Below are 56,999 nucleotides of genomic sequence, written 5' to 3' on the forward strand. Positions count from 1 at the left end.
ACTGGGTTGTACCATCCGTTTTGGTATTGGCATCATCGCCCACTTTGTCATTCGCGTCCGGGCAACGGCCGTCTTTACACATTGTGTTTTTGTGAACCTCATCCTTGCTCATATTGTCATGATTCATGGTGCCTGAGTCGGTACCATCAGGGTGCAGCATCGTGCCGCCGGTATTCGTGTTCCCGTTATTAATTTGGCTGTTATCGACATTGTTCGGGGCGACATTCTGTTTGGCATCAGGGGCCACCTGGCCTGCTGACGCAGCCGCGTTAGCATCGCCGTTACCCGATGAGCTCGTTTCAGCCGCAAGAACGCTGCCGCTTGCCAGGGTGAGGGTTGCCGTCAGGAAGAGAGTTGCCAGTTTCGTCATTTTCATCATGGTGCTCCTGTTCTTGTCGTTACGCTGGATAACATTCTCCAACAGTGCATCTTTTTCAGAGGCGAAAGATCCCGCCAGACGGACTTACGTCAGTAGGGAATCGCGTTTAATAAAGCAAAAATGGTTGTTACAGTTAAAAAGCTTAGGTTAGATCTCGTTTTTCGCTATTTTGTGGCGATTTTTAGGCGAATTCCAGGAATTATCTGCGTGAAGTGTAAAACCGTGTTTACACTTCCTGGTCGACAAGATAGATTGAAAGGATTGCTTTCATTACTAAAGATATGGCAGAGCTGGAAAGAAGATGAATTATCAGAACGACGATTTACGCATTAAAGAGATCAATGAGTTATTACCTCCTGTAGCACTCCTTGAGAAATTCCCCGCCACTGAAAATGCCGCAAACACGGTTTCTCATGCTCGTAAAGCGATCCACAAGATCCTGAAAGGTAATGACGATCGTCTTCTGGTGGTGATTGGCCCGTGCTCTATCCACGATCCTGCTGCGGCAAAAGAGTATGCCGCGAGACTGCTTAAGCTGCGCGAAGAGCTTAAAGATGAGCTGGAAATTGTGATGCGCGTGTACTTTGAAAAGCCGCGCACCACCGTTGGCTGGAAAGGGCTGATTAACGATCCGCATATGGACAACAGCTTCCAGATTAACGACGGCCTGCGTATTGCGCGCAAGCTGCTGCTGGAGATTAACGACAGTGGCCTGCCAGCCGCCGGTGAGTTCCTGGATATGATTACGCCACAATATCTGGCAGACCTGATGAGCTGGGGCGCCATTGGCGCGCGTACCACTGAATCTCAGGTTCATCGTGAACTGGCGTCCGGCCTCTCTTGCCCGGTGGGTTTTAAAAACGGTACCGATGGCACCATCAAAGTCGCTATTGATGCCATCAATGCGGCAGGGGCACCACACTGCTTCCTGTCCGTGACCAAATGGGGTCACTCTGCCATTGTTAACACCAGCGGTAACGGTGACTGCCATATCATTCTGCGCGGCGGTAAAGAGCCTAACTACAGCGCAAAACATGTCGCAGAGGTGAAGGTCGGGCTGGAAAAAGCGGGGCTGCCGCCTCAGGTGATGATCGACTTCAGCCACGCCAACTCCAGCAAGCAGTTTAAAAAGCAGATGGAAGTTGGCGCAGATGTTTGTCAGCAGATTGCTGGCGGCGAGAAAGCGGTGATTGGGGTGATGATTGAAAGCCATCTGGTTGAGGGTAACCAGAACCTCGAAGGCAGCGAGCCGCTGGTCTATGGCAAGAGCGTGACGGATGCCTGCATTGGCTGGGAAGATACCGACGCCATCCTGCGTCAGCTGGCGAATGCGGTAAAAGCCCGTCGCGGTTGATTCTTCCGGCTCAAATAAAAAAGCGCGGAAGGCTCCGCGCTTTTTTTATGTCCGGCGAAAATTACTTCGCTTTACCCTGGTTCGCAACAGCCGCGGCTTTCGCTGCGATCTCATCCGCGTTACCCAGATAGTAGTGTTTGATTGGCTTGAAGTTTTCGTCGAACTCATACACCAGCGGTACGCCAGTTGGGATGTTCAGTTCGAGGATCTCGTCTTCACCCATGTTGTCCAGGTATTTCACCAGCGCGCGCAGGGAGTTACCGTGAGCGGCGATGATCACGCGCTCACCGCTTTTCAGGCGTGGCAGAATGGTTTCGTTCCAGTAAGGAACAACGCGGTCAATGGTCAGCGCCAGGCTCTCGGTGGTTGGCAGCTCAGCGTCGGTCAGTTTCGCGTAACGCGGGTCGTGGCCCGGATAGCGCTCGTCATCTTTGGTCAGCTCTGGTGGGGTTACCGCGAAGCCGCGACGCCACTGTTTAACCTGCTCGTCACCGTATTTCTCAGCGGTTTCAGCTTTGTTCAGACCCTGCAGCGCACCGTAGTGACGCTCGTTCAGTTTCCAGGATTTCTCAACCGGCAGCCAGGCCTGATCCAGCTCGTCCAGCACGTTCCACAGGGTGTGGATGGCACGTTTCAGCACAGAGGTGTAAGCAAAATCAAAGCTGAAGCCTTCTTCTTTCAGCAGTTTACCTGCTGCTTTTGCTTCGCTTACGCCTTTCTCAGACAGATCAACGTCGTACCAACCGGTGAAGCGGTTTTCGTTGTTCCACTGGCTTTCGCCGTGGCGCACCAGAACCAGCTTAGTAATAGCCATCTCTTACTCCTCAAGCATTTTTAGAATGATAACAATTCTCATTATATTGCCGTGGCCGTGCCAGCAGCAACGCTTAACCCTAACCATAGCGAAAATAGTCTCTGAGTGTAAGGTGCTTGTGAATCCAGGGTTATGATTTTGTCTGCGATTGGCGCTATTTTCAGCAAGGCGTGCAGAAAAAAGCCCTCCAGGGGAGGGCTGACGATGTTGCGGCCGGAGGTTAACCGTGCGGAGTAAAATGATACTCGGTGACGCTGACGTACTCTTCACCCGGGCGCAGCACACAGTCCGGCTGTGGCCATTCGGGATGGTTCGGGCTGTCCGGCAGGAACTCGCTTTCCAGCGCCAGACCTTGCCAGTCGCTGTACTCGCCGTGCTCACGTGCGGTTGTCCCGCCAAGATAGTTACCGGAGTAGAATTGCAGGGCAGGGGCGCTGGTGTAGACCGTCATCTGCAGTTTTTCATCCGCAGACCAGACCTGTGCAGCAGGCTGTTTCACATCGCCTTGTGCCTGCAGCAGGAACGCGTGGTCGTAACCTTTCACCTTGCGCTGATCGTCATCGCTCAGGAAATCCTGGGCGATAGATTTTGAGTTGCGGAAGTCAAAGCTGGTACCTTCCACGGGCTTCAGCCCCTGATACGGAATGCCCATCTCGTCCACCGGCAAATAGGCATCCGCAAGGATCTGCAGCTTATGGTTACGCACATCGCACTGATTACCGTCCAGATTGAAGTAGGCGTGGTTGGTCAGGTTGACCGGACACGGCTTATCGGCCGTCGCACGGTATTCAATGGCGATACGGTTGTCGTCGGTCAGCGTAAAGCGTGCAAACGCGGTAAGGTTACCCGGGAATCCCTGGTCGCCATCCAGCGAGTCAAGTGAAAACAGCACTTCCCGGTCGTTTTGCTGGACAATTTTCCAGCGGCGTTTGTCAAATCCTTCCGGTCCACCATGCAGCTGGTTCTCACCCTGGCTTGGCAGCAACGTGTAGCGAACACCGTCGAGCTCAAAACGGCTTTTCGCAATGCGGTTCGCATAGCGCCCGACGGACGCGCCAAGATAGGCGGCCTGGTTGATATACTGCTCAGGCGACGCGCAGCCGAGAAGGGTTTCGCGCACGCTGCCGTCTGGCATTGGTACGCGGGCGGAAAGTAGGGTGGCACCCCAGTCCATGAGCGTAACAACCATCCCCGCGCTGTTGCGCAGGGTTAACAGGCGATACGGCAGACCATCCGGTGCGAGGGTTGGCGTTTCGTTTAGCACTGTCCGGCTCCTTGTGATGCTTTACAAACATAGAACGTTTCTTTAATGCCCGTTTTGGCTTCGTACTGTTTCTCCACCGCCGACTGGACGGCCGGGACGAGATCTTCCGGCACCAGAGCGACGATGCAGCCACCAAAACCACCGCCCGTCATGCGTACACCGCCTTTATCGCCGATGACCGCTTTGACAATCTCCACCAGGGTGTCGATTTGCGGAACGGTGATTTCGAAGTCATCGCGCATGGAGGCGTGGGACTCAGCCATCAGTTCCCCCATACGTTTCAGGTCTCCTTTTGCCAGCGCGGAAGCGGCTTCAACGGTTCGGGCGTTTTCGGTCAGCACATGACGAACGCGTTTTGCCACTACCGGATCCAGCTCGTGCGCCACTTTGTTGAATTCATCAAGCGTCACGTCGCGCAGGGCCGGCTGCTGGAAGAAGCGTGCGCCGGTTTCGCACTGCTCGCGGCGGGTGTTGTACTCGCTGCCCACCAGCGTACGTTTAAAGTTGCTGTTGATAATCACGACCGCGGCACCCTTTGGCAGGGGAACGGCTTTGGTTCCAAGCGTTCGGCAGTCAATCAGTAACGCATGCTCTTTTTTGCCCAGCGCGGAGATAAGCTGGTCCATGATGCCGCAGTTGCAGCCCACAAACTGATTCTCCGCTTCCTGGCCGTTCAGTGCGATTTGCGCCCCGTCCAGCGGCAGATGGTACAGCTGCTGGAAGACGGTTCCCACCGCCACTTCCAGGGATGCCGACGAGCTTAAACCGGCCCCTTGTGGCACGTTGCCGCTGATGACGAGATCTGCACCGCCAAAATTCTTGTTACGCTTTTGCAGATGTTTCACCACGCCGCGCACATAGTTGGACCACTGCTGGCTGTCGTGGATAACAATCGGGGCATCGAAGGAAAACTCGTCCACCTCATTACCGTAATCCGCCGCAATCACGCGCACTTTGTGGTCATCGCGCTTTGCGCAGGCGATCACCGTCTGGTAATCAATGGCACAGGGCAGAACAAAACCGTCGTTGTAGTCGGTGTGTTCACCAATCAGGTTTACGCGGCCAGGTGCCTGGATAACGTGGGTGGCAGGGTAGCCAAATTTTTCAGCAAACAGGGATTGTGTTTTATCTTTCAGACTCATTTATTAGACTCCTGATTCGCGATAATGGACATCGCTAACGGCACGCAGGCGTTCTGCGGCCTGTTCTGCCGTCAGGTCACGCTGGGTTTCCGCCAGCATTTCATAGCCCACCATAAATTTACGCACCGTCGCAGAACGCAGCAGCGGCGGATAGAAATGGGCATGCAACTGCCAGTGTTGATTCTCTTCGCCGTTAAACGGTGCGCCGTGCCAGCCCATTGAGTACGGGAAGGAGCACTGGAACAGATTGTCGTAACGGCTGGTCAGCTTTTTCAGCGCCAGCGCAAGATCGTCACGCTGTGCGTCGCTGAGATCCGTAATGCGCTGAACATGTGCTTTAGGCAGCAGCAGCGTTTCAAAGGGCCACGCCGCCCAGTACGGTACAACGGCCAGCCAGTGTTCCGTTTCGACCACAGTACGGCTACCGTCGGCCAGTTCACGCCGGGTGTAGTCCACCAGCATCGGGGAGCCGTTTTCCGCGTAATAGGCTTTTTGCAGGCGATCTTCTCGTTCGGCTTCGTTGGGCAGGAAACTGTTCGCCCAGATCTGCCCGTGTGGATGCGGGTTAGAGCAGCCCATCGCGGCGCCTTTATTTTCGAATACCTGCACCCACGGATAAGTCTGGCCCAGCTCCGCAGTTTGTGCCTGCCAGGTGCTCACCACCTCTTTCAGCGCATCAACGCTAAGCTCCGGTAGCGTTTTGCTGTGATCGGGCGAGAAGCAGATCACGCGGCTGGTTCCCCGGGCGCTTTCACAACGCATCAGCGGATCATCGCTCTGCGGCGCGTCCGGCGTGTCGGTCATGAGCGCGGCAAAATCGTTGGTGAAAACGAAGGTGCCTTTGTAGTCCGGGTTTTTATCTCCCGTTACGCGGGTGTTGCCCGGACACAGGAAGCAGTCCGGGTCGTGCTGTGGCAGCGTCTGTTTTGCAGGCGTCTCTTGCGCCCCCTGCCAGGGGCGCTTGGCGCGATGCGGAGACACCAAAATCCATTGCCCGCTAAGCGGGTTAAAACGACGATGCGGATGATCGACGGGATTGAATGAAGTCATGACGGATCCTTAGTCCGGATAACCTTGTGGGTGGCGAGACTGCCAGTGCCAGGTATCCTGTGCCATTTCATCCAGCGTGCGGGTAACACGCCAGTTAAGCTCTTTATCGGCTTTGGTTGCATCTGCCCAGTATGCCGGGAGGTCTCCTTCGCGGCGGGGGGCGAAGTGATAGTTGACCGGCTTACCGCAGGCTTTGCTGAAGGCGTTAACCACATCCAGCACGCTGCTGCCAATACCGGCGCCGAGGTTGTAAATATGCACGCCCGGTTTGTCGGCCAACTGCTGCATTGCTGCCACGTGGCCGTCGGCCAGATCCATAACGTGGATGTAATCACGCACGCCGGTGCCATCTTCGGTTGGGTAGTCATTGCCGAACACCGCCAGCGACTCGCGGCGGCCCACCGCCACCTGTGCGATATACGGCATCAGGTTATTTGGAATACCCTGCGGATCTTCACCCATATCGCCTGACGGATGGGCGCCGACCGGGTTGAAGTAGCGCAGCAGGGCGATGCTCCACTCCGGCTGTGCTTTTTGCAGGTCGGTCAGGATCTGTTCCACCATCAGTTTGCTTTTGCCGTACGGGCTTTGTGGCGTACCGGTGGGGAAGCTTTCAACGTAAGGAATTTTGGGCTGGTCGCCGTAGACGGTGGCGGATGAGCTAAAGATGAAGTTTTTGACGTTCGCCGCGCGCATGGCGGAGATAAGACGCAGGGTACCGTTGACGTTGTTGTCGTAATACTCAAGCGGCTTCGCGACCGACTCACCGACCGCTTTCAGGCCAGCGAAGTGGATCACCGTTTCAATGGCATGGTCGTGGAGGATCTCGGTCATCAACGCTTCATTGCGGATGTCACCTTCGACGAAAGTCGGCTGTTTTCCGCCAAGACGTTCAATCACAGGCAGCACGCTGCGCTTACTATTGCACAGGTTGTCGAGGATGATGACATCATGACCGTTTTGCAGCAGTTGCACACAGGTATGACTTCCTATGTAACCGCTACCACCTGTTACCAGAACTCGCATATTTCGCTCCATTAGGCTTATGGTATGTAATAACCATAGCATAACAGAGACGTGAAAAGTGTGACATGGGATAAATTAGTGGAATCGTTTACACTGTTTTTCAAACCCGCTTTTTTTTGATCCAGTCGCATTGTAGATCAAAGAGATAAAGAAGTATCACTGCAGGTTATCTGAAAAGCGGAGGGCGGCGCCCTCCGGAAGTTAATCGATTTTGCTCAGCAGGTAGCGATAGTGCTCACCGTCCGGGATAAACTCCAGACGGTGCGTGATGCAGGCCGGTGCGTCTTCAGCATGATGTGAGACAAACAGTAACTGGGTCTCACCTTCGCCAATCAGCACATCCACAAAGCGACGGATCAGCTGGCGGTTCAGCGGATCCAGCCCCTGAAGCGGCTCATCGAGGATCAGCAGCGTCGGGTGTTTCACCAGCGCCCGGACGATCAATGCCAGACGCTGCTGCCCCCAGGACAGACTGTGAAACGGCGCGTCAGCGACCCGGTTGTCCATCCCCAGAATATCCAGCCACTGCTGGGCCAGCTTGTGCTGTTTGTCCGATACCGCCTGATAAATACCGATGGAATCAAAGTACCCGGAGAGGATCACATTGCGTACGGTGGTGCTGACCCGGTAATCCAGATGCAGGCTGCTGCTGACATAGCCGATATGCTTTTTGATATCCCAGATGGTTTCACCGCTTCCGCGACGGCGGCCAAACAGGGTCAAATCGTTACTGTAGCCCTGCGGGTGATCGCCGGTGATCAGACTCAGCAGCGTCGATTTCCCCGCGCCGTTGGGACCGACAATCTGCCAGTGTTCGCCCGGATTAACCGTCCAGCTGAGATGATTCAGGATCGGACGATCGTCATAAGAGACCACCCCGTCACGCAGCACAATCCGCGGCTGATTGGGATCTAAAGCGAGACGTACCGAAGGGGCGTCGGGTTCGGGCAGGGTAATGCCGTCGAGCTTTTCGCTGTGCGCCAGTTGGGCAATCAACGCCTGCTTCAGTAGTACCGATTTTTCGCCGGTTTCGGTAAGGCTGCAGTCCGCCAGCACCCCGGCGTTCTGCACAAAATCCGGGATTTCATCAAAACGGTTAAGCACCAGCACAAGGGTGTAGCCCTGCTGGTTAAGCGAGGCCAGCAGGTCCGCCAGCTGGGCGCGGGACTGCACGTCCAGACCGTCGAACGGCTCATCCAGGATTAACAGCTCAGGTTCACTCATCAGCGCCTGGCAGAGCAGCGTTTTACGCGTCTCGCCGGTAGAAAGGTATTTGAAGCGGCGGTTGAGAAGGGCGGTGATGCCAAACTGCTCCGCCAGCTGCTGACAACGGGCGGGATTGTTGACTTCATCCAGAATAATTTCTGCCGTTGTGCGGCCCGTGTCTTCTTCGCCCGGGCTGAGGAGGTCCGTATTGTTACGCTGCCATTCATCGCTCACCAGCTTCTGCAGCTGTTCAAACGACAGGCGCGTCGTACGCGTAAAATGGCTCTGGCGTTCTCCTTTAAGCAGGATGAGCTCTCCGGCCAGCGCCCGGGCCAGCGCGGACTTGCCGCTTCCGTTGGTGCCCACAAATGCCCAGCTTTCACCCGCATGGAGTGTTAAATCTGGCAGCGTCAGCGTTCGGGTATCGCCAAGACGAAACGTACCTTGCGAAATATGCAATGATGACATGATTTATCCCATTTTTTGCAGCATCAGATGTCAGGGATACTCACTGTCGACACGCTTGTCAATCCGCTCAGCACAATGTGGCGATAATTACCCGGTCTGCGTTGAAATATGCGGTGACTACAGCACCTTCTTCTAATTCGTGCGCCTCGCTCAGGGCAACCGTCGCGCACAGCACCTGGCCGTCCGGCAGGGTCATCAGGACCTCACACTGCGCTTCACCACGTTCAATGCGCTGGATGGTGCCCTGCAGCTGGTTGTCTGCCGCTTTGGCGCGTTCGGCATCGCGCGTCACTGCGACCCACGGCGCTTTCAGCAACACCAGCACCTCCTTGCCTTCATCCAGCCCCAGACGCTCTCCGCTTTGGGCGGTAATCGCGGCTTTCAGGCGGGTGGTGCCGTCGGCAAGCAGGATCTCGATATGTTGCTGCACCTGCCCGTTATCGCGCGCGGTGACCGTGCCAAACCACTGGTTGCGGGCGCTGGTCTGGAGTGAGAAGCGAGAAATGGCGGCTAACAGGCTGTCCAGCGGGAGGTTATCATCGTCACTTAGCACATCGAACGCTTTCTGCTGGATCTGGGCCAGCAGGTCATAAAGCTGAATCAGACGCTGGCCGTAGCGGGTCAGCACGGCGCCACCGCCCCCTTTGCCGCCCGTGGCTCGCTCAACCAGCATCTGCTCGCTCAGGGTATTCATGTCGTTGATCGCGTCCCAGGCGCTTTTATAACTAATGCCCGCGTTCTTTGCCCCCTGGCTTATTGAACCCGTTTGTTCTATTTGTTTAAGCAGGGCGATACGTCGCGGATCGGCGAAAAGCTTCTGCTGAAGTCGTAGGGTAAGGAGAATTTCAGCCTGCATAACGGAGTGTCCTGACAAAAGGGCTATTGTGAACCAAATGGCACAGGGCGCAAAGGGGACCGCACAAAAGGGGATGTTTTTCTTACTTTTCAGGGTAGAATAAGCCGTCCACAATATCTGGAGAAAACCATGTTAGAGTTGTTGAAAAGTCTGGTATTCGCCGTGATCATGGTACCAGTAGTGATGGCCATCATCCTCGGTGCCATCTACGGCCTGGGTGAAGTGTTCAACGTCTTTTCGAACATTGGTCACAGAGACCGCGCTAAAAAGCAGCACTGATTCCCCACATAACGCCCGGCTTGCCCGGGCGTTTTGCTCTCAAGTATTTTTCGTCATCGCCGATATGATTTAAAGCATCCGGTAATTGTACCTCTTGATCGGTACGATTTAACGCTGGGATATCTCCGGCGTTGTCGTTATATTATTGCGTATATAACGAAACTCACAGGAGCTACAGATGGCACGTACAGGGTTACGCTTTTTCGCAGGGGCAACGCTGGCACTTTCGCTGACCGGACACGCGCTGGCCGACGAAGGTAAAATTACGGTTTTTGCGGCGGCGTCGCTGACGAATGCGATGCAGGATATTGCTGCTGCGTATAAAAAAGAGAAGAACGTCGACGTCGTCTCCTCTTTCGCGTCTTCTTCTACACTGGCGCGCCAGATAGAAGCGGGGGCACCGGCCGATCTGTTCATCTCTGCCGATCAGAAATGGATGGATTACGCCGTTGAGAAGAAAGCCGTGGATACAACAACCCGCGAAACGCTGCTGGGGAATAGCCTTGTCGTGGTCGCGCCAAAAGCCAGTCCGCAGGGTGACATCACCATCAACAAAGAGACTCACTGGACGCGTCTTCTGAACGGTGGCCGGCTGGCAGTGGGCGATCCGGACCATGTACCGGCTGGGATTTACGCGAAAGAGGCCCTGCAGAAACTGGGCGCGTGGCAGACACTGTCATCAGATCTGGCGCCGGCGGAAGACGTACGCGGTGCGCTGGCGCTGGTGGAGCGCAATGAGGCTCCGCTGGGCATTGTCTACGGCTCGGATGCCGTTGCCAGCAAGGGGGTCAAAGTGGTTGGCACGTTCCCGGAAGACGCCCACAAGAAAGTGGAATATCCTGTTGCGATTGTTGATGGACATAAAAATGCGACCGTGACGGCCTTCCAGGCGTACCTGAAGGGGCCGGAAGCGTCCGCAATCTTTAAACGTTATGGATTTACGACTCACGAATGATATTGACCGATCCTGAATGGCAGGCTGTACTGCTGAGCCTGAAAGTCTCTTCCCTGGCGGTTGCGCTAAGTTTGCCCTTTGGGATCTTTTTTGCCTGGTTGCTGGTGCGCTGTAAGTTTCCCGGCAAAGCGCTACTTGACAGCGTTCTCCATCTTCCGCTGGTATTGCCGCCCGTCGTGGTGGGATATCTGCTGCTGGTGTCCATGGGCCGACGCGGGTTTATCGGCCAATGGCTGTACGACTGGTTCGGGCTGACCTTTGCCTTTAGCTGGCGCGGTGCGGTGCTGGCCGCGGCGGTGATGTCATTTCCGCTGATGGTGAGGGCTATCCGCCTGGCGCTGGAAGGGGTGGATATCAAACTGGAACAGGCCGCCCGCACGCTGGGTGCCGGGCGCTGGCGCGTCTTTTTCACCATTACGCTACCGCTCACGCTGCCGGGCATTATTGTCGGTACGGTACTGGCCTTTGCCCGTTCGCTGGGTGAATTCGGTGCCACCATTACCTTTGTTTCGAACATCCCCGGTGAAACGCGGACGATCCCTTCGGCCATGTATACGCTGATACAGACGCCAGGTGGCGAAGGTGCTGCGGCGCGTCTGTGTGTTATCTCAATTGTGCTGGCGCTGATATCGCTGCTGGTCTCTGAATGGCTGGCGCGACTCAGCCGCGAGCGGATGGGGAAATAGTTATGCTGGAACTCCATTTCACCCAGACGCTGGGAAACCACACCCTTACACTGGACGAGACGCTGCCTGCCACCGGCATCACCGCCATCTTTGGGGTCTCCGGCGCCGGGAAAACCTCGCTCATTAATGCGATCGGTGGCCTGACACGTCCTCAGGCAGGGCGCATTGTGGTGAATAATCGCGTCCTGAATGACGTTGAAAACAAGATTTACCTGACGCCGGATAAACGGCGTATTGGCTATGTGTTTCAGGATGCGCGGTTATTCCCGCACTACAGCGTGCGCGGGAATCTGCGTTACGGCATGGCCAAAAGCATGGCCGCGCAGTTTGACAAGCTGGTGGCGCTGCTGGGCATTGAGCCACTGCTTGACCGGTTGCCTTCCTCGCTCTCCGGCGGTGAGAAACAGCGGGTGGCGATAGGGCGCGCGTTGCTCACCGCCCCCGAACTCCTGCTGCTTGATGAGCCGCTGGCCTCGCTGGATATTCCGCGTAAACGTGAACTCCTGCCGTATCTCCAGCGCCTGGCGCGTGAAATCAAGATCCCGATGCTGTACGTCAGCCACTCCCTGGATGAAATTCTGCATCTGGCGGATAACGTACTGGTGCTGGAAAACGGCAGCGTAAAGGCGTTTGGCAATCTTGAAGAGGTCTGGGGCAGTAGCGTCATGCACCCGTGGCTGCCCCGGGAGCAGCAGAGCAGTATCCTGAAGGTGAGCGTGCTGGAGCACCACCCGCATTACGCGATGACCGCCCTGGCATTGGGCGACCAGCACCTGTGGGTGAATAAAATCGACACGCCCCTGCAGTCGGCGCTGCGTATTCGTATTCAGGCGTCGGATGTCTCTCTGGTTTTACAGCCTCCGCTGCAGACCAGTATCCGAAATATCCTGCGCGCGAAGGTCGCCGAGTGTTTTGATGATAACGGTCAGGTAGAGGTGCAGCTTGAGGTGGGGAGCAGGACGCTCTGGGCACGGATCAGTCCGTGGGCCAGGGATGAGTTAGGGATCAAATCTGGCCTGTGGCTTTACGCGCAAATCAAGAGCGTCTCCATTACCACCTGATTACAGCAGGTGGGTATAAATATACTGCGCGATGCTGTCGGTGGTGTTATCGCCAATCACCACGTTAGCGCGCGCTTTCACCGCGTCATCGGCATTGCCCATTGCCACGCCCGTTCCGGCGGCTTCCAGCATGCTGATGTCGTTGTAGTTATCGCCAAAGGCGATTACATCCTGCATTGACCACCCCTGAGACTCCACGAACTGCGTCAGGCGTTTACCTTTGCTGTTGCCTTTACGGGCAATATCCACCTGGTCATGCCAGGACCATTCGCACTCCAGACCCAGCGCCTGTTCAACGTGTTTCGCGAAGGTATTCAGTTTGGTGGTATCTTCATCGGTCAACGCGAATTTCCAGATAGCCTCAACATCCTGAGCCGCCTGGCGCAGGGAAGAGACCTGGGTAAAGACCGGACGCTGCGCTTCTGGCAGAGACAGAGCCCAGTTGGTGGTGCGGATAACGTGGCCGGTCGGGCGCTCATAGACCATCGCATTATCGACATACATCAGGCCGTGGATCGCATGTTCATCCAGCAGATCTATTAACTGCAATGCCTGGGGAACCGGCAGCGGGTCGGATTCTAAAACCTTTTTTGCTTGATAATCATACAAATAAGTGCCATTACAACAAATTGCAGGTGTATCTAACGCCAGTGCCTGATAAAAAGGGTGAATGGCAACGTGATGTCGACCCGTTACGATAAGGAGTTGATAACCCACTTCCTGCGCGCGTTTAAGCGCTTGAAGGGAGGAGGGGAGAAGGGTTTTTTGCGGCGTCAGTAAGGTACCGTCTAAATCCAGAGCAATCACACGCGAGGTCATTTGTTTTTCCGGGTTAATATTGAATTTACGATCTGATGGGATGGTACACCGAGAGGCGAACGCGTCAAAATTCCCGTCGACAATTCAGCATTCACCGTCAAAAGTTAACTACTTTCATGCGCAGTGAGGAGTGAATATTCATGAAACAAACCGTTTATACCGCCAGTCCTGAAAGCCAGCAGATCCACGTCTGGCGTTTAAATGCCGAGGGGACCCTCACGCTGGTGCAGGTTGTTGATGTGCCAGGTCAGGTACAACCAATGGCGATCAGCCCGGATAAACGTTTCTTGTACGTGGGTGTGCGCCCGGAGTTTCGCGTGCTGGCCTACCGCATCTCTCCGGATGACGGCGCGCTGACTTACACTGCGGAAGCGCCATTGCCGGGTAGTCCAACCCACATCTCAACCGATCGCCAGGGCAACTTTGTTTTCAGCGGCTCCTATAACGCGGGCTGTGTCAGCGTGACGCGTCTGGAAGAGGGCATTCCGGTCGAAACCGTGGATGTGGTTGAAGGGCTGGAAGGCTGCCACTCGGCGAATATCTCCCCGGACAACCGCACGCTGTGGGTACCGGCGCTGAAGCAGGATCGTATCTGCCTGTTTACCCTGAGCGACGATGGTCACCTGGTGGCGCAGAATCCGGCTGAAGTGACCACTGTAGAGGGGGCAGGCCCGCGTCATATGGTCTTCCATCCAAACCAACAGTACGCCTACGTGGTCAACGAGCTGAACAGTTCAGTGGACGTCTGGGAACTGAAAGATCCTAACGGGCAGATTGAGTGCGTGCAGACGCTGGATATGATGCCGTCTGACTTCTCGGATACCCGCTGGGCGGCGGATATTCACATTACGCCGGATGGTCGCCATCTCTACGCCTGTGACCGTACTTCCAGCCTGATCACCATCTTTAGCGTCTCGGAAGACGGCAGCGTGCTGGCAGTAGAAGGCTTCCAGCCGACGGAAACGCAGCCGCGTGGCTTTAATATCGATCACAGCGGTAAATACCTGATTGCAGCGGGGCAGAAGTCTCACCACATCGCGCTGTACGAAATCAAAGGCGAGCAGGGCCTGCTGGAAGAGAAAGGGCGCTATGCGGTAGGCCAGGGGCCAATGTGGGTAGTGGTTAACGCTCACTAAGCGGCTTAAAACAAAAAACCTCGCGAACGCGAGGTTTTTTTATGCCCGATGGTACTGCATTAACGGACAGGCCGGGTAAGGCGAAGCCGCCACCCGGCAAAACAGATTACTGCTTCGGCTCAGCAACCACTTTGCTACCCAGACCGCGGTTGTTGTATTCCCACATGCGGTTGAAGTTAGCGTCGTTCAGGTTGCGCTGCACGTTTCCTTTATCGTCCACGGAACCGGTATTGCCGGAGAATGGACGTTTGGAGATGGCGGCGTCAGCCCATGGTTTTGCCACGTTGAAACCTTCGTTGATAACGCTGTCGCGGATCACAACCTGACCGTTGGTTGCAGAGTCCACGTCCAGGGAGCGACCCAGCTGCGCCACGCCGTCACCGGAGGCGTTGAAGCGGCTGTTGACGGCGAGGAAGCCGTAGAACAGGTTAGACTGTGTCGCTGGCGCAAAGACATAACCTTCCTGCTGGGTACGTGAGTTCACGACGCGGAAATCGGTGTTATCAAATACCACCGCGCCACGACCGGAGACCATATCCACATCACCTTCGATGTAGCTGTTGGTCACCAGCGTACGGGTCAGACGGTTATTCTGCAGGGTGTTCTGTACGCCGCTGTTGGTCACGAAGAAGGTGTTCTGACGACCCAGAATATTCACGTTGTTGATCTGCACTTTGTCGCCATCGCTACGCAGCGCCACGGCCTGGTGGTTACCCGCATCAGCGCTGTCGCCCAGGGTGTTCTGAATGGTCAGGTTCTGCAGTTGCAGACCGTTGTTCTGAGACCAGACGACCGCAGAACACATCACGCCAATGGTAGCGGCACGCTTGCTCTGGCAGTTATCAAACATATACCAGGCTGGTTTGCCCGGCATGTATTTACCCGCCGGGTTGACCAGGTGACGCCAGGTGGTGCTGTCCATTTCGGAATCAATCGCCAGACCAATTTTAACGTCGATGGCTTTTTCGCCCAGACCGTAAAGGGTGATGCTGCCCGGTGCTGCCGGAATGTAAACGGTACCTTCATATTCACCTGGCATGATCGCGATGTACTGGCGAGATGCGCTGTGTTTGGTGATGGCAGCGTCAACCGCAGCCTGAATAGAGGTATGCGTCACGCCCTGCGCCCCTGCCGGACCCACAACAAAGTTTGGCTGCTTCGGCAGGTTAATAGAAGACGGCGTCCACGGCGCAGCGTTTGGATCCATCGCGGAGAAGTAGTGCGCGCGATCGAAGTTTTTCGCTTCATCAGCGGACAAAATCGGACGGGACGCGGTGCCTGGCGCGACCTGCTCAGAAGGTCGCTGATCCGGTGGCGTTGAACTGCATGCGGATAATGTCACGCCAAAGGCGAGTGCCAACGCCAGACGGGAAATCCTGGAAATGTTCAAGGTGAAGCTCCTGGGTATGCAAGTCTTAAACGAGATAGACGAAATAGCCTGCTTTTTTATACTAAGTTGAGCGAAACGGGAAGATAAAAAGGGGAAAAGTTGCATTTTTCGCCCGCAGGGGGCGGGAAAGTCGTCACAAATAAATAACATTTTCATAAAGGCGGTTGACAGCAGCCAGCAGATGAAAATAAATGTCTATACAACCCATGACAAGTGAAAGGCTTATGCTGCAACTTCATCCCGACGATGTGATATGGCGAAATGCGCGACTGGCGACAATGGTTCCTGGTGAAGAATCTTATGGCCTGCAAGCGCATCATGCCCTTGTGGTGCGCGGTCAAACCCTTCTGGCCGTTATTCCTGAAGCAGACCTCCCTTCCGGGCATGATAAATGCGTCGATCTCGGTGGACGCCTGGTCACGCCGGGTCTTATCGACTGCCATACCCACCTGGTGTTTGGCGGCAATCGCGCGGCGGAGTGGGAGCAGCGTCTCAACGGTGTCTCCTATCAGACCATCAGCGCACAGGGGGGCGGAATTAACGCCACCGTCTCGGCAACCCGCGACAGTTCGCCGGAAAATTTGCTTACACTGGCGCAGCAGCGGCTGGAGCGGTTAATGAATGAAGGGGTGACCACCCTGGAAATCAAATCCGGCTACGGTCTTAACGCCGCGGCTGAAGAAAAAATGCTGCAGGTCGCACGCCAGCTCAGCCTGAGTAATCCGGTTGAGATCAGCCCAACCCTGCTGGCGGCACATGCGGTTCCGGCGGAATACCGCCACGATCCAGACGCGTACCTTACCCTGGTGTGCGAGCAGATCATGCCCGAACTGTGGCAAAAAGGGCTGTTCGAAGCGGTGGATGTTTTTTGTGAAAACGTCGGCTTCACGCCAGCACAAACCGAGCGGCTTTTCCTGGCCGCCCGCGCACGGGATATTCCGGTGAAAGGGCACGTGGAGCAACTTTCTAACCTGGGCGGTGCGGCGCTGGTCAGCCGATTTAAAGGGTTATCTGCCGATCATATCGAATACCTGGATGAGAAGGGTGTTCAGGCCATGGCGCAAAGCGGCACGGTTGCGGTACTGCTGCCCGGCGCGTTCTATTTTCTTCAGGAGCGTCAGCGTCCACCGGTTGAACAGCTCCGGGCGCAGGGCGTACCGATGGCGGTCGCCACGGATTACAACCCTGGCACCAGCCCGTTCGCGAGCATTCATCTGGCCATGAACATGGCCTGCGTACAGTTTGGCCTGACGCCTGAAGAGGCCTGGGCTGGCGTCACGCGGCACGCCGCGCAGGCGCTGGGGCGTGGAACAACGCACGGGCAGTTAAAGGCCGGTTTCATGGCTGATTTTATCGTCTGGGATGCAGACCATCCGGTAGAAATGGTTTACGAGCCGGGACGCAATCCGCTGTATCAACGCATTTTCCGGGGGGAGGCAGTATGAGTTGGCAGCCCGTTGCTAAGACCGTCTGGCAGGGGCGCGACGACAGCGCCGAGGCCAGCAACGCAAAACGTATTTTTCAGACCATACGCCAGCCGTCGCAATTTACCCCGGTTTCATCCGCGATTGCGCTGATAGGCTTTGCCTGTGATGAAGGAGTAAGGCGTAATCAGGGCAGGCAGGGGGCGGCGCAGGCTCCCGACGTGCTGCGTAAGGCGCTGGCGAACATGGCAACGCATTCCGGCCACGAACGGCTGGTGGACATGGGGTCGGTTTACGTTGAGGATGACCAACTGGAAGAGGGCCAACAGGCACTGAGCGTTGCCGTGGTCACCTGTCAGCAGGCTGGCATGCGTACGCTGGTGTTGGGCGGCGGACACGAGACCGCCTGGGCCCACGGCCGTGGTATTCTTGAGGCGTTCCCGAATGAGCGCGTGGCGGTCATCAACCTGGATGCGCATCTTGATTTGCGCAAGGCCGAACGGGCCACCTCCGGCACCCCGTTTCGTCAGCTGGCGAACTACTGTGCTGACCATGCGCGGGAATTTCAGTACGCCTGTTTTGGCGTCAGCCGCGCGGCGAACACCCAGGCGCTGTTTGACGAGGCTGAACGGCTTAACGCCACGCTGGTGGACGATCTGCATTTCCACCGGGATGCGCTACCAGCGCTGGAACAGGTGCTGGCGCAGGCCGATCGTGTTTACCTCACCATTGATCTGGACGTTCTGCCCGCAGCCGAGATGCCCGCCGTGTCAGCCCCCGCGGCGTTAGGCGTGCCTGCGCGGGATCTCCTGCCCGCGATAGAGCGCATTTGCCGTAGCGGAAAACTGCAGGCCGCCGATCTGGTAGAATTTAACCCTCACTACGATCGGGACGGACAGGGGGCGAAGCTTGCCGCCCGTCTGGCCTGGCAAATTGCTCACTGGTGGGCATAACAACATTTAAGGAGTCACGATGTTCTCACGCTCACCTCAGCCGCCGTCCGGCTCTCCCGCGCCTTTCTACGAAAAGGTGAAGCAGACGATCAGCGAAAAAATCGCCACCGGCGTCTGGCGGCCGCATGACCGCATTCCCTCTGAAGCCGATCTGGTGGCGCAGTTTGGTTTTAGCCGGATGACCATCAACCGGGCGTTACGCGAGCTAACCGACGAAGGCCTGCTGGTGCGTCTGCAGGGGGTCGGGACGTTTGTGGCGGAGCCAAAAGGACAATCGGCGCTGTTTGAAATCCGCAGCATTGCGGACGAGATAGCGTCGCGAAACCATCAGCACCACTGCGAAGTGCTGGTGCTTGAAGAGACGCAGGCCAGCGCCGAGCAGGCTGCGGTACTGAACGTCAAGGAGGGAACCCGGATCTTCCATTCCGTAATGGTGCATTTCGAAAATGACGTGCCGGTGCAGATTGAGGATCGCTGCGTAAACGCCGAACGGATACCGGACTATCTGGACCAGGATTACACTCAAACCACGCCGCATGCCTTTCTCTCGCTTGTCGCACCGCTGACGGAAGGGGAGCACATTGTGGAAGCGGTGCGCGCGACGCCGCAGGAGTGCGAGCTGCTGCGTATCAAAGAGCACGATCCCTGCCTGCTGATCCGCCGCCGCACCTGGTCATCCGCGCAGATTGTGTCGCATGCAAGACTGCTATTCCCCGGTAGCCGCTATCGGTTGCAGGGCCACTTTATGTCATAAGTTTTAAAAGCGTGATAGCTAACGCAATATAACAAAATTGTATCTTTTTTGTTAAATCTGACCTTGTGTGTGCTTGTCTATACAAGTATATCTAAATGCATCATCTGTCCCGTATGAGGAGCACACAATGTCGTCAGGTAAATACCGTCAGCAGGATGTCCGCGCCGCGCGCGGCACCACCCTTACCGCTAAAAGCTGGCTCACCGAAGCACCACTGCGCATGTTGATGAACAACCTTGATCCTGAGGTTGCGGAAAACCCCCACGAACTGGTGGTGTACGGCGGCATTGGCCGCGCCGCGCGCAACTGGGAGTGCTATGACGCCATTGTTAAGGCCCTGACCGAACTGGAACACGACGAAACCCTGCTGGTGCAATCCGGCAAGCCGGTCGGCGTGTTTAAAACCCACAAAAACGCGCCGCGCGTTTTGATTGCCAACTCTAACCTGGTCCCACACTGGGCGACCTGGGAACACTTTAACGAACTGGATGCCAAAGGGCTGGCGATGTATGGCCAGATGACCGCGGGTAGCTGGATCTACATTGGCAGCCAGGGGATTGTGCAGGGCACCTATGAAACCTTCGTCGAAGCCGGTCGTCAGCACTACAACGGCTCGCTGAAAGGCCGCTGGGTACTGACCGCGGGTCTGGGTGGCATGGGCGGTGCACAGCCGCTGGCCGCGACGCTGGCTGGCGCCTGCTCGCTGAACATTGAATGCCAGCAGAGCCGCATCGATTTCCGTCTGCGTACCCGCTATGTTGACGAACAGGCCGACAGCCTCGATGACGCGCTGGCGCGTATCAAAAAATACACCGCGGAAGGTAAAGCGGTATCGATAGCGTTGTGCGGCAACGCGGCAGAGATCCTGCCGGAACTCGTGGCCCGTGGCGTTCGCCCTGACCTCGTCACCGACCAGACCAGCGCCCACGATCCGCTGCACGGCTATCTGCCAAAAGGCTGGACGTGGGAAGCCTACCAGCAAAAAGCCGAAACCGATCCTGAAGGCACGGTACTGGCCGCTAAGCGTTCGATGGCAGAACACGTCTCCGCCATGCTGGCGTTCAGCGAGATGGGCATTCCGACCTTCGATTACGGCAACAACATCCGCCAGATGGCAAAAGAGATGGGCGTCAGCAACGCCTTTGATTTCCCGGGATTTGTCCCAGCCTATATTCGTCCGCTGTTCTGTCGCGGTATCGGCCCGTTCCGCTGGGTGGCCCTGTCCGGCGACCCGGAAGATATCTACAAAACCGATGCCAAAGTGAAGGAAATTGTCGCGGACGATGAACACCTGCACCACTGGCTGGATATGGCCCGCGAGCGCATTAACTTCCAGGGCTTGCCGGCGCGTATCTGCTGGGTCGGGCTGGCGTGGCGGCAAAAGCTGGGTCTGGCTTTTAACGAAATGGTGCGCAGCGGCGAAGTGTCAGCCCCGATTGTGATTGGTCGCGACCATCTGGATTCTGGCTCCGTCGCCAGCCCGAACCGTGAAACCGAAGCCATGCGCGACGGCTCAGACGCGGTCTCCGACTGGCCGCTGCTGAATGCCTTACTCAACACCGCCAGCGGCGCGACCTGGGTATCGCTGCACCACGGTGGCGGCGTGGGAATGGGCTTCTCCCAGCATTCCGGGATGGTTATCGTCTGTGACGGAACGGATGAAGCCGCCGCGCGTATCGCACGCGTGCTGCACAACGACCCGGCAACCGGCGTGATGCGTCACGCAGATGCGGGTTACGAGATTGCTATTGAATGTGCCACAGAGCAGGGACTTAACCTGCCGATGATCCCTGCCACACAAGGAAAGCATGAATGAACGCGTTAACACTCACTCCCGGCTCGCTCACGCTCAAACAGCTGCGTCATGTCTGGCGTCAGCCGGTCACGCTTTCGCTGGATGAAAGCGCCCATGCCGCCATTAACGACAGCGTGGCCTGCGTTGAAGCCATTATTGCCGAGGGGCGTACCGCCTACGGTATCAACACCGGTTTTGGTCTGCTGGCGCAGACGCGCATTGCCACGCACGATCTGGAAAATCTCCAGCGTTCGCTGGTGCTTTCCCATGCCGCAGGCGTTGGCCAGCCGCTGGACGACGAGATTGTCCGTCTGATGATGGTGCTCAAAATTAACAGTCTGGCGCGCGGCTTTTCCGGCATTCGTCTGAGCGTGATCCAGGCCCTGATAGCGCTGGTGAACGCGGAAGTCTATCCGTGGATCCCCGCCAAAGGCTCCGTTGGCGCCTCCGGCGATCTCGCCCCGCTGGCGCATATGTCGCTGCTGTTGTTGGGGGAAGGTCAGGCGCGCTGGCAGGGAGAGTGGCTCCCGGCAAAAGAGGCGCTGAAAAAGGCCGGATTAGCGCCAATCACCCTTGCGGCAAAAGAGGGGCTGGCGCTGCTTAACGGCACGCAGGCCTCCACGGCCTTTGCGCTGCGCGGTCTGTTTGAAGCTGAAGATCTGTTCGCCTCGGCCGTGGTGTGCGGTGCGCTGACCACGGAGGCGGTACTGGGCTCGCGTCGTCCGTTTGACGCGCGTATTCATGACGTACGTGGCCAGCGCGGGCAAATTGACGCTGCCGCGATGTATCGCCATCTGCTGACGGAGACCAGTGAGATTGCTGATTCGCACCATAACTGTGACAAGGTACAGGATCCGTACTCGCTGCGCTGTCAGCCGCAGGTGATGGGCGCGTGTCTGACGCAGCTGCGCCAGGCCGCAGAAGTGCTGCTGGTGGAAGCCAACGCGGTGTCCGATAACCCGCTGGTGTTCGCCCAGGAAAACGAGGTGGTCTCCGGTGGTAACTTCCACGCCGAGCCCGTGGCGATGGCGGCGGATAACATCGCGCTGGCGATTGCCGAAGTGGGCGCCTTGTCCGAGCGGCGAATTGCGCTGATGATGGATAAGCATATGTCCCAGCTGCCACCGTTCCTGGTGCGCAACGGCGGGGTGAATTCAGGCTTTATGATTGCCCAGGTGACGGCCGCAGCGCTGGCGAGCGAAAACAAAGCGCTGTCGCATCCGCACAGCGTGGACAGCCTGCCAACCTCTGCCAACCAGGAAGATCACGTCTCAATGGCTCCGGCAGCCGGACGTCGTCTGTGGGAAATGGCCGCCAATACCCGTGGCGTGCTGGCAGTGGAATGGCTGGCGGCGTGTCAGGGGATCGATCTGCGTGAAGGGCTGAAGTCCAGCCCGCTGCTGGAGCAGGCACGTCATGCGCTGCGTGAGCACGTATCGCATTACGATGATGACCGCTTCTTTGCGCCGGATATTGATAAGGCGATGCAGCTTCTGGAAGAGGGGCGTCTGGTGGGGTTGCTGCCTTCGGTGCTGTGATTTTTTTGCCCGGTGGCGCTGCGCTTACCGGGCCTACGAATCCGAAATGTAGGCCGGGTAAGGCGTAGCCGCCACCCGGCTTTTTTTTACGAATACATCGCCGTAATCGACGCGCTCTCCAGCGAATGGAAATGCACATTAAACCCTACCATCGCGCCGCTCGCCCCTTCGTCGACCTCAATCTTCTCTACATCCAGCGCGTGAACCGTGAAGATATAGCGGTGCGTTTCCCCTTTTGGCGGCGCTGCGCCACCGTAACCGGCTTTCCCAAAATCGGTGCGCGTCTGAATGGCGCCTTCCGGCAGGGCGACCAGGTCGGAGCCGGAACCCTGCGGCAGAACGCGCGTATCGGCGGGCAGGTTGGCCACAACCCAGTGCCACCAGCCGGAGCCGGTCGGCGCATCCGGGTCGTAGCAGGTGACCACAAAGCTTTTGGTGCCCGCCGGCACATCGTCCCATGCCAGATGCGGAGAGATATTATCTCCCTGATACCCCATCCCGTTGAAGACGTGGCGTTCAGGCAGTTTTTCGCCGTCGCGCAGATCTTTACTGATGATTTTCATACGGTTTGCCCTCGTTATTCACTCGTTCAGGAAGTGTAACGCATAGGGTCAAATCGTGAAATGCGCCGGAATGTTAACGGCTTCAACCACCGCGGCGGTTAACGTGCGTAGCTGTTCAGCCGTGATGATATACGGTGGCATCAGGTAGATAAGTTTGCCGAAAGGCCGCACCCAGACACCCCGCTCTACAAAGAAGCGCTGCAATGCCGCCATATTCACCGGATGGGTGGTCTCAATCACGCCGATGGCACCCAGCACGCGTACGTCCGCCACGAAGTTCGCCCCCGAGGCGGCACTGAGCTTTTCTTTCAGCTGCGCCTCAATCGCCGCAACCTGCGTTTGCCACTCGCCGTTTTGCAGGATCGCGAGACTTTCGTTTGCCACCGCGCAGGCCAGCGGATTGCCCATAAAAGTCGGGCCATGCATAAAGCAGCCTGCTTCGCCGTCGCTGATGGTGTCGGCCACCTGACGGGTAGTGAGGGTGGCGGAGAGCGTCATGGTACCGCCGGTCAGCGCTTTCCCCAGGCACAGGATATCCGGTGTGATATCCGCATGTTCGCAGGCAAACAGCTTACCCGTGCGGCCAAATCCGGTGGCGATCTCATCGGCAATCAGCAGGATGCCCTCGCGGTCACACATTTTACGAATGCGTTTTAACCACTCGGGATGGTACATGCGCATCCCACCAGCACCCTGAACAATCGGTTCGAGGATCACGGCGGCAATCTCATGGCGGTGGGCAGCCATCAGCCGCGCAAAGCCGACCATGTCCATTTCATTCCACTCGCCGTCGAAACGGCTCTGCGGGGCCGGGGCAAACAGGTTTTCCGGCAGGTACCCCTTCCACAGGCTGTGCATGGAGTTATCCGGATCGCACACCGACATCGCGCCAAAGGTATCGCCGTGGTAGCCGTTGCGGAAGGTCAGGAATCGCTGACGGGATTCCCCCCTGGCATGCCAGTACTGCAGCGCCATTTTCATCGCCACTTCCACCGCCACCGAGCCGGAGTCGGCAAGGAACACGCACTCCAGCGCATCGGGCGTCATCGCCACCAGACGACGGCAGAGATCAACCGCCGGTTGATGGGTAATGCCGCCAAACATCACGTGCGACATCTGCTCAATCTGCGCTTTCATCGCGGCATTCAGACGCGGGTGGTTGTACCCGTGAATGGCCGCCCACCAGGATGACATACCGTCAACAAGCGGCTCGCCGCTGGCAAGGTGCAGTTCGCAGCCGTGGGCCGAGGCCACCGGGTAGACCGGAAGCGGGCGGGTCATGGAGGTGTAAGGGTGCCAGATATGCTGCTGGTCGAAGGCGAGATCGTCCTGGGTCATAATCGACTTGTAAACCATTTTGAAAAGTTTTAGGTTTACGAGTATAAACCGAACCGAAAATTAACAAAACCCTTTGGAGAAGCCCCATGGCTCACCACGCACGCTGGACGATGTCGCAAGTCACTGAATTATTCAATAAACCTTTCCTGGAGCTGATGTTCGAAGCCCAACAGGTGCATCGTCAGCACTTCGATCCGCGCCATGTTCAGGTCAGTACGCTGCTGTCGATCAAGACCGGTGCCTGCCCGGAAGATTGCAAATATTGCCCGCAGAGCGCGCGCTATAAAACCGGGCTGGAATCCGAACGTCTGATGGAAGTGGAGCAGGTGCTCGACTCCGCGCGTAAGGCGAAAAACGCGGGCTCTACCCGTTTCTGCATGGGGGCGGCATGGAAAAACCCGCACGATCGCGACATGCCGTACCTGGAGCAGATGGTGAAAGGGGTCAAAGAGATGGGGCTGGAAGCCTGTATGACCCTCGGCACGCTGAACGAAGAGCAAGCGCAGCGCCTGTCTGCTGCAGGGCTGGATTATTACAACCACAACCTCGACACCTCGCCAGAGTTTTACGGCAACATCATTACCACCCGTACCTATCAGGAGCGTCTGGATACGCTGGACAAAGTGCGCGAAGCGGGCATCAAAGTGTGCTCGGGCGGGATTGTGGGGCTGGGTGAAACGGTGAAAGATCGCGCCGGTCTGCTGCTGCAACTGGCGAACCTGCCGACCCCGCCGGAAAGCGTGCCAATCAACATGCTGGTGAAGGTCAAAGGCACGCCACTGGCGGATAACGAGGATGTCGATGCGTTTGATTTTATCCGCACCATCGCGGTCGCGCGCATCATGATGCCAACCTCATACGTCCGCCTTTCTGCCGGTCGCGAACAGATGAACGAGCAGACGCAGGCGATGTGCTTTATGGCTGGCGCTAACTCCATCTTCTACGGCTGCAAGCTGCTGACCACGCCGAACCCGGAAGAGGACAAAGACGTCCAGCTGTTCCGCAAGCTGGGGCTGAACCCGCATCAGACCGAGGTGCTGGCGGGAGATAACGAGCAACAGCAGCAGCTGGAGCAGCAGATTTTCAACGCCGATACCGAACAGTTCTACAACGCGGCATCCGTATGACCTGGCAGGCTCGTATTCAATCCGCGCTCGAAGAGCGCCGGGCGCGGGATGCTTTTCGCGTTCGCAGGGTAGTGGAAAACGGTGCAGGCCGTTTTCTGACCCACGCCCGGCGGCAGTACTGTAATTTTTCCAGCAATGATTATCTCGGCCTGAGCCAGCATCCGGCGATTGTTCGCGCCTGGCAGCAGGGGGCGGAACACTACGGCGTGGGCAGCGGCGGTTCGGGGCACGTCAGCGGCTATACAACAGCGCATCAGGGGCTGGAAGAGACGCTTGCCGACTGGCTGGGCTATCCGCGCGCGCTGCTGTTCATCTCCGGCTTTGCCGCCAATCAGGCGGTGATTGCCGCGCTGATGGGCAAGGACGATCGTATCACCGCGGACCGCTTAAGCCACGCCTCTTTGCTGGAGGCGGCGAGTCTCAGCCCGGCACAGCTGCGGCGCTTTGCCCACAATGATGCGCTTTCGCTCGCCACGCTGCTGGATAAACCCTGTGCCGGACAACAGCTGGTGGTGACGGAAGGGGTCTTTAGCATGGATGGCGACAGCGCGCCGCTTCGTGCGCTGTCTGACGTTGCGAAACAGCAAAACGCCTGGCTGCTGGTGGATGATGCCCACGGTATTGGCGTGATGGGTGAGGACGGTCGCGGTAGCGCCAGTCAGCAGGGCGTGAAGCCGGAACTGCTGATCGTCACCTTTGGCAAAGGCGTTGGCGTGAGCGGGGCCGCCGTGCTGTGCAGCGAGTCCGTCGCCGATTATCTGCTGCAGTTCGCCCGACATCTGATTTACAGCACCAGTATGCCGCCTGCGCAGGCGGTGGCGCTCTCTGCCTCGCTGGAGGTGATCCGCGGTGAAGAGGGGGCTGAACGGCGCGCGCGTCTGGCAGAACATATTCAGCGTTTCCGTCAGGGTCTGGATCGGCTTCCTTTCCAAAGCACCGACTCGCAGAGCGCCATCCAGCCCGTTATCGTGGGGGAAAACAACCGCGCGCTCGCGCTGGCACAGACGCTGCGCGAACGGGGAATGTGGGTCACGGCCATCCGTCCGCCCACCGTGCCGCCGGGTACGGCGCGTCTGCGTCTGACGCTGACGGCGGCGCACAAAGCGGAAGATATCGATGCGCTGCTGGAGGCTCTCCATGTCGCCAGTCAATAAACAGGCCATTGCGGCGGCGTTTGGCCGTGCTGCACGCAGTTATTCTCAGCATGATGAGCTTCAGCGTCAGAGCGCTCAGGGGCTGCTTGAGCTACTCGGTGCGCGTCGTTTCCGGTACGTACTGGATGCCGGATGCGGCCCCGGCGGCAACAGCCGCTACTGGCGCGACGCCGGAAGCCACGTCACCGCACTCGATCTCTCTGAGCAGATGCTGGACGAGGCGCGACAGCAACAGGCGGCTGACCGCTATCTGACTGGCGATATTGAGTCGCTTCCGCTGCAGGATGCGCAGTTCGATCTGGTGTGGAGTCACCTGGCGGTACAGTGGTGCAGTAGCCTTTCGCAGGCGTTAAACGAGCTGTATCGCGTGGCGCGTCCGGGCGGAAAGGTGGCCTTTACCACCCTGCTGGAAAGCTCGCTGCCCGAGCTGAATCAGGCATGGAAAGCGGTAGACGAACAGCCGCACGCCAACCGCTTTTTAGCGTATGAACAGGTGACGGACGCGCTGACGGGCTGGCGCTTTCGCAGCCAGGTGCAGAACATCACGCTGAACTTTAGCGATGCGTTCAGCGCCATGCGCTCGCTGAAGGGCATTGGCGCTACGCATCTGCATGACGGGCGCGAGAGAAAACCGCTCACGCGCGGGCAGTTGCAGCGCCTGGAGCTGGCCTGGCCGCAGCGGCGGGGCACTTTCCCGCTCTCTTATCAACTCTTTCATGGGATTATCGAACGTGACTGAACGTTATTTTGTCACCGGAACGGATACCGAAGTGGGTAAAACGGTGGCCAGTTCCGCACTGTTGCAGGCGGCTCGTCTGCAGGGCAAAACCACCGCCGGGTACAAGCCCGTCGCCTCCGGAAGTGAGATGACGGCACAGGGGTTACGCAACACCGACGCGCTGGCGCTGCAGCGTAACAGCACGCTGCCGCTGGACTATGCGGCGGTGAATCCTTATACCTTTGCCGAGCCGACGTCGCCGCACATTATCAGCGCCGATGAAGGCCGCCCCATCGCGTTTTCCGTGCTCTCGGACGGCCTGCGCGCACTGGAGCGCCAGGCTGACTGGGTGCTGGTGGAAGGCGCAGGGGGCTGGTTTACGCCGCTGTCGGACGAACTGACGTTTGCGGACTGGGTCCAGCGTGAGCAGCTTCCGGTGATCCTCGTGGTCGGGGTGAAGCTCGGCTGTATCAACCACGCCATGTTAACGGCACAGGCCGTTCAGCAGGCCGGGCTGCGTTTGGCGGGCTGGATAGCCAACGACGTGGTCGCACCCGGTAAGCGTCATCAGGAGTATCTGGCCACGCTCAGGCGAGTGCTTCCCGCGCCGTTCCTGGGGGAGATCCCATGGCTTGCGGACGGTGCTGAGCACGCCGACACCGGGCATTACCTCGACCTCAGTGCCTTGCTTCCCGCGACATCCAGTGGGCAATAAGCTCGTCATCCAGCTCGGTAACGTGGCCCTGGGCCACGTTACGCCCGCGATACAGCATACAGAAACGATCCGCTACCCGGCGGATAAACGACAGCTGCTGCTCGGCTAATAACACCGTCATCCCCAGCTCACGATTAAGCCTCGCCAGCAGATGGCCCAGCTTCTGAGCAAAGCTGTACCCTGCGCCCTGCAGCGGCTCATCCAGAATCAATACCCGCGGTCGGTTGACCAGCGCGTTAGCCAGAGCCAGCTGATACTGATCGTCCGGGGAGAGCCCGTTCGCCCGAATCTGTCGCAGCGCCCATAGCTGCGGGAACAGGTCATAGACATCGCTTTTTGCGCGCGTGTCCGTTGCCCCTGTCGCCCGCATGGCGATGTGCAAGTTTTCCTCAATGGTCAGTTGCGAAAAAATCCGTCGGTCCTGTGGCACGTAGCCAATCCCCGGCAGCGCGCGTTGATCCGGTGCCTGACGCAGTAAATCACAGGGCGGGGCACCGGCTTCGTGCCAGACGATGGTTCCGCTCTGCACCGGTAACGCGCCGGTGATGCAGTTGATGAGGGTGGTTTTTCCCATGCCGGGCAGGCCAATCACCCCTGTGCATAAGCCCTGCGGTAAATCCAAATCGACATTCCATAGCGTATGTTGGTTTCCGTAAAACTGATTGACTGCACGCAGACTCAACATCTTTCTCTCCTTAAAAATGTATGTGGGTGAGGCTCGTTAATGAATCTGCAAATCTCCTGCCAGAACCGTTGAACTGATTAAAAAAGAGGCTTTTTTAGGATAATGCCGTCGCAAAACGACCGATCGATAAGCGGATTGCACTGTCTCAGTGCCAGAACTGTTAGCGGTGGTGCAGGGACTGAAATGGCTGAATTGTGAGCAAGATCTCATTGATTGGTTATGAATAACGCAACGGTTGATTGGCAAAAATTAGCGATAAAAATTTTTTGTCACCGCCTCGTGGGAAAAACCGGGAATTTGCTGAGCGGCAGTCTGTATGGGCTGGACGCAGTTATCCACTATTCCTGTGGATAACCATGTGCATTAGAGTTAGAAAACACGCGATAAGCGAGAGAGGACGCGGGTTACGCCCAAATTGACGCGAAACGCGGCTCTGGAAAATATCCTTTAAGATTTAAATGGTTAGATAAAATCAATTGCCGTCATAAAAGTGTCACCGGTTGCCATAAAACAACCATTACCTGGCTTGACAAATGTTAAAAATGAAAATGTTCTGGGGATAACCGGGTAGGGCTGGTGTTTTATGTCGTCTCAGTCGAAATTTTGACCGGGAATACGCTAATCCTTCGGGTGCTATGCTAAATATCGTGACACGCTACTGGTTTTACATCCAGTGTTTTTTACTGGCATTCCTGGCCACAACGAGTAAAATTACTCACCTGCCGCTTTTTACATCACCAGGTTGTCGCCCATGAGTAAACCGTTCAAACTGAATTCTGCTTTCCGTCCTTCTGGCGACCAGCCTGAGGCGATCCGTCGTCTTGAAGAGGGGCTGGAAGATGGGCTGGCACACCAGACGCTGCTGGGGGTGACCGGTTCGGGTAAAACCTTCACCATCGCCAACGTCATTGCGGATCTGCAACGCCCCACCATGGTGCTGGCGCCCAACAAAACGCTGGCGGCGCAGCTGTATGGCGAGATGAAAGAGTTCTTCCCGGAGAATGCCGTCGAGTATTTCGTCTCGTATTACGATTACTACCAGCCAGAAGCCTATGTGCCGAGCTCTGACACCTTCATCGAGAAAGATGCCTCGGTGAACGAACACATTGAGCAGATGCGTCTCTCGGCGACGAAGGCGCTGCTGGAACGTCGTGATGTGGTGGTGGTCGCGTCGGTGTCTGCCATCTACGGTCTGGGCGACCCGGATCTCTACCTCAAGATGATGCTTCACCTGACGCAGGGGATGATCATCGATCAGCGTGCGATTTTGCGCCGACTGGCGGAGCTGCAGTACACCCGTAACGACCAGGCGTTCCAGCGCGGTACGTTCCGCGTGCGCGGCGAGGTTATCGACATCTTCCCGGCGGAATCGGACGACATTGCCCTGCGCGTTGAGCTGTTTGACGAAGAGGTGGAACGCCTGTCGCTGTTCGACCCGCTCACCGGCCACGTCGAGTCCGTTATTCAGCGTTACACCATCTACCCGAAAACGCACTACGTAACGCCACGCGAGCGTATTGTGCAGGCGATGGAAGAGATCAAAGAGGAGCTGGCGGAACGCCGTAAGGTGCTGCTGGCGAACAATAAACTGCTGGAAGAGCAACGCCTGAGCCAGCGTACCCAGTTCGATCTGGAGATGATGAACGAGCTGGGCTACTGCTCCGGCATCGAAAACTACTCCCGTTTCCTCTCCGGTCGTGGGCCGGGCGAGCCGCCGCCGACGTTGTTTGACTACCTTCCGGCGGACGGGTTACTGGTGATCGACGAATCCCACGTCACGATCCCGCAGATCGGCGGGATGTATCGCGGTGACCGCGCGCGTAAAGAGACGCTGGTGGAGTACGGCTTCCGCCTGCCGTCGGCGCTGGACAACCGTCCGATGAAGTTTGAAGAGTTTGAAGCGCTGGCACCGCAAACCATTTACGTTTCGGCGACGCCGGGCAACTACGAACTGGAGAAATCGGGCGATGAGGTGGTTGACCAGGTGGTTCGTCCGACAGGGCTGCTGGATCCGGTGATCGAAGTCCGTCCGGTTGCGACTCAGGTGGACGATCTGCTCTCCGAGATCCGCGCCCGTTCGGCAATCAACGAGCGCGTGCTGGTCACCACGTTGACCAAACGTATGGCGGAAGACCTGACCGAATATCTGGAAGAACACGGCGAGAAGGTGCGTTATCTGCACTCGGATATCGATACCGTGGAGCGTATGGAAATTATCCGCGACCTGCGTCTGGGCGAGTTTGACGTGCTGGTGGGGATCAACCTGTTGCGAGAGGGTCTGGATATGCCGGAAGTCTCGCTGGTGGCAATCCTCGATGCTGACAAAGAGGGCTTCCTGCGTTCTGAGCGCTCGCTGATCCAGACCATTGGCCGCGCCGCGCGTAACGTCAACGGTAAAGCGATTCTCTACGGCGATAAAATCACCCCGTCGATGGCGAAAGCGATTGGCGAAACGGAACGCCGTCGCGAGAAACAGCAGCGCTACAACGAAGAGCATGGCATTACGCCGCAGGGTCTGAACAAGAAGGTGGTGGATATTCTGGCCCTGGGTCAGAACATTGCGAAGACCAAAGCGAAAGGACGCGGCAAGGCGCGTTCCGTGGTGGAGGAAGATACCGTCGCGCTGACGCCGAAAGCGCTGCAGCAGAAAATCCACGAGCTGGAAGCGCAGATGATGCAGCACGCCCAGAACCTGGAGTTCGAAGAGGCAGCGCAAATTCGCGACCAGCTGCATCAGCTGCGGGATCTTTTCATCGCCGCATCTTAGGTAAAGCAGCGTGTTTTCGCCCTCTCCCTGTGGGAGAGGGCCAGGATGAGGGCATCAGGCCGCACAAAACGAGCCTAACCCAACTCCTGAATCGCCTTCTCCAGCGCGTCACGCAACAAGTGACGGTCATGACGGTATTTGATATCGCTGGCCTCCAGCGGCTCCTGCACCACCACGCGATCGCCAATACCCGACACATCCACTTTCGGCCCGACCACAACACCGTCGATGATTTTTTTACCGACGTACTGCTCCATCAGCTCCAGTTTATCCGCCAGGGACAGGCTGGCCGCAGCCGGACTCAATTCACGGCCTAAATTACCGATGTACACCATCGGGGCGGGCGTTCTGCGCAGGGCCTGCGCCAGCTCTTTCACCAGTAAAATCGGCATCAGGCTGGTGTAAAAACTGCCCGGGCCAATCAGGATCAAATCCGCCTCGGCGATGGCCTCAACTGCTTCGCGCGTGGCAGGAACGGCCGGGTAAGTCATCAGCTCTTTCGGCGGCAGCGTAAGCTGATCAATATTCACTTCGCCGTACACTTCATGGCCTTCCACGTCGATGGCCATCAAATCGACCGGTTGTTCAGACATCGGGATCAGGAACGCATCCACTTTGAGCAGATTGCGGATGAGATTGATCGCTTCCAGCGGGCGCACGCTCAGGTGATCCAGCGCTTTAAGCATCAAATTTCCAAGGTTATGCCCGGAAAGTTCCCCGTTACCGCCAAAACGGTACTCAAACATCGCCGAGGCGACGCTCGGTTCGGTAATTAACTGGTTCAGGCAGTTACGCATATCGCCCCAGGCAATGCCGCCTTCTGCGCGTCGGATCCGCCCCGTCGATCCGCCGTTATCCGTTGTTGTTACTATCCCTGTCAGTCTTGAGCCAAGGGATGACAAAGAGGACATCACCCGGCCCAGACCATGGCCTCCACCCAGTGCCACCACCCGGTCAAGATCCGCAAAAGTGCGATTGCGCATACATATTCCTTATCACGTTCGATCTGCGTAACAGTAACCTAACTACCCCTAAAAGACGATGCCTCAGCCAGGGCAAAATGACGTATATCAATGCGAATCTGCTGTTTTGGCGTATTCTGTAACGAAAATGCACGATCAGGTCGCTATATACATGTTTATATAGCGTTAAGCGGTAATGGCGAAAGGGTGATTTACGCGCTACTATCGCCATAACCACGTTTTCAAATTTGAAAACATACACTCTAGCCCTGGTGCCTGTGTCGAAAGATATGGCGCCCTGGCCGTGGCAACTATGCCACCAGGGTACAGAAAGAAATGACTGTGCCTCCCGTATCTGGAAAGGTGTACATGGCTTCACAACTTACTGATGCTTTCGCGCGTAAGTTTTACTACTTACGTCTGTCGATTACCGATGTGTGCAACTTCCGTTGCACCTACTGTCTGCCCGACGGCTACAAACCGGGCAGCGTCACCAATAACGGCTTTCTCTCCGTGGATGAAGTTCGCCGCGTTACGCGCGCGTTCTCGGCACTCGGCACGGAAAAAGTGCGTCTGACCGGCGGAGAACCTTCGCTGCGCCGTGACTTCCCCGACATTATTGCCGCCGTGCGTGAAAACGAACGCATCCGTCAGATTGCGGTGACCACCAATGGCTACCGCATGGCGCGCGATGTCGCAACCTGGCGTGATGCGGGCTTAACGGCCATTAACGTCAGCGTGGACAGCCTGGATGCCCGTCAGTTTCATGCCATTACCGGGCAGGATAAATTCCAGCAGGTGATGGACGGTATTGATGCCGCGTTTACCGCCGGGTTCGATAAGGTCAAAGTCAACACCGTACTGATGCGTGATGTAAACCATCATCAGCTGGATACCTTCCTGGCGTGGATCAAATCCCGCCCCATTCAACTGCGGTTTATTGAACTCATGGAGACGGGCGAGGGCAGCGAGCTGTTCCGCCGCCATCACATCTCCGGCATGGTGTTGCGCGATGAGCTGCTTAAACGCGGCTGGATCCACCAGATCCGCCAGCGCAGCGACGGCCCGGCGCAGGTCTTTTGTCACCCGGATTACGAAGGGGAGATTGGGCTTATCATGCCTTACGAGAAAGATTTCTGCGCCAGCTGTAACCGCCTGCGCGTCTCCTCGGTGGGCAAACTGCATCTCTGTCTGTTCGGGGATGGCGGCGTTAACCTTCGCGATCTGCTGGAAGACGATGCGCAACAGACCGCGTTGGAAGCGCGTATTTCTGAGGCGCTGACGCATAAAAAACAGACCCACTTCCTGCATCAGGGCAACACCGGCATTACTCAGAACCTGTCATACATTGGCGGGTAATCAGGCTTAAGAAGGAACCAGAAGATGAGTCAGGTCAGCGCGGAATTTATCCCGACACGTATTGCCATCCTTACCGTTTCCGACCGTCGTGGCGAAGAGGATGACACCTCCGGCCACTGGCTGCGCGAAGCCGCCCATGACGCCGGGCATAAGATCGTCGATAAAGCGATCGTCAAAGAGAACCGCTATGCCATACGCGCACAGGTCTCCCAGTGGATTGCCAGCGATGAAGTGCAGGTGGTGTTGATCACCGGCGGCACCGGTTTTACCGCAGGCGACCAGGCGCCAGAGGCGCTTATCCCGCTGTTCGACCGCGAGGTAGAAGGCTTCGGCGAAGTGTTTCGCATGCTGTCGTTTGAAGAGATTGGTACCTCGACGCTGCAGTCACGTGCGGTGGCGGGCATGGCGAACAACACACTGATATTCGCCATGCCGGGCTCGACCAAAGCCTGCCGCACCGCGTGGGACAACATTATCGCCCCGCAGCTGGATGCCCGTACCCGTCCGTGTAATTTTCATCCCCATTTAAAGAAATAAGCTATGTCGCAACTGACCCACATTAACGCCGCTGGCGAAGCGCATATGGTGGACGTTTCTGCCAAGGCCGAAACGGTCCGCGAGGCGCGTGCCGAAGCGTTCGTTACCATGCTGCCAGGCACCCTGGCGATGATTATCGACGGCAGCCACCATAAGGGTGATGTCTTTGCCACTGCCCGCATCGCCGGGATCCAGGCGGCGAAACGTACCTGGGACTTAATTCCGCTCTGCCACCCGCTGATGCTCAGCAAGGTGGAGGTCAATCTTCAGGCCCAGCCAGAGCACAACCGCGTGCGCATCGAATCGCTGTGTCGTTTAACCGGTAAAACGGGCGTGGAGATGGAAGCGCTGACGGCGGCGTCCGTTGCCGCGCTGACCATCTACGATATGTGCAAAGCGGTGCAGAAAGATATGGTGATTGGCCCGGTTCGTCTGCTGGCGAAAAGCGGCGGCAAATCCGGTGATTTTAAGGTGGACAGCCATGATTAAGGTGCTCTTTTTTGCCCAGGTGCGTGAACTGGTGAATACCGACAGCCTGACGCTGGAAGCGACGTTTAAAGACGTTGCCGCACTGCGTGCGCATCTGGCGGCGCAAAGCGACCGTTGGGCGCTGGCGCTGGATGAAGGGAAGCTGCTGGCCGCCGTCAACCAGACGCTGGTGGAGTTTACCCATCCGCTGGCGGCAGGTGATGAAGTGGCCTTCTTCCCACCGGTGACGGGGGGTTAAGATGGCTGATACGCGAATTCTGGTTAGCCCTGAGCGCTTTAACGTCGGTACGGAATATCACTGGCTGGCAGAGCGCGATGAAGACGGTGCTGTTGTGACCTTCACCGGTAAAGTGCGTAACCACAACCTTGGCGACAGCGTAAAAGCGCTGACGCTGGAACACTATCCGGGCATGACCGAGAAATCTCTGGCTGCGATCGTCGAAGAGGCGCGAGGCCGCTGGCCGCTCGGGCGTGTGACGGTTATCCACCGCATCGGTGAGATGTGGCCGGGCGAGGAGATCGTTTTCGTGGGGGTGACCAGCGCCCATCGCGGCAGCGCGTTTGCTGCCGGGGAGTTCATCATGGATTACCTGAAAACCAAAGCCCCGTTCTGGAAACGTGAAGCGACGCCGGAGGGGGAGCGGTGGGTTGAATCGCGCGACAGCGACAAACAGGCCGCCAGCCGTTGGTAACAGGTTTATGTGGATGTGTTAGTCTTAACGTGTGTGTCTACTTAATCAGGAGTGAATCATGGACCGATTTCCGCGTTCCGATTCGATAGTACAGCAGACCCGTAGTGGCCTGCAGACGTATATGGCTCAGGTTTATGGCTGGATGACGGTGGGCTTACTGCTTACCGCATTTATCGCGTGGTATGCGGCCAATACCCCTGAACTGATGATGTTTATCTTTTCCAGCAAAATCACCTTCTTTGGGCTGATCATTGCGCAACTGGCACTGGTGTTTGTGCTCTCCGGTCTGGTACAGAAGCTGAGTGCCGGGATGGCGACCACCCTGTTTATGCTCTATTCGGCACTGACGGGACTGACGCTTTCCAGCATTTTCATCGTCTATACCTACTCCTCCATCGCCAGCACCTTTGTGGTCACCGGCGGGATGTTTGGTGTGATGAGCCTGTACGGTTACACCACCAAACGTGACCTCAGCGGTCTTGGCAACATGCTATTCATGGGGTTGATCGGGATTGTGCTGGCGTCGCTGGTAAACCTGTGGCTGAAGAGCGACGCGCTGATGTGGGCGGTGACCTATATCGGGGTGGTGATTTTCGTTGGCTTAACCGCCTACGACACCCAGAAGCTGAAAAACATCGGTGAGCAGATTGACGTGCGTGACAGTTCCAACCTGCGTAAATACTCAATTCTGGGCGCCCTGACGCTGTATCTGGACTTCATCAACCTGTTCCTGATGCTGCTGCGTATTTTCGGCAACCGTCGTTAAATACTGCCCCTCACCCTAACGGTGCGGTTTTTCTCCCTCTCCCTGTGGGAGAGGGCCGGGGTGAGGGCATCAGACCGCTGCGCCTATTTTGCCATCGCCTTCTCGTTCTTCGCTCTCAGCTTCTTCGCCCGGCTCTCAAGCACCAGATAACAGACCGTGGCCAGCGCCAGCGGCAGGAAGTAATAGAGCATGCGGTAGGCGAGCAGGGCGGCGATAATCGTCCCATGAGAAACATGTTCTCCGGCAAGCAGGGCGATAAATACCGCTTCCAGCACCCCAATCCCGGCCGGAATATGTACGATCACCCCGGCAATACTGCTCACCAGCAGCACCCCCAGCACGAAGAAATAATTCACATCTTCGCCAATGAGCAGCCAGATAATTGCCCCCATCGCCATCCAGTTGGCGCTGGAGACCGCCATCTGCAGCACGGCAAATTTCCATGAAGGTAAAACCAGCTTTTGCCCTTTGATGGTCATATGGCGGCGTCTGGCAAAGGCGCAGGCCCAGAGATACAGGGCGATAATGAGCAGGAGCGCGAAACCCAAAATCCGCAGCGTGGCTTCATCGATATACCAGTGTGCGGGCAACTGCACCACGCCGATGGTAAAGATCACCCCACCCAGCAGAATATAACCCAGCCAGTTGGTGGTAATGCTCAGCGAAAATATACGCGTGATGGTCCCACCGGGCAGTCCCAGGCGCGAGTACAGGCGATAGCGCATGCCAATCCCCCCGACCCAGGTGCTGAGCGTCAGGTTAAAGGCGTAGCAGATAAACGACACCAGCATGACCTGGCGTTTTGCCAGCTTGTGGCCGCAGTAGGCGCGGCCCAGCAGGTCATAGCAGCCGTACATCAGATAGCTCACAATCACCAGCCCAACCGCTCCCAGCAGCACCATCCGGTTGTAGTTGCGGATGACTTTCCACACCTCTTCCCAATCCACCTTTTGCGCGTAAACCACCAGCAGCACCGCAACGGCAATAAAAAACAGCCAGGTCAGGATCTTTTTCGCCATTCGCCAGCGTGGATGCGATTTAGACATCAGGTTTTCCCTCCATCTTCCGCCTCAATGCGGTCCTGGGTTTCCATCTCGGGTTGAACAGGCGGATCCACCAGCGCAAGTTTTGGGGTATGCGCCGGCAGCCAGCCCACCATCGCCGGGAAATGGCGCAGGAAGTGGAACACCACTACGCTGATCCCCAGATTCCACCAGGTGCGTTTTGGCACCATGGACTCGTCCACGCGCACGCAGTCGTTGACGATCAGACCCTGCAGGTTATCCCGCAGGGTCTGGTTAAACTGGCGATCGTGAATGATCAGGTTCGCTTCCAGGTTAAGCGACAGGCTCAGCGGATCGAGGTTACTGGAGCCGACGGTCGCCCAGTGATCGTCCATCAGCGCGACTTTGCCGTGCAGCGGTCGGCGACGGTATTCGTAGATCTGCACTCCGCCTTTGAGCAGGTAGTTATAGAGCAGCCGCGCGCCGACTTTGACGATGGGCATATCCGGCTCGCCCTGCACAATCAGCTTCACGCGGACGCCGCGTCGGGCAGCACTGCGCATGGCGTGCAGCAGCCGGTAGCCCGGGAAGAAATAGGCGTTAGCGATGATCACTTCGCGTTTGGCATTCGCCAGCATTTTCAGGTAGTGGCGCTCAATATCGTCCCGGTGCTCGCCGTTATCCCGCCAGACGAACAGCGCCTGCGCTTCGCCGGGCTTCCGGTTCTCTTCCGGACGATGGCGGCGCTTCCACCAGCGTCGGGCGGCCTCTTTGCCGGGTAAGTTTTCCAGTTCAAACAGCAAAATGTCCTGAACCACAGGCCCTTCGATGCGGATGGCGTAATCCTGCTTGGCCTCCGGGCCGTAGTCAGACATATGCTCGGCGGAGTAGTTAATGCCACCGACAAACGCCACCGTCTCATCAACGACAACGATTTTGCGGTGCATCCGGCGAAAGAGATTGGTACGCATGCCGAACAGGCGAGGGCCGGGATCGTAGTAGCGGAACACAACGCCTGCGGCAGTGAGCTCATTCACGAACGCATCGCTGAGATCGGGCGAGCCATAGCCATCCAGCAGCGCTTCAATTTTTACGCCGCGCTGGGCGGCGCGCAGCAGCACGCTGTGCAACTGTTTGCCCACATCATCTTCAAACCAGATAAAGGTCTCGAGGATCACTTTATGCTGCGCGCGGTCTATCGCATCAAAAACGGCGGGGTAATATTCGTCCCCGTTGACCAGCAGCGTGATCCGGTTGCCTTCCTGCCAGGTACATTTCATAAGTGGATCTCCGCGCTCAGCGGGGCATGGTCGGAAAGGTGGCGCCAGTTAAGCAACGCCAGCGCGGTCGGGCTGCTGGCATGGGCGTTTTTCACATAAATGCGGTCAAGCCTCAGCAACGGGAAGCGCACCGGAAACGTGCGCGCAGGTCTGCCGTGCGCGCGGGTGAAAATTTCCTCCAGCCCGGCCTCCACTTTCAGAGGGTGGTTAGCCCGCTGCCGCCAGTCGTTGAAATCCCCGGCAATGACCACTGGCTCTCCTTCGGGCAGGGCGTTAGTCCACTCGGCCAGCATCTGCAGCTGTGCCTGGCGATGCGCTTCCCGTAAACCGAGATGCACACAGCCAACGTGCACCGGAAAATCGAGATCCGGCGGGGCGATACGGCAATACAGCAGCCCACGCTTTTCGCTTTCGCCGACGGAGACGTCCCGGTTCTCGTAATGTTCAATGGGATAACGCGACAACACCGCATTTCCGTGATGCCCTTCAGGATAGACCGCATTGCGGCCGTAAGCGTAATCACTCCACATGGTGTCGGCCAGAAATTCGTAGTGGGGCGTGTCGGGCCAGTTTTCGAAGTGCATCGGATGGACCTCGTGCGCGCCCATCACTTCCTGCAGGCAGACAATGTCCGCGCTGACGGTGCGAACCGCGTCGCGCAGCTCCGGTAAAATGAAGCGGCGATTAAATGCTGTGAAGCCTTTATGAATGTTTATCGTCAGCACTTTAAGCGAGAAATGCTGCATTTTTTTGGTCATAAGCTCCTTCCTGAGTGACTATCCCAATGAAAATAAAGTGTAGTCGTCGTCACAAAAAGATGCGGTGTTACGGAATTTTCCGTAAAGTGCGGTAGTCTGATTAAGCAGAGAAAAATCCTTCAGGAGAGAAGCCATGAAGTGGCAACAACGTGTTCGTGTCGCAACGGGTCTAAGTTGCTGGCAGATAATGTTGCATTTACTGGTCGTGGCCGTACTGGTGATGGGCTGGATGAGCGGCACGCTGGTGCGTGTTGGCTTAGGACTATGCGTCCTCTATGGCGTCACCGTGCTGTCGATGTTGTTCCTGCAGCGCCATCATGAAGCGCGCTGGCGCGAGGTGGGTGATGTGCTCGAAGAGCTCACCACCACCTGGTACTTTGGTGCCGCAATGATTGTGCTGTGGCTGCTGTCCCGTGTGCTGCAAAACAACCTGCTGCTGGCGCTGGCCGGTCTGGCCATTCTTGCAGGGCCTGCGGTGGTCTCTTTGCTGGCCAAAGAGAAAAAGCTACGCAATGTTGCGTCTAAACATCGCGTACGCCACTGAACCCGTCGTGGCCGCTATGACCAGTAGCGGCCACAAACTTCCCCAGATAATATCCAGACTCGCATCCTTCAGATAAATTTGCTTGGTGATATCCGTAAAGTGACGAATCGGGTTTATCCACGTCAGATCCTGTAACCACACCGGCATATTCTCAACCGGCGAAACATACCCGGAGAGCAGGATGGCCGGCATCATAAAGACAAACACGCCAATAAACGCCTGCTGCTGCGTGGAGCAGAGCGCGGAAATCAGCAGGCCAAACCCGACCAGCGACAGCCCGTAGATCACCATCGTGAAGTAGAACAGCGCCAGTGACCCGGCGAACGGGATCTGGTAGGCCCAGATCCCCACGCCCAGCACGATGGTAGCCTGGAACGTGGCAACAATCAGGGCGGGAACCGCTTTACCGACGAAGATTTGCCAGGTCGCCAGCGGGGAGACCAGCAGCTGATCGAGCGTACCTTGCTCGCGTTCGCGGGCGACGGACAGGGAGGTGACGATCATCACCCCAATGGTGGTAATCATGGCGATCAGCGACGGCACCACAAACCATTTGTAGTCCAGGTTTGGGTTGTACCAGTTACGTACCACCAGCTCGCTGTTGTTGGGCTTCGGTTTCCCCTCCATCAACTCCTGCTGATAATCCTTCACCACCTGTTGCAGATAATTCGCGGCAATCTGCGCGCTGTTGGAGTTACGCCCGTCGAGGATCAACTGCATGGGCGCGGGCTGGAAGGTGTCCAGATTGCGGGAAAAATCAGCCGGAAAACGCACCAGCAGCAGCGCTTTCTGGGTATCGATGGTGTGCTGGATCGCCTGTGGACTTTTCAGCAGGAGGATATGGGTAAAAGCCTTCGCCCGGGCAAAGCGCTGGGTCAGCTCGACGGAATGTTTACCGTTGTCTTCGTTGTAAATCGCGATGGTGGCGTTGGTCACCTCAAGCGTGGCGGCAAAAGGGAACAGAAACACCTGGATGAGCACCGGCAACACCAGAATGGCGCGGGTTTGCGGCTCGCGCAGCAGCGATTGCAGCTCTTTGCGTATTAACGTCCATAAACGGTGAAACATGTTCGCTCCTTAATCCAGACGCCGTTTGGTTTTCATCCACGTCAGCCCAATAAACATCGCCGCCGACGCCAGCAAAAACAGGGTATTGATAATCAGCACTACCGGAATATTCCCCGCCAGGAACAGGCTTTGCAGCGTGCTGACGAAATAGCGCGCCGGAATTATGTAGGTCACGGCACGGATCACCGCGGGCATGCTGTCTATCTGGAAGATAAACCCGGACAGCATAATCGACGGTAAAAAGGCGGCGTTCAGCGCCACCTGCGCGGCGTTAAACTGGTTGCGGGTGACGGTGGAGATGAGCAGCCCCATGCCCAGCGTGCTCAGCAGGAAGAGGCTGGTAATGAAAAAGAGCAGCACCAGTGAGCCGCGGTACGGCACCCCGAGGATAAACACCGAGACCAGCATACAGAGCAGCATCGCCAGCATGCCGAGGAAGTAGTAGGGGATAAGCTTACACAGCAGCAGCTCAAGGCGCGTCACTTCGGTTGAAAGCAGCGCTTCCATGGTGCCGCGCTCCCACTCGCGGGCAATCACCAGCGAGGTCAGGATTGCGCCAATCACCGTCATAATGATGGTGACCGCACCCGGGATAATAAAATGCTGGCTGATGGCGGCAGGGTTAAACCAGTAGCGCATCTGTACGTCGATCAGCGGTTCGAACGTTTCGCCCCGGTCTTCAGCGCGCTGCATCTGCCAGAGCTGCCAGATCCCCTCTACGTAGCCCTGGACAAAGTTGGCGGTATTCGGCTCGCTGCCGTCAGTGATCACCTGGATCGGCGCAGCGGTATTTGCCCGCGCCATGTTGGCGGCAAAATCGACCGGGATCACCACCAGACCGCGGATTTTCCCGGCCTGCATCTTCTGAATAAGCGCTTGCCGGTTGTCGCTGATGGTGGCGTCAATGTAGGGCGAGCCGGTCATGGCGTGGGTGAAGTCCAGCGCCTCTTCGCTCTGTTGCTCCAGTAATATCCCGACCCGCAGCTTGCTGGAGTCGAGGTTGATCCCATAGCCGAAGATAAACAGCAGCAGAAGCGGGATAACCACCGCAATCAGCCAGCTGCTGGGGTCACGCACGATCTGACGCGTCTCTTTGATGCACAGCGCGCGCACCCGGCGCCAGGAAATCGCCTTATTGCGCATCGGCATTCTCCTTATCCCAGTCGTGGATGAGGGTGATAAACGCCTGCTCCATGGTCGGGTCCGGCACCTCGTCGTCTGCAGCCTGGGCTTTCAGGTCATCCGGCGTGCCGTGGGCAATCAACTTGCCGCGATAGACCAGCCCGATACGGTCGCAATACTCCGCCTCGTCCATAAAGTGGGTGGTTACCATCACCGTTACCCCTTTCTCCACCATGCTGTTGATGTGCAGCCAGAACTCGCGGCGGGTGAGGGGATCAACACCTGACGTGGGTTCATCCAGAAACAGAATATCGGGCTCGTGCATCAGCGAGCAGGCCAGCGCCAGCCGCTGTTTGAATCCCAGGGGCAGCTCATCCGTGGCGTGGGAAGCGATAGCTGTCAGGCCAAACGCCTCGCTCATGCGGTGGATTTTCTCGTCCTGGGCACGCCCTCGCAGGCCGTAAACGCCGGAGAAAAAGCGCAGGTTTTGCTCGACCGTCAGGTTGCCGTACAGCGAGAACTTCTGCGCCATATACCCCAGATGCTGGCGCGCCTTGCCGGAGCTGACTTTCAAATCCATATCCAGTACCAGCGCTTTGCCGGACGTAGGCACCAGCAGGCCACACATCATCTTAAAGGTGGTGGATTTCCCCGCGCCGTTTGGCCCGAGCAGGCCAAAAATTTCACCGCGTTTCACCGCGAAATTGACGTTATCGGTGGCGGCGAAATCACCGAATTTTTTGGTCAGGGATTTGGCTTCGATCACCGTCTCACCCGCCGTACCTTCCACCGTGTGCAGGATCGCCCCGAGCGGCGATTCCGAAGTACCCGCTCCGCCCAGCAGATCGATAAACGCGTCCTCAAAGCGGGGAGCCGTCTCTTCCATCTCAATGTCAGGCATGCCCGGCGCGTGACGAATATCCGCTTCGGTCGCCTCTTTGGTCAGGATCACGCGCACCGAACGGCCCTGAATCATCCCGTCGCTGACCTGGGGCAGCTTCAGCACCCGTTGCAGCAGTTTGCGGTTCGACTCCTGCTGGCTGTGCATCAGGAAACTGCGTCCGGCCATGCTTTGGGTCAGCTTCGTCGGTTCTCCCTGATAAAGCAGCTCGCCTTCGTTCATCAGCAGCACATCGCGACACTGCTCGGCTTCATCCAGATAGGAGGTGCTCCAGAGGATCAGCATTCCGTCACCGGCCAGCTCGTGCACCATCTGCCACAGCTCGCGGCGTGAAATGGGGTCCACGCCCACGCCGGGCTCATCCAGCAGCAGCACTTTCGGCTCGCCGACCAGCGTACAGGCCAGCCCCAGCTTTTGCTTCATCCCGCCGGAGAGCTTGCCCGCCAGACGATCGGTGAAGGGACCGAGGGAGGTGAAGGACAGCAGACGGGCGAAAGTCTGCTGACGGGTTTCACCGGTCACGCTGCGCAGATCGGCGTACAGATTAAGGTTCTCCATCACCGTCAGGTCTTCATAGAGACCAAACTTCTGCGGCATATAGCCGAGCATGGCGTGGAGTGCACCGTCATCTTTAATCGGATCGAGCCCGAGCACGCTGGCCGCCCCTTCATCGGGCTTAAGCAGGCCTGCCAGCATCCGCATCAACGTGGTTTTGCCTGCGCCGTCCGGGCCAACCAGCCCCGTCACATAGCCTTTCTGGATGGTACAGTTCAGCGGCGCGACGGCCGGTTTTTCCATGCCCGCGAAGCGTTTGACCAGATTGTCGAGCCGGATAACCGCGTCATTCATGTCGTTCCCCGCTGTTCACTTTTACGGTGACTGGCATGCCCTGGCGCAGCGCGTCGTCCGCATCGGTGACGATGATGCGCAGGCGATACACCAGGTCGGTACGCAGATCCGGCGTTTCCACCGTTTTTGGCGTGAACTCAGCGGTGGGTGAAACAAAGCCCACTTTGCCGTGATACGGCTTATCCGGACGACCGTCGGTATAGAGCAACAGTTCGCGACCCGGCTGCATCTGGCCGAGGTTTGGTTCATCAATGTAGGCGCGCACCCATACCGGACGGGTGAGCGACAGGGTTAAAACGGTGCTTCCGGCGTTGAGCATGCTGCCGGGCTCCACGGCGCGGGTCATCAGCGTGCCGTCAGACGGTGCCACCAGCGTGGTGTCATGCAGATCGAGTTCCGCCTGGGCCAGCTGGGCCTGCGCCTGTTCAAGGCTGGCTTTGGCCTGGGCGATATCCTGCGGGCGGTTACCGGTGTGGTACTGACTCAGTTTGTCCTGTGCGGATTTCAGCGTTGCCTGAGCCTGATCGCGTGATGAACGGGCGTTTTCCAGATCGTTGGCCGAAATAGTGCGGCTTTTCCACAGCCCCTGCTGGCGGGCATAGAAATTCTGCGCATAGTCATAGGCCGCCTGCGCCTGTTTGACTGCGGCAGCAGCCTGGGCAATCTCTTCGTCACGATAACCGGCCAGCATCAGATCATATTGCGCCTGGGCGACGGAAACCCCGGCTTTTGCCTGCATTAACGCGTTCTCGTAGGGCGCTTTATCAAGCATCCCCAGCGTCTGCCCGGTTTTGATGGTGTCGCCCTCATCCACGTTAAGCGACGCCAGCCGCCCCCCGACGCGGAAGCTCATATTCACGGTGCGAATATCAACGTTACCGTACAGCGTCAGGCCGCGATCCTGATGGCTTTGATACCACAGCCAGCCACCGACGCCTGCGGCAAGCAAAACAACAACCACCAGAATGATGGCGACAGGTTTTTTCATGACTTCAGGCTCCTTTGCGTTAAGCCTTGCAGGATCAGATCCAGATGACAGGTGATAACCTGGCTAATCTGCGCGGCTTTATCCTCATCAAATTGTGTCCAGCCGGTGCGTAACAGAATCGTTTCTCGCCCCAGACGGAAGGCCAGAATCTCACCCAGCAGGGCGTGGGTATGCAAAATCGTAGCGGTATCGTTGGCGTCTTGCCCGGTATAGGCCGCGATCAGCCGGGTCAGGTGCGTGTGCATCGGGGCAATCACCTGGTCATGCACCAGCTGGTAGGCGGCAGTGGGGAAGAGCTGTTCACGGGAGATAAAACGACTCAGGTTCAGCGTGTCGTCGTGCGTCAGCAGGCGGATCATGTTGTGGCAGGCGTTGAGGATCAGCTGGCGGATAGCGTCACGATCGGGCGACGTCTGGCTGAGCAGCGCGGTGGCTTCCTCCACGTGCGGGTGAAACTGCGTGCCAATAAAATCGGCGATCCACTGGGCACAGGCGAGGTATAAATCCTCTTTTGAGCCAAAATAGTAGGGGATAGCCGCAATGTTTTGCCCGGCCTGCGCCGCGATATCCCGGGTGGTGGCGTGTAAGCCATACTCACCAAACTGCGCCAGCGCGGCAGCAATAAGCTGGCTTTTGGCCTGTTCGCCTTTAGAGGTTGTCGGGGTTGTATTCATAGCGGCATTAAAAATTAATCAATCGATTGATTAAGATTATGCCTGATTAGCGAAATCGTCGAGGGAAGGTGGAGGGATATTTTATGCGCCACGTCACAAAAGCTGCTACACTCCGCCCCTTCGCGACATTGTGGTTTTTGTCCTCCTAATTGTTATATCTCCCTGAAAACTACACCTGTGATGGTCGGGGCGGTTCGGAGTTTTTATGTCTTTTGATTCCCTTGGCCTGAACCCGGAAATTCTGCGCGCGATCGCAGAGCAGGGCTACGTTGAGCCAACCCCAATCCAGCAGCAGGCGATCCCTGCCGTTCTGCAGGGCCGTGACCTGATGGCCAGTGCCCAGACCGGGACCGGTAAAACCGCAGGCTTCACCCTGCCACTGTTAGAGCTGCTGGTAAAAAATCAGCCGCACGCGAAGGGGCGTCGCCCGGTTCGTGCGCTGATCCTCACCCCAACCCGCGAGCTGGCGGCGCAGATTGGCGAGAACGTGCGTGATTACAGCCGCTATCTCAACATTCGTTCGCTGGTGGTTTTCGGCGGTGTGAGCATTAACCCACAGATGATGAAACTGCGCGGCGGCGTGGACGTGCTGGTGGCAACGCCGGGCCGTCTGCTGGATCTGGAACATCAGAACGCCGTGAAGCTAGATAACGTTGAAATTCTGGTGCTGGACGAAGCCGACCGCATGCTCGACATGGGCTTTATCCACGATATTCGCCGCGTGCTGGCTAAGCTCCCGCCGCGCCGTCAGAACCTGCTGTTCTCCGCGACCTTCTCCGACGAGATCAAAGCGCTGGCTGAAAAGCTGCTGCATAACCCGCTGGAAGTTGAAGTGGCGCGCCGCAACACCGCCTCTGAGCAGGTGACCCAGCACGTCCATTTCGTTGATAAAAAGCGTAAGCGGGAACTGCTCTCCCAGATGATTGGTCAGGGTAACTGGCAGCAGGTGCTGGTCTTTACCCGTACCAAGCACGGTGCAAACCACCTGGCGGAACAGCTGAACAAAGACGGTATTCGCAGTGCGGCTATCCACGGTAACAAGAGCCAGGGGGCGCGTACCCGTGCGCTGGCGGACTTTAAATCCGGTGATATCCGCGTGCTGGTGGCCACCGACATCGCTGCCCGTGGTCTGGACATTGAAGAGCTGCCGCACGTGGTGAACTACGAGCTGCCAAACGTGCCGGAAGACTATGTTCACCGTATCGGCCGTACTGGTCGTGCGGCGGCCACTGGCGAAGCGCTCTCGCTGGTCTGCGTGGATGAACACAAACTGCTGCGCGATATCGAACGTCTGCTGAAGAAAGAGATCCCGCGTATTGAAACGCCGGGGTACGAAGTGGATCCGTCCATCAAAGCGGAGCCAATTCAGAATGGTCGCCAGCAGCGTGGCGGCGGTGGACGCGGTCAGGGCGGCGGCCGTGGTCTGCAGCAGCCACGCCGTGCCGAAGGCGGTGCGCCTAAGTCGGGCAATAAACCGCCTCGCCGCGACGGCGAAGGGAAACCGGCAGGCGAAGGGCAGCGCCGTCGCCGTCCGCGTAAACCGGCTAACCCACAGTAATCTGGAAGCCCGGCCGTAAAGCCTAATGCCGTTCACTTAAGCCTCACGTGACTTAAAGCTGAACGGATATTTAGGCGGAACATAAAGCACCGAACGATCATGTCTTCGGTGCTTTCTTTTTTCCGGCAAAAAGAAGGATTTTACATTTTCCCTCATTCCTTTCAGATATTTAGGTATATTTACTGCTGTACCTTTACCGCAGACCCGGGCAACCATAGCCCTTAGATTCGTAACGCTAACACCGCATGTTGGCCCAACGAATCGGCCTCCCTCAGCAGTATTAGCAGAACGATGCCCCACAGTACGCACGCGCCCGGTGCTATGGCAGTGATCCAGCACGGCTGATGCAAGGCGCAGCAGCTTACCTGTCACCGCACTGCGGCGGTATTGATAATTCCATAAGAAGACACGGACAGCTGCCACGTCAGCGCGGCGCAGATCCAGCCGCCCCGAACCATTCATCAGGAAGCGATACACATCTTCGAATACAGCAGCATTTGTAATCCGTTCAGCCAACGGCATGTTGCCGAGATACTCCAGATAACCCACAGCCTCACTGTCAAAACGCAAAACAGGGGAATAAACGCCACAGAGGAAGGCAAATCGATATACAGCCCCTCTAATTACCTATCACTTTGTTACAACTGCTCATTTACTCACCACCGGCAAAAGCCTACACTTTTCTTAAGGATTTCAAACCAACACAGGGATAAAAATAAATGGCTATTGGTCACTACTTATTCAGGGGTGATAAAACGGTTTGCGGTGGTCGGATTATTGAAGGATGTATCGATCATCAGTTTTTTTCTAGAGACATGGCTTGTGAAGGGCATCAAGTGACATGTGGGAAACATGCTGGCAGATTCCGCATAGTGGGAGGGCTTGAAAACGATGAAATACATGGTAAAAGGATTGCCGGAACACTGCACAGCCGTAGCTCTTGCCCCTGCAAATCACGTTTTATCCCTTCTATCTTCGATACTTACGAATTTTCTACAGAGCCAGCGAAAGCCAACACCGCCCAATCTCACATCGTTGAGTTTCCCGTTCTCCCTGGCCCGATTGCAGATCCTAAAATTGATAGCTTTGCTGACACCTGCGAGCCAGAAGATAACCCGTTATTGAATGGTGTTTACATCTGGACTGAAACCACTGACGCAGGACACGCCTTTGTATCCGTACATCAGAATAATTCGATCTACGTATACACCTATGGGCGATTTGGTAGAAGAGGTCCAGCTAACTTTACAGGCGATGGAATACTCAACTTCTTTACCGGAGAGGATGCTCGTAGCTACTACCGTGAAGAACTTTATAAAGTTAATGCTCGGGTATTCAAGATTGATGATGCATCCGTAGCTGAGACACGCTCATTGTTTAAAAACCTTTGTAACTCAGGAGCAAAGCCAATCCCTACAGAGAAAATGGGTGAAAGAACCAAACTCAGGGGAAGAGTAATTGACGTCTATGATCTGACTGGTAGCAACTGTACAACGCATACTGTTCAGGTAATTCGTAAATCAGGCTCAAACGTTTTCGAAACAAGCTACACATCGACTACAACACAATTACCGATTGAAAGCGAGGAAGACTTTGCAGTGCCTTTGTCTCTACAAAATTATCTTATTCGCAAAAGCAGTAGCTTAAGTTCGATGCAAGTAACTGAAGTTACCAACGAATTCAAAGAACAGTATCCAAACATAGACAATTACACTGCTGGTGAAGAAAACGCTATAGAGAAAAACCTTGCAGCGGGAGCCTCAAAATTAGGTTCAGCGTCTGGTTATTCTGGCGGTACGGTTGGTGGCGTCTTGGGGGGGTCATATGACCTTGACGAGTAGAACAAAATTTATCATCCGATGGGGAAGCATAATCACGATTTCTTTCATTTACATAGCATCCATTTTGGTTATTGTTTTAGATTATGGGATAACGAGAAAATACACAGACATACTCAACGAAAAGACGATCACGATTGAAGCCTGTAATGCTGTGGTTGCTGAATTTGATCAGTATTACGACAGACTGATTCATGTTTCGCTCTTCGGTTACGTTGTTACTACCGTGTTGATTCTGCTCATTTTCAAGAAAGTGAGATAACCGCCAAAGGCTGGAGTGATCTAGCCTTGCCCCCTTATCCCTGATTTTAGGCATAACAAACCTAATGTCCGATTGGTGATATACGATCAAGCGGAGTGGCGAGACATCATTCGGGGTTATGTCATTACAACGTGGCTTATCAGGGCGCTCGTGCATCCTCAACAGGAACCGTGAGCCAGACGGAGACAGAGCCGCATATCGTATTCAGACATAAAAAATCCGGGTTTAGAGGGAATGAACCTGGATTGTCTCTTACTGGCAGGATCGTTCAAATACTATTAAACGATCGGCATTAGGCCGTAAAGCCGGGCTTTTCTTTTTGCGGTGACGAAAATAAAGTGCCACAATAGTGGCTGTTTATACAGTATTTCAGGTTTTCCGATGGCTTTAACCGCGGCGCTGAAAGCGCAGATTGGTGCCTGGTATAAGGCACTCCAGCAGCATATCCCCGACTTTATCCCCCGGGCACCACAGCGGCAGATGATTGCCGATGTGGCAAAAACGCTCGCCGGTGACGACGGGCGACATCTGGCGATTGAAGCACCAACCGGGGTCGGTAAAACCCTCTCTTATTTAATCCCGGGCATCGCTATTGCGCGGGAAGAACAAAAGACGCTGGTGGTCAGCACCGCTAACGTGGCGCTACAGGATCAGATCTTCAGCAAAGACCTGCCGCTGCTGCGCAAAATTATCCCCGAGCTGCGTTTTACCGCCGCCTTTGGCCGCGGACGTTATGTCTGCCCGCGTAACCTGGCGGCGCTCGCCAGCAGTGAGCCCACCCAGCAGGATCTGCTGGCGTTTCTTGATGACGAACTGACGCCAAACAACAAGGCGGAGCAGGAACAGTGTGCGAAGCTGAAAGCCGATCTCGACAGCTACAGGTGGGACGGTTTGCGCGATCACACCAGCCAGGCCATCGGCGATGATTTATGGCGCAGGCTCAGCACCGATAAAGCCAGTTGCCTCAACCGTAATTGTCACTACTACCGCGAGTGCCCGTTTTTTGTCGCCCGGCGGGAGATCCAGGAAGCGGAAGTGGTGGTCGCCAATCATGCGCTGGTGATGGCGGCGCTGGAGAGCGAGGCGGTGCTGCCGGAGCCGAAAAACCTGCTGCTGGTACTTGATGAAGGCCACCATTTGCCTGACGTAGCCCGGGATGCGCTGGAGATGAGTGCTGAAATCACGGCCCCGTGGTTCCGCCTGCAGCTCGATCTGTTCTGCAAGCTGGTGGCCACCTGCATGGAGCAGTTCCGTCCCAAAACCACGCCGCCGCTGGCGGTGCCCGAGCGTCTGAGTGAACACTGTGAAGAGGTCTACGGCCTTATCGCATCCCTGAACAACATTCTGAATCTGTATCTCCCGGCGACTCAGGAGGCAGAGCACCGTTTTGCCATGGGGGAGTTGCCGGACGAGGTGATGGAGATTTGCCAGCAGCTGGCGAAGCATCTGGAAAAGCTGCGCGGCCTGGCCGAGATGTTCTTAAACGATCTCAGTGAAAAGACCGGCACCCATGACGTGGTGCGTTTGCACCGTATTCTGCTGCAAATGAACCGTGCGCTGGGCATGTTTGAAGCGCAAAGCAAACTCTGGCGACTGGCCTCTATGGCGCAGGCGTCCGGCGCGCCGGTCACCAAATGGGCCACCCGCGAAGTGAGAGACGGGCAGGTACACCTCTTTTTCCACTGCGTGGGCATCCGCGTGGCCGATCAGCTGGAAAAGCTGATCTGGCGTAGCGTGCCGCACGTGGTGGTAACGTCAGCGACCTTGCGTTCCCTGAACAGCTTCTCGCGGCTGCAGGAGATGAGCGGCCTGAAGGAAAAAGCGGGGGACCGCTTCGTGGCGCTGGACTCGCCGTTTAATCACTGCGAGCAGGGCAAGCTGGTGATCCCACGCATGCGCTATGAGCCGCTTATCGATAACGAAGAGCAGCATATTGCCGAAATGGCCGCCTATTTCCGCGAACAGCTGGAGAGTAAAAAATACCCCGGCATGCTGGTGCTGTTTGCCAGCGGACGCGCCATGCAGCGCTTTCTGGAACATGTTACCGATCTGCGTTTACTGCTGCTGGTGCAGGGCGATCAGCCGCGCTATCGGCTGGTAGAGCTCCACCGCCAGCGCATCGATAACGGCGAGCGCAGCGTGCTGGTGGGGTTACAGTCGTTTGCGGAAGGTCTGGATCTGAAGGGCGACTATCTGACCCAGGTGCATATTCACAAAATTGCCTTCCCGCCCATCGACAGCCCGGTGGTGATCACCGAAGGAGAATGGCTGAAAAGCCTCAACCGCTATCCGTTTGAGGTTCAAAGTCTTCCGGCGGCGTCGTTTAACCTGATTCAGCAGGTGGGTCGTCTGATTCGTAGCCACGGCTGCTGGGGCGAAGTGGTGATCTACGACAAGCGTCTGCTCACTAAAAACTACGGTCAGCGCTTGCTGAATGCCCTGCCGGTGTTCCCGATAGAACAGCCGGAGGTGCCTGAAATAAAAAAACGCCCGGCAAAACAGACTGCCGGGCGTCGGAAAAGCATCCGTGCTAAGGGGCGCGGTCCTACTGGTAAGTAAAGGTGGCCTGAACAACGCTGTTGAAGGTACCCGCCGTCACAGGCAGGGCGGTAGCGTAATAGCGTGCCGCCATGGGAAAATCGGCGGTGTGGGTACCGGCGTCAATCACCACGCTAAAGCGGGCTTCGGGGGCAAGCACGATGTAATCCAGACGGTCGGCCAGCTCTAATGCCACTCCTTTGGCGGTGCCACTATTGGCGAATTTAAAGGGGTGGTCCGTATCGCGGGGGCCGTCAACGCTGATGGTGGCAACCGTCAGGGTGGGCGGACAATTGGTGAGCTTTAAATCGAAGTTTTTCCACGGGCCGGTGTCGCCGATATCCTTAAAATCACTGGCGACGGCCTGTCCCAGATCCACCACCATGTTCTGGCTGGCGCTGTCTACCTGGCAGGTGGTGTCGTAAATATTCCCTTCGATATTGAGCGTGACGTCGGTCGCGCCCGCAGAGAGGCTCGTCAGAGCGAGCAAAAGGGATAACGTTTTCATCTTCGCTCCGTTACTGGTATTCAAGATCGATGGTGGCAATCGTATTGGCTTTCCCCGCTGTGACGCTGGCATCCGTCTGGTAATACTGCACCGCGAAGGGGATCACATCCGGAACGCCTGGTTCGGCTCTTCCACCCACCGGGATTGGGTAGTCGTATTTAAGATCGACACCGTCAAGCAGCATTCTCACCCCTACGCCCGTGGCGCTGTCGCTGCCGGGCGTCAGGTTCAGGACATCTGCATACTGGCTGTTGATGCCATTTGCACTGGTTACCGAGGCCGTAAGATTGACCTCTTCGGTACAGGTGGCGGTGATGTTGAAATACTTCCAGGCCGTATAGCTGCCCACGTGGGTAAATTGCGACACCGGGAAATTGCCGAGGGTCACCGTCAGATTTAACGGATCAATAGAACAGGTCGCCGTTCTTTCGCTGACCGTGGCGGAATAGTGGCTGGTATTACGTGCACCAGAAATCCCCACAGAGTTAAAAACCCCGAATCCATAGGGATCCTGCGCGAGCGAAAGGGTACCGCTACCGATATGTGATGCCGTTTTGATTAACCGCTGGGTGTAGCTGAAAGAAAATGTTTGTCCGCTGTCGCTGCTGACCGTCCCAATGGGCGTGGCGGTTGTATCGCATGAGTACCCTTTGCCGCGAACGATCTGCCCGCTGCTGTTCAGAAGCTCAATGCCGATGCCGTCAACATTGGTGGTATACACGCCCGGCATGCCAGGCACTTCCGTTCCCGTTCCGTAATAGCAGGAAATAAGGGTGTGATTCGTCATCGTGCCGGTACAGCTGCCGTTAACGGTATGGGTCTTTGCCGAACCCGGGATGACGCCGCCAATATCGAGTGTTGTGGGTACAGAAAGCGTGCCCGCATCAAGGGTATAAGGCAGATCGGCGCTGTCACAGGAGGTTGCCGCCTGGGCATGCGGCACCAGACACGCGCTCGTGAGTAAAACCAGCAGTGCGAAGACATATCTACACATGTTCATTTTTTCCTCGGGAAGGGTCATACACACTGCGCCGTAACGTTAAGAACAGGGCCGTCGGCTTTGGTGGGCAGGTGATAAGTTGCCTTGCAATGGCTGTCGGCGGTTTTCCCCCAGCTGACGTTAACCGTACCTGTCTCGTGCATACCGGTGAGGTACACCTGCCCGCCGTCGCCTACGATAAATTCACCGTCCTGATGGGCCTGAGATGCCGTTGCGCCAAAGGGGATCGGGCGACCATCCGCGCGTTTTAGTATCATCAACACCCGACTGCCTACGTGGGTTTCATAATGTGCTCGCACGATGGCGCCGCGCGTTGGGGTCACCGTTTTGGCGGCCTGGTCGATATCGGCATTTTCCGGCAAGGTTTCGGTGTTCAGCGCGAGGGTGTTGTGACGGTATGGCGAAACGTACGGCACAATGGCATAGCCGCGAAAATCGGTGTTAATGCCTGTCTGATTGGTGACGTTGGTGTCGTCTGCGCCCGGCGCTTCGATCAGCGCAGCGGTCTCACCCATCGGCTGACCAAGGGTGATGCCATGCGCATGGGCGATTATGCTGCCCTGAAGACCGACATTGAGCTGTTGTTGCTGGTTATCCTGGGAATACCCGGCGCTCACTTCGCCGTAGGTGCCTTTATAATCGGCATTCAGACTGGTGCTGTCACCACTGCTCTGACTATGGCCCTGCTGAACCCCCCAACTGAGGTTATTACCGGCCAGCGCCGTGCCGTTCAGACCCACGCTTTGGGTTGTTTCGTGCTTCGTGCTGTTCAGGTTGTAGTTCACCCAGGTGTTGCTGAGCCAGCGATCGAGCGGAACGGAGACGTTAAATACAATCGTCTGCTCGCTGGTTTTCTCATTATTGTCATCCCCGCTGTCACGCGTGTTTTTATCCAGTCCGTAACTGAGACCGTAGCTGATCCCGTGCCAGGAGTTGTTGTAGCCGAGGTTCAGTGAGGTCATCCCCTGGCTTGAATTCCAGTAGTTCTCTTTGACCAGGCTTAACGTCAGGGAACCAAACGCCCCGCCCAGGGACTGGTCGACAGTCGCCTCCTCGCGGCTGCGGCGCGTGTCCGGCGTTTCCCAGTCGTCATTACGGGTATGGGAATCCAGCGTGTCCTGCAGGGTGTAGAACCCCTTGCTGTTATAGCGATAGCCAGCAATGGAAAAATGGGTACCGGTGGTGGCGAAATCTTTGCTGTAGCGGATGCGCCAGGAGCGCCCGCGGGTGGGATCCTGATCCTGCATCTCTGATTTGGCGTCGGTGACATCCACCGAAAAGGCCCCGAGATCGCCGATATTCTTGCCGACCCCCAGCGCCAGCGCATCGTAATACTGGCTTGCCTGCACGCCGCCGTAGACTGTAAAGCCGTAAGGCAATCCGTAGATTGCCGTACCCTGCATAAACGGGGTTTTTTCGACGTCGTTGTCATAGCTGCGATAGCGCCCCGCGGTGAGGCTGTATTTAAAGCGGCCTTCACGCTGCAACACCGGCACTGACGCATAAGGCACCACAAAGTGCTGTTCGCTGCCGTCCGTCTCTTTCACGGTGACGTTCAAATCGCCGCTTCCGCCGGTGGGGTAGAGATCGTTAATCTCGAACGCGCCGGGAGCGACATAGTTCTGGTAAATGACGTAACCATTCTGGCGAACGATAACCTGGGCGTTACTGTGCGCCGTACCGCGGATCACCGGCGCAAAGCCCTTCATGCTGTCCGGGAGCATGTCGTCATCCGAGGCGATCTGCGCCCCGGTGTAAGAGATGCTGTCAAACACATCGGAAGGGGAAGAGCTTTGGCCGAATGTGACGTTCCCGCCAAGGGCGATAATATCGCGCTGGGCGTAGGTATAGACCGAAGAAAACTGGCTCTCTGCGTCACCGTCACCGCTGGTTTTGCTCCAGGTGGAGTAGTTACGAAAACGCCACGCCCCGAGGTTAAGACCCGGACGCAGGTTAAGAAACTCGCTGCGCTGATCGCTACCGTTTTCACCTTTGCCGCGGTTGTTCCCGGCGGTGAAGCTGTAATTGAGCAGCAGGGCGTTAATTCCCTCGTCATACTCCTGCGGGTCGACGTAATCACGCGGTACCTGGGTAATCGCGGTCTGGGGAATGCTTAACAGCAACTGCTGCGGATTAACATGAAACGTTGCGCTGGCGGAGGGGATCACGCTCAGGTCAATACACTGCGCCTTATCGTCCTGCCCGAATTTTTCGGTATTAATACCGAAGCTTTTTAACTGGGCGGCGCTAAGGCACGGCTGCAGGGTTGATTTACCGCTGGCGTCTTTCTTCAGCGTGAACTCAATCTCTTTGCTTGCCACTTTATTATTGTTGACGTAAACGTCAACGTGATATTTACCGGGAGCCTGACCGGGACCAATCTCATAAATACTGAGGTCGGTTTTACCCTGGCCTGGGTTATCAATATCCAGTAGCGCTGGGTTGAAATAATCATCGGCCAGCACTTTTTGCACGCACACACCCAACAGCGTGCAGCCCAATGCAATAAGCATTGAGCGTCCGTGCTGTTTGGGTGGTTCGGTGGAGTAGTCCCAGCTCATAATAATTTTCGCTATTCCAGACGTTATTTAATCTGTGCGCTATAGGACTGGCTAATACCGCCGTAATCATTGATGATTTTCCAGGTCACGGTGTGTGCTGTAATATTTCCTGGTGTCGCGAAATGGGTTTCACTTTTTGGGCCGGCATAGGTGGCTTTATCGACCTTTTTACCGTCGAGCGTTATTTCCTGGAAATTCATATAAAACGGCGTGGGGTTTTCGACAATCAGCTGGTTTCCCCGGGTGTGCCAGGATAATTGCGTGGCGACATCTTCCGGTTTTCCGGTAATACCTGACGGGCGATAAAGCAGCTTAATGCGGGTTTTAATCGCAATCTGCAGCGTATTAACGCTCTCATTGCGCGCAGAAGAGGGTATGGATTTAATATTCAGCCAGAACAGCGATTCGCGATCGGCAGGTAAGTTTTCCCCGGTTCTGATGATGCGCAGAACGTTCTCTTGCTTCGCATCAAGGCGAAACAGCGGCGGCGTGATCAGGAACGGTGCTTTCTCACGTGCGTTATCTTCCGTCTCGACCCATGACTGCACCAGATAATCGAGATTGTCCGGGTTGGTGATCCCAATAGAGGATTCTTTTTTACTTTCTGGGTAGACCACGCGTGTGCCGCCAATGGTAATACCCGCATGGGCAACGGAGGCAATAAATAAAAAAGAGGAGGCCAGAAGATATTTTCGCATAGTGACACCGTAATAAAGCAATAACAGATATTAGCCACTGGGGTAGCTAATATCTGTTTTATTAGTTGTAAACGATAGTGAAGGTAGACGCGGCATTCGCCAGTCCGGCAGACACCGTTCCTCCGGTCTGGATATAACGTGCGCCAAACTGCAGATCGTTTGTTGTGGTACCTGGCGTGAGCGTATACGCAGCAGAGGCCGTATATAAGCTCAGTGGATTTTCCGTTTTATCCAGCAACTGAACACCCACTCCTGACGCCGAACCGGTTCCTGATGTCACAGCAAGAATATCTTTGTTGTTACTGTCAGGCGTCCCGCCGAATGTCACCGAGGCGCTGGTAACCGTTTCAGGACAATCTTTTAACTGAATACTAAAGCGGGTTGTCGAGGTCGTCGAACCACTTCCGGTAAATGCAGATTTAGACACCTTACCTAATGAAACATTAAGCGGATTGCTTAAACCGTTTACCACAGTACATGCAGAATCAATAATCTCACCTGTGAAATTAATTTGACCTTCACCACTGGACGCAAATACAGAAACGGAAGCACACGCCATCCCGGCGGCGATCCCCGCAATAATCATTTTTTTCATTTAAATCCTCTGAATGAAAGTATGGCACTTCA

The 56,999-nt window shown here is 56.6% G+C and carries 53 protein-coding genes, 1 pseudogene and 1 riboswitch (1 of these 55 cut by a window edge); of the genes and pseudogenes, 26 read left to right on the forward strand and 28 right to left on the reverse strand.

Features of this window, described 5'->3' with window-relative positions:
- Positions 1-376, reverse strand: partial view of a YbgS-like family protein gene (locus tag ACQG22_RS06725; RefSeq protein WP_020685076.1) — the 5' portion only. The gene continues 2 nt to the left of window position 1, outside the view; the window shows 376 of its 378 coding nt (coding positions 1-376); its start codon is at positions 374-376; only part of the stop codon is in view: it crosses the left edge, with 1 base visible at position 1.
- A gap of 304 nt (positions 377-680) precedes the next feature.
- Between ACQG22_RS06725 and aroG the strand changes: the two genes are divergently transcribed.
- Positions 681-1,733, forward strand: a complete 1,053-nt coding sequence (gene aroG, locus ACQG22_RS06730) for a 3-deoxy-7-phosphoheptulonate synthase AroG (RefSeq protein WP_013097523.1) — start codon at positions 681-683, stop codon at positions 1,731-1,733.
- Between the two features lie 61 nt (positions 1,734-1,794).
- On the opposite strand, the gene gpmA is transcribed toward aroG, so the two are convergent.
- The 7 genes from gpmA to modE form a co-directional block, all read right to left on the reverse strand.
- A complete protein-coding gene (gpmA, locus tag ACQG22_RS06735) occupies positions 1,795-2,547 on the reverse strand; it encodes a 2,3-diphosphoglycerate-dependent phosphoglycerate mutase (protein ID WP_008501111.1) in 753 nt (250 codons plus the stop codon).
- Between the two features lie 220 nt (positions 2,548-2,767).
- Positions 2,768-3,811, reverse strand: a complete 1,044-nt coding sequence (gene galM, locus ACQG22_RS06740; RefSeq protein ID WP_369706370.1) for a galactose-1-epimerase — start codon at positions 3,809-3,811, stop codon at positions 2,768-2,770.
- A complete protein-coding gene (gene galK, locus ACQG22_RS06745; protein ID WP_369706371.1) occupies positions 3,805-4,953 on the reverse strand; it encodes a galactokinase in 1,149 nt (382 codons plus the stop codon). Before galK ends, galM begins: the two co-directional genes overlap by 7 nt.
- 3 nt (positions 4,954-4,956) lie before the next feature.
- A complete protein-coding gene (galT, locus tag ACQG22_RS06750; protein ID WP_013097520.1) occupies positions 4,957-6,003 on the reverse strand; it encodes a galactose-1-phosphate uridylyltransferase in 1,047 nt (348 codons plus the stop codon).
- Between the two features lie 9 nt (positions 6,004-6,012).
- A complete protein-coding gene (gene galE, locus ACQG22_RS06755) occupies positions 6,013-7,029 on the reverse strand; it encodes a UDP-glucose 4-epimerase GalE (RefSeq protein WP_023622345.1) in 1,017 nt (338 codons plus the stop codon).
- 201 nt (positions 7,030-7,230) lie between these two features.
- Positions 7,231-8,703, reverse strand: a complete 1,473-nt coding sequence (gene modF / locus ACQG22_RS06760) for a molybdate ABC transporter ATP-binding protein ModF (RefSeq protein WP_369706372.1) — start codon at positions 8,701-8,703, stop codon at positions 7,231-7,233.
- 67 nt (positions 8,704-8,770) lie between these two features.
- Complete coding sequence (gene modE, locus ACQG22_RS06765) at positions 8,771-9,559, reverse strand: molybdenum-dependent transcriptional regulator (RefSeq protein WP_013097517.1); 789 nt, start codon at positions 9,557-9,559, stop codon at positions 8,771-8,773.
- Between the two features lie 129 nt (positions 9,560-9,688).
- On the opposite strand from modE, the gene ACQG22_RS06770 reads away from it, so the two are divergent.
- From ACQG22_RS06770 to modC, 4 genes are all read left to right on the forward strand, one after another.
- The gene (locus tag ACQG22_RS06770; RefSeq protein WP_013097516.1) at positions 9,689-9,838 is read left to right on the forward strand and encodes an AcrZ family multidrug efflux pump-associated protein; all 150 of its coding nucleotides are present in this window, start codon (positions 9,689-9,691) and stop codon (positions 9,836-9,838) included.
- 178 nt (positions 9,839-10,016) lie between these two features.
- The gene (modA, locus tag ACQG22_RS06775) at positions 10,017-10,793 is read left to right on the forward strand and encodes a molybdate ABC transporter substrate-binding protein (protein ID WP_013097515.1); all 777 of its coding nucleotides are present in this window, start codon (positions 10,017-10,019) and stop codon (positions 10,791-10,793) included.
- Positions 10,790-11,479, forward strand: a complete 690-nt coding sequence (gene modB / locus ACQG22_RS06780; protein WP_013097514.1) for a molybdate ABC transporter permease subunit — start codon at positions 10,790-10,792, stop codon at positions 11,477-11,479. The genes modA and modB overlap by 4 nt, the downstream gene beginning before the upstream one ends.
- A 2-nt stretch (positions 11,480-11,481) precedes the next feature.
- Complete coding sequence (modC, locus tag ACQG22_RS06785) at positions 11,482-12,540, forward strand: molybdenum ABC transporter ATP-binding protein ModC (protein WP_369706373.1); 1,059 nt, start codon at positions 11,482-11,484, stop codon at positions 12,538-12,540.
- On the opposite strand, the gene ACQG22_RS06790 is transcribed toward modC, so the two are convergent.
- Complete coding sequence (locus ACQG22_RS06790; protein WP_013097512.1) at positions 12,541-13,359, reverse strand: pyridoxal phosphatase; 819 nt, start codon at positions 13,357-13,359, stop codon at positions 12,541-12,543.
- Between the two features lie 140 nt (positions 13,360-13,499).
- Between ACQG22_RS06790 and pgl the strand changes: the two genes are divergently transcribed.
- Entirely contained in the window at positions 13,500-14,495 is a 996-nt protein-coding gene (gene pgl, locus ACQG22_RS06795; RefSeq protein WP_013097511.1) for a 6-phosphogluconolactonase, read from the forward strand.
- Between the two features lie 106 nt (positions 14,496-14,601).
- Here pgl and ACQG22_RS06800 read toward each other — a convergent pair whose 3' ends face one another.
- Positions 14,602-15,885 (reverse strand): putative acyl-CoA thioester hydrolase, encoded by a 1,284-nt coding sequence (locus tag ACQG22_RS06800; protein WP_013097510.1) that lies wholly within the window; start codon positions 15,883-15,885, stop codon positions 14,602-14,604.
- A gap of 224 nt (positions 15,886-16,109) precedes the next feature.
- Here ACQG22_RS06800 and hutI point away from each other — a divergent pair, with 224 nt between their 5' ends.
- The 5 genes from hutI to hutH all read left to right on the forward strand — a co-directional run bounded on the left by hutI (position 16,110) and on the right by hutH (position 22,349).
- Entirely contained in the window at positions 16,110-17,330 is a 1,221-nt protein-coding gene (gene hutI, locus ACQG22_RS06805; RefSeq protein WP_013097509.1) for an imidazolonepropionase, read from the forward strand.
- Positions 17,327-18,262, forward strand: coding sequence for a formimidoylglutamase (hutG, locus tag ACQG22_RS06810; RefSeq protein ID WP_369706374.1), 936 nt, complete (start codon positions 17,327-17,329; stop codon positions 18,260-18,262). Before hutI ends, hutG begins: the two co-directional genes overlap by 4 nt.
- Before the next feature lie 19 nt (positions 18,263-18,281).
- Positions 18,282-19,016, forward strand: a complete 735-nt coding sequence (locus ACQG22_RS06815; protein WP_013097507.1) for a histidine utilization repressor — start codon at positions 18,282-18,284, stop codon at positions 19,014-19,016.
- A gap of 127 nt (positions 19,017-19,143) precedes the next feature.
- On the forward strand, positions 19,144-20,832 hold the full coding sequence (gene hutU, locus ACQG22_RS06820; protein ID WP_013097506.1) for a urocanate hydratase: 1,689 nt from the start codon (positions 19,144-19,146) through the stop codon (positions 20,830-20,832).
- Entirely contained in the window at positions 20,829-22,349 is a 1,521-nt protein-coding gene (gene hutH / locus ACQG22_RS06825; RefSeq protein WP_038418932.1) for a histidine ammonia-lyase, read from the forward strand. The genes hutU and hutH overlap by 4 nt, the downstream gene beginning before the upstream one ends.
- An 86-nt stretch (positions 22,350-22,435) precedes the next feature.
- On the opposite strand, the gene ACQG22_RS06830 is transcribed toward hutH, so the two are convergent.
- Both ACQG22_RS06830 and bioA read right to left on the reverse strand, forming a co-directional pair.
- Positions 22,436-22,912: a kinase inhibitor gene (locus ACQG22_RS06830; RefSeq protein WP_013097504.1), complete on the reverse strand. Its 477-nt coding sequence runs from the start codon at positions 22,910-22,912 to the stop codon at positions 22,436-22,438.
- Between the two features lie 48 nt (positions 22,913-22,960).
- On the reverse strand, positions 22,961-24,268 hold the full coding sequence (gene bioA / locus ACQG22_RS06835) for an adenosylmethionine--8-amino-7-oxononanoate transaminase (protein ID WP_369706375.1): 1,308 nt from the start codon (positions 24,266-24,268) through the stop codon (positions 22,961-22,963).
- A 68-nt stretch (positions 24,269-24,336) separates the two neighbouring features.
- On the opposite strand from bioA, the gene bioB reads away from it, so the two are divergent.
- From bioB to bioD, 4 genes are read left to right on the forward strand one after another with little or no spacing between them, the layout of a single operon-like run.
- A complete protein-coding gene (gene bioB / locus ACQG22_RS06840) occupies positions 24,337-25,377 on the forward strand; it encodes a biotin synthase BioB (RefSeq protein WP_014831141.1) in 1,041 nt (346 codons plus the stop codon).
- Positions 25,374-26,531: an 8-amino-7-oxononanoate synthase gene (gene bioF / locus ACQG22_RS06845; protein ID WP_214553445.1), complete on the forward strand. Its 1,158-nt coding sequence runs from the start codon at positions 25,374-25,376 to the stop codon at positions 26,529-26,531. Before bioB ends, bioF begins: the two co-directional genes overlap by 4 nt.
- A complete protein-coding gene (gene bioC, locus ACQG22_RS06850; RefSeq protein WP_369706376.1) occupies positions 26,515-27,270 on the forward strand; it encodes a malonyl-ACP O-methyltransferase BioC in 756 nt (251 codons plus the stop codon). Before bioF ends, bioC begins: the two co-directional genes overlap by 17 nt.
- Positions 27,263-27,964, forward strand: coding sequence for a dethiobiotin synthase (gene bioD / locus ACQG22_RS06855; RefSeq protein ID WP_020685271.1), 702 nt, complete (start codon positions 27,263-27,265; stop codon positions 27,962-27,964). The genes bioC and bioD overlap by 8 nt, the downstream gene beginning before the upstream one ends.
- Here the strand turns inward: bioD and ACQG22_RS06860 are convergent.
- Positions 27,927-28,649 carry an ABC transporter ATP-binding protein gene (locus tag ACQG22_RS06860; RefSeq protein WP_023622020.1) on the reverse strand — a complete coding sequence of 241 codons (723 nt, stop codon included), beginning with the start codon at positions 28,647-28,649 and terminating at the stop codon, positions 27,927-27,929. The two genes, bioD and ACQG22_RS06860, sit on opposite strands and share 38 nt — an antisense overlap.
- A gap of 751 nt (positions 28,650-29,400) precedes the next feature.
- Between ACQG22_RS06860 and uvrB the strand changes: the two genes are divergently transcribed.
- Positions 29,401-31,416 (forward strand): excinuclease ABC subunit UvrB, encoded by a 2,016-nt coding sequence (gene uvrB / locus ACQG22_RS06865; protein WP_013097496.1) that lies wholly within the window; start codon positions 29,401-29,403, stop codon positions 31,414-31,416.
- Between the two features lie 74 nt (positions 31,417-31,490).
- On the opposite strand, the gene yvcK is transcribed toward uvrB, so the two are convergent.
- Positions 31,491-32,399: a uridine diphosphate-N-acetylglucosamine-binding protein YvcK gene (yvcK, locus tag ACQG22_RS06870; RefSeq protein WP_040020669.1), complete on the reverse strand. Its 909-nt coding sequence runs from the start codon at positions 32,397-32,399 to the stop codon at positions 31,491-31,493.
- Between the two features lie 226 nt (positions 32,400-32,625).
- Positions 32,626-32,760, forward strand: a riboswitch (molybdenum cofactor riboswitch).
- Here yvcK and moaA point away from each other — a divergent pair.
- The 6 genes from moaA (at position 32,748) to ACQG22_RS06900 (ending at position 36,221) form a co-directional block, all read left to right on the forward strand.
- The gene (gene moaA, locus ACQG22_RS06875) at positions 32,748-33,737 is read left to right on the forward strand and encodes a GTP 3',8-cyclase MoaA (protein ID WP_013097494.1); all 990 of its coding nucleotides are present in this window, start codon (positions 32,748-32,750) and stop codon (positions 33,735-33,737) included. (Overlaps the previous riboswitch by 13 nt.)
- Before the next feature lie 24 nt (positions 33,738-33,761).
- Entirely contained in the window at positions 33,762-34,274 is a 513-nt protein-coding gene (gene moaB, locus ACQG22_RS06880) for a molybdenum cofactor biosynthesis protein B (RefSeq protein ID WP_013097493.1), read from the forward strand.
- 3 nt (positions 34,275-34,277) lie between these two features.
- Positions 34,278-34,763, forward strand: a complete 486-nt coding sequence (gene moaC, locus ACQG22_RS06885; RefSeq protein ID WP_020684982.1) for a cyclic pyranopterin monophosphate synthase MoaC — start codon at positions 34,278-34,280, stop codon at positions 34,761-34,763.
- On the forward strand, positions 34,756-35,001 hold the full coding sequence (moaD, locus tag ACQG22_RS06890) for a molybdopterin synthase sulfur carrier subunit (RefSeq protein ID WP_013097491.1): 246 nt from the start codon (positions 34,756-34,758) through the stop codon (positions 34,999-35,001). The genes moaC and moaD overlap by 8 nt, the downstream gene beginning before the upstream one ends.
- A gap of 1 nt (position 35,002) precedes the next feature.
- Positions 35,003-35,455 (forward strand): molybdopterin synthase catalytic subunit MoaE, encoded by a 453-nt coding sequence (gene moaE, locus ACQG22_RS06895; protein ID WP_013097490.1) that lies wholly within the window; start codon positions 35,003-35,005, stop codon positions 35,453-35,455.
- Positions 35,456-35,513: 58 nt separating this feature from the next.
- Positions 35,514-36,221 (forward strand): Bax inhibitor-1/YccA family protein, encoded by a 708-nt coding sequence (locus ACQG22_RS06900; RefSeq protein WP_014831151.1) that lies wholly within the window; start codon positions 35,514-35,516, stop codon positions 36,219-36,221.
- Positions 36,222-36,304: 83 nt separating this feature from the next.
- Here ACQG22_RS06900 and ACQG22_RS06905 read toward each other — a convergent pair whose 3' ends face one another.
- Genes ACQG22_RS06905 through ACQG22_RS06915 form a run of 3 tightly spaced genes read right to left on the reverse strand, consistent with a single transcriptional unit; the run spans position 36,305 to position 39,263 of the window.
- Positions 36,305-37,267, reverse strand: a complete 963-nt coding sequence (locus ACQG22_RS06905; RefSeq protein WP_013097488.1) for a lysylphosphatidylglycerol synthase domain-containing protein — start codon at positions 37,265-37,267, stop codon at positions 36,305-36,307.
- Complete coding sequence (gene clsB, locus ACQG22_RS06910; RefSeq protein WP_013097487.1) at positions 37,267-38,505, reverse strand: cardiolipin synthase ClsB; 1,239 nt, start codon at positions 38,503-38,505, stop codon at positions 37,267-37,269. The genes ACQG22_RS06905 and clsB overlap by 1 nt, the downstream gene beginning before the upstream one ends.
- Positions 38,502-39,263 carry an endonuclease/exonuclease/phosphatase family protein gene (locus ACQG22_RS06915; protein ID WP_013097486.1) on the reverse strand — a complete coding sequence of 254 codons (762 nt, stop codon included), beginning with the start codon at positions 39,261-39,263 and terminating at the stop codon, positions 38,502-38,504. Before ACQG22_RS06915 ends, clsB begins: the two co-directional genes overlap by 4 nt.
- 133 nt (positions 39,264-39,396) lie before the next feature.
- On the opposite strand from ACQG22_RS06915, the gene ACQG22_RS06920 reads away from it, so the two are divergent.
- Positions 39,397-39,807: a YbhQ family protein gene (locus ACQG22_RS06920; RefSeq protein WP_014831155.1), complete on the forward strand. Its 411-nt coding sequence runs from the start codon at positions 39,397-39,399 to the stop codon at positions 39,805-39,807.
- Here the strand turns inward: ACQG22_RS06920 and ACQG22_RS06925 are convergent.
- The 5 genes from ACQG22_RS06925 to cecR are packed head-to-tail and all read right to left on the reverse strand — an operon-like array spanning position 39,769 to position 45,409.
- On the reverse strand, positions 39,769-40,875 hold the full coding sequence (locus tag ACQG22_RS06925; protein WP_013097484.1) for an ABC transporter permease: 1,107 nt from the start codon (positions 40,873-40,875) through the stop codon (positions 39,769-39,771). The genes ACQG22_RS06920 and ACQG22_RS06925 overlap by 39 nt on opposite strands.
- 9 nt (positions 40,876-40,884) lie before the next feature.
- Entirely contained in the window at positions 40,885-42,018 is a 1,134-nt protein-coding gene (locus ACQG22_RS06930; protein ID WP_058683718.1) for an ABC transporter permease, read from the reverse strand.
- Positions 42,008-43,747 (reverse strand): ATP-binding cassette domain-containing protein, encoded by a 1,740-nt coding sequence (locus ACQG22_RS06935; RefSeq protein WP_058683719.1) that lies wholly within the window; start codon positions 43,745-43,747, stop codon positions 42,008-42,010. Before ACQG22_RS06935 ends, ACQG22_RS06930 begins: the two co-directional genes overlap by 11 nt.
- Positions 43,740-44,735 (reverse strand): secretion protein HlyD, encoded by a 996-nt coding sequence (gene hlyD / locus ACQG22_RS06940; protein ID WP_013097481.1) that lies wholly within the window; start codon positions 44,733-44,735, stop codon positions 43,740-43,742. Before hlyD ends, ACQG22_RS06935 begins: the two co-directional genes overlap by 8 nt.
- Positions 44,732-45,409, reverse strand: a complete 678-nt coding sequence (gene cecR, locus ACQG22_RS06945) for a transcriptional regulator CecR (RefSeq protein ID WP_058683720.1) — start codon at positions 45,407-45,409, stop codon at positions 44,732-44,734. Before cecR ends, hlyD begins: the two co-directional genes overlap by 4 nt.
- A 205-nt stretch (positions 45,410-45,614) precedes the next feature.
- Between cecR and rhlE the strand changes: the two genes are divergently transcribed.
- Complete coding sequence (gene rhlE / locus ACQG22_RS06950; protein WP_310864436.1) at positions 45,615-46,967, forward strand: ATP-dependent RNA helicase RhlE; 1,353 nt, start codon at positions 45,615-45,617, stop codon at positions 46,965-46,967.
- 210 nt (positions 46,968-47,177) lie between these two features.
- Here the strand turns inward: rhlE and ACQG22_RS06955 are convergent.
- Positions 47,178-47,489: pseudogene (locus ACQG22_RS06955) on the reverse strand (endonuclease domain-containing protein); the annotation flags it as partial.
- Positions 47,490-47,686: 197 nt separating this feature from the next.
- Between ACQG22_RS06955 and ACQG22_RS06960 the strand changes: the two are divergent.
- Both ACQG22_RS06960 and dinG read left to right on the forward strand, forming a co-directional pair.
- The gene (locus tag ACQG22_RS06960) at positions 47,687-48,808 is read left to right on the forward strand and encodes a PAAR domain-containing protein (RefSeq protein WP_369706377.1); all 1,122 of its coding nucleotides are present in this window, start codon (positions 47,687-47,689) and stop codon (positions 48,806-48,808) included.
- Positions 48,809-49,448: 640 nt separating this feature from the next.
- Positions 49,449-51,626 (forward strand): ATP-dependent DNA helicase DinG, encoded by a 2,178-nt coding sequence (gene dinG, locus ACQG22_RS06965; protein ID WP_369706378.1) that lies wholly within the window; start codon positions 49,449-49,451, stop codon positions 51,624-51,626.
- Here dinG and ACQG22_RS06970 read toward each other — a convergent pair.
- From ACQG22_RS06970 to ACQG22_RS06990, 5 genes are all read right to left on the reverse strand, one after another.
- A complete protein-coding gene (locus ACQG22_RS06970; RefSeq protein ID WP_038984985.1) occupies positions 51,613-52,113 on the reverse strand; it encodes a fimbrial protein in 501 nt (166 codons plus the stop codon). The two genes, dinG and ACQG22_RS06970, sit on opposite strands and share 14 nt — an antisense overlap.
- Before the next feature lie 10 nt (positions 52,114-52,123).
- Positions 52,124-53,107 carry a fimbrial protein gene (locus ACQG22_RS06975; RefSeq protein WP_013097476.1) on the reverse strand — a complete coding sequence of 328 codons (984 nt, stop codon included), beginning with the start codon at positions 53,105-53,107 and terminating at the stop codon, positions 52,124-52,126.
- A gap of 23 nt (positions 53,108-53,130) precedes the next feature.
- The gene (locus ACQG22_RS06980) at positions 53,131-55,626 is read right to left on the reverse strand and encodes a fimbria/pilus outer membrane usher protein (protein WP_426711496.1); all 2,496 of its coding nucleotides are present in this window, start codon (positions 55,624-55,626) and stop codon (positions 53,131-53,133) included.
- 71 nt (positions 55,627-55,697) lie between these two features.
- Positions 55,698-56,372 (reverse strand): fimbrial biogenesis chaperone, encoded by a 675-nt coding sequence (locus ACQG22_RS06985; protein WP_058683724.1) that lies wholly within the window; start codon positions 56,370-56,372, stop codon positions 55,698-55,700.
- A 61-nt stretch (positions 56,373-56,433) separates the two neighbouring features.
- Positions 56,434-56,967 (reverse strand): fimbrial protein, encoded by a 534-nt coding sequence (locus ACQG22_RS06990; protein WP_029882477.1) that lies wholly within the window; start codon positions 56,965-56,967, stop codon positions 56,434-56,436.
- Positions 56,968-56,999: the final 32 nt, after the last annotated feature.

The organism is Enterobacter cloacae complex sp. 309I3, from assembly GCF_050031595.1.
GTDB lineage: Bacteria > Pseudomonadota > Gammaproteobacteria > Enterobacterales > Enterobacteriaceae > Enterobacter > Enterobacter cloacae.

Bases quoted from the DNA above. Each gene is read 5' to 3' on its own strand.
- aroG (WP_013097523.1), top strand. From the start codon at position 681: ATGAATTATCAGAACGACGATTTACGCATTAAAGAGATCAATGAGTTA.
- gpmA (WP_008501111.1), bottom strand. From the start codon at position 2,547: ATGGCTATTACTAAGCTGGTTCTGGTGCGCCACGGCGAAAGCCAGTGG.
- galK (WP_369706371.1), bottom strand. From the start codon at position 4,953: ATGAGTCTGAAAGATAAAACACAATCCCTGTTTGCTGAAAAATTTGGC.
- galT (WP_013097520.1), bottom strand. From the start codon at position 6,003: ATGACTTCATTCAATCCCGTCGATCATCCGCATCGTCGTTTTAACCCG.
- galE (WP_023622345.1), bottom strand. From the start codon at position 7,029: ATGCGAGTTCTGGTAACAGGTGGTAGCGGTTACATAGGAAGTCATACC.
- modF (WP_369706372.1), bottom strand. From the start codon at position 8,703: ATGTCATCATTGCATATTTCGCAAGGTACGTTTCGTCTTGGCGATACC.
- modE (WP_013097517.1), bottom strand. From the start codon at position 9,559: ATGCAGGCTGAAATTCTCCTTACCCTACGACTTCAGCAGAAGCTTTTC.
- ACQG22_RS06770 (WP_013097516.1), top strand. From the start codon at position 9,689: ATGTTAGAGTTGTTGAAAAGTCTGGTATTCGCCGTGATCATGGTACCA.
- modA (WP_013097515.1), top strand. From the start codon at position 10,017: ATGGCACGTACAGGGTTACGCTTTTTCGCAGGGGCAACGCTGGCACTT.
- modB (WP_013097514.1), top strand. From the start codon at position 10,790: ATGATATTGACCGATCCTGAATGGCAGGCTGTACTGCTGAGCCTGAAA.
- modC (WP_369706373.1), top strand. From the start codon at position 11,482: ATGCTGGAACTCCATTTCACCCAGACGCTGGGAAACCACACCCTTACA.
- ACQG22_RS06790 (WP_013097512.1), bottom strand. From the start codon at position 13,359: ATGACCTCGCGTGTGATTGCTCTGGATTTAGACGGTACCTTACTGACG.
- pgl (WP_013097511.1), top strand. From the start codon at position 13,500: ATGAAACAAACCGTTTATACCGCCAGTCCTGAAAGCCAGCAGATCCAC.
- hutI (WP_013097509.1), top strand. From the start codon at position 16,110: ATGCTGCAACTTCATCCCGACGATGTGATATGGCGAAATGCGCGACTG.
- hutG (WP_369706374.1), top strand. From the start codon at position 17,327: ATGAGTTGGCAGCCCGTTGCTAAGACCGTCTGGCAGGGGCGCGACGAC.
- ACQG22_RS06815 (WP_013097507.1), top strand. From the start codon at position 18,282: ATGTTCTCACGCTCACCTCAGCCGCCGTCCGGCTCTCCCGCGCCTTTC.
- hutU (WP_013097506.1), top strand. From the start codon at position 19,144: ATGTCGTCAGGTAAATACCGTCAGCAGGATGTCCGCGCCGCGCGCGGC.
- hutH (WP_038418932.1), top strand. From the start codon at position 20,829: ATGAACGCGTTAACACTCACTCCCGGCTCGCTCACGCTCAAACAGCTG.
- ACQG22_RS06830 (WP_013097504.1), bottom strand. From the start codon at position 22,912: ATGAAAATCATCAGTAAAGATCTGCGCGACGGCGAAAAACTGCCTGAA.
- bioA (WP_369706375.1), bottom strand. From the start codon at position 24,268: ATGGTTTACAAGTCGATTATGACCCAGGACGATCTCGCCTTCGACCAG.
- bioB (WP_014831141.1), top strand. From the start codon at position 24,337: ATGGCTCACCACGCACGCTGGACGATGTCGCAAGTCACTGAATTATTC.
- bioF (WP_214553445.1), top strand. From the start codon at position 25,374: ATGACCTGGCAGGCTCGTATTCAATCCGCGCTCGAAGAGCGCCGGGCG.
- bioC (WP_369706376.1), top strand. From the start codon at position 26,515: ATGTCGCCAGTCAATAAACAGGCCATTGCGGCGGCGTTTGGCCGTGCT.
- ACQG22_RS06860 (WP_023622020.1), bottom strand. From the start codon at position 28,649: ATGTTGAGTCTGCGTGCAGTCAATCAGTTTTACGGAAACCAACATACG.
- uvrB (WP_013097496.1), top strand. From the start codon at position 29,401: ATGAGTAAACCGTTCAAACTGAATTCTGCTTTCCGTCCTTCTGGCGAC.
- yvcK (WP_040020669.1), bottom strand. From the start codon at position 32,399: ATGCGCAATCGCACTTTTGCGGATCTTGACCGGGTGGTGGCACTGGGT.
- moaA (WP_013097494.1), top strand. From the start codon at position 32,748: ATGGCTTCACAACTTACTGATGCTTTCGCGCGTAAGTTTTACTACTTA.
- moaB (WP_013097493.1), top strand. From the start codon at position 33,762: ATGAGTCAGGTCAGCGCGGAATTTATCCCGACACGTATTGCCATCCTT.
- moaC (WP_020684982.1), top strand. From the start codon at position 34,278: ATGTCGCAACTGACCCACATTAACGCCGCTGGCGAAGCGCATATGGTG.
- moaD (WP_013097491.1), top strand. From the start codon at position 34,756: ATGATTAAGGTGCTCTTTTTTGCCCAGGTGCGTGAACTGGTGAATACC.
- moaE (WP_013097490.1), top strand. From the start codon at position 35,003: ATGGCTGATACGCGAATTCTGGTTAGCCCTGAGCGCTTTAACGTCGGT.
- ACQG22_RS06900 (WP_014831151.1), top strand. From the start codon at position 35,514: ATGGACCGATTTCCGCGTTCCGATTCGATAGTACAGCAGACCCGTAGT.
- ACQG22_RS06905 (WP_013097488.1), bottom strand. From the start codon at position 37,267: ATGTCTAAATCGCATCCACGCTGGCGAATGGCGAAAAAGATCCTGACC.
- clsB (WP_013097487.1), bottom strand. From the start codon at position 38,505: ATGAAATGTACCTGGCAGGAAGGCAACCGGATCACGCTGCTGGTCAAC.
- ACQG22_RS06915 (WP_013097486.1), bottom strand. From the start codon at position 39,263: ATGACCAAAAAAATGCAGCATTTCTCGCTTAAAGTGCTGACGATAAAC.
- ACQG22_RS06920 (WP_014831155.1), top strand. From the start codon at position 39,397: ATGAAGTGGCAACAACGTGTTCGTGTCGCAACGGGTCTAAGTTGCTGG.
- ACQG22_RS06925 (WP_013097484.1), bottom strand. From the start codon at position 40,875: ATGTTTCACCGTTTATGGACGTTAATACGCAAAGAGCTGCAATCGCTG.
- ACQG22_RS06930 (WP_058683718.1), bottom strand. From the start codon at position 42,018: ATGCGCAATAAGGCGATTTCCTGGCGCCGGGTGCGCGCGCTGTGCATC.
- ACQG22_RS06935 (WP_058683719.1), bottom strand. From the start codon at position 43,747: ATGAATGACGCGGTTATCCGGCTCGACAATCTGGTCAAACGCTTCGCG.
- hlyD (WP_013097481.1), bottom strand. From the start codon at position 44,735: ATGAAAAAACCTGTCGCCATCATTCTGGTGGTTGTTGTTTTGCTTGCC.
- cecR (WP_058683720.1), bottom strand. From the start codon at position 45,409: ATGAATACAACCCCGACAACCTCTAAAGGCGAACAGGCCAAAAGCCAG.
- rhlE (WP_310864436.1), top strand. From the start codon at position 45,615: ATGTCTTTTGATTCCCTTGGCCTGAACCCGGAAATTCTGCGCGCGATC.
- ACQG22_RS06960 (WP_369706377.1), top strand. From the start codon at position 47,687: ATGGCTATTGGTCACTACTTATTCAGGGGTGATAAAACGGTTTGCGGT.
- dinG (WP_369706378.1), top strand. From the start codon at position 49,449: ATGGCTTTAACCGCGGCGCTGAAAGCGCAGATTGGTGCCTGGTATAAG.
- ACQG22_RS06970 (WP_038984985.1), bottom strand. From the start codon at position 52,113: ATGAAAACGTTATCCCTTTTGCTCGCTCTGACGAGCCTCTCTGCGGGC.
- ACQG22_RS06975 (WP_013097476.1), bottom strand. From the start codon at position 53,107: ATGTGTAGATATGTCTTCGCACTGCTGGTTTTACTCACGAGCGCGTGT.
- ACQG22_RS06980 (WP_426711496.1), bottom strand. From the start codon at position 55,626: ATGCTTATTGCATTGGGCTGCACGCTGTTGGGTGTGTGCGTGCAAAAA.
- ACQG22_RS06985 (WP_058683724.1), bottom strand. From the start codon at position 56,372: ATGCGAAAATATCTTCTGGCCTCCTCTTTTTTATTTATTGCCTCCGTT.
- ACQG22_RS06990 (WP_029882477.1), bottom strand. From the start codon at position 56,967: ATGAAAAAAATGATTATTGCGGGGATCGCCGCCGGGATGGCGTGTGCT.